This window comes from Sphingomonas colocasiae (assembly GCF_019880585.1).
GTDB lineage: Bacteria > Pseudomonadota > Alphaproteobacteria > Sphingomonadales > Sphingomonadaceae > Sphingobium_A > Sphingobium_A colocasiae.
The window spans coordinates 1-55494 of the sequence record NZ_JAINVV010000007.1 but is presented as its reverse complement, the minus strand read 5'-3'; the positions used below and the strand labels follow the sequence as shown (position 1 = coordinate 55494).

Genomic DNA, 55494 nt, shown 5'->3' with positions numbered 1-55494 from the left:
CGCGCGTGCCTTCCTCGCGCCCGGTACCGTCGTCGCGGCCGTCGAGATAGGCGCCCTGTTCGGTGAGGACCAGCAGCGTGCCGCCTTCGGCGGGGGTGAACTCGATCGTGGTAAGCGAAGCGGACATGGGTTCGTCGCCCATCGCCATGCGATAGCTGTAGATGATCCGCTGGTCGGGCACGATATCCTGATAGACGGTCTCGTTGATGATCTCGGGTCCCTCGCCGAAGCGGAAGCGCGAGATTTCGTGGCCGCCGACGCGGAAATCGGCCTGATGGTCGAACACTTCGAAGCCTTCGCCTTCCACCAGCCAGCGCCGCTTCGACGCGGTATCCGAAAAGGCGAAGAACACGCGCGAGGGCGGGGCTTCATAATGGCGTTCGATGCGGAAGCTGCTGTGGACGGCAGCGCGGGTTTCGGTGGTGGTGCTCATGATGGATCCTCTTGCGTGCTGGGGGTGTCCGCCGGCGATTCCGGCGCTTTCAGAAATGCCGCCAGGCGATCGAGCCGCCGTTCCGCGGGGTTGCGTCGCGCCTCGATCCAGAGCGCGAGCGCGTCGAGACCGCCGGGTTCGAGCCGGCAGGTGCGGACCCGGCCGATCTTTTCGCTGGCGATGATGCCCGCCGCCTCCAGCGCCTGAAGATGCTGGACCACGGCCGCGAGCGACATGTCGAAGGGGGCGGCGAGTTCGCCCACCGTGGCGGGCGAACGGCTCAGGCGCTCGACAAGGGCCCGACGCGTCGGATCGACAAGGGCGCGAAGGATCGAATCGATGACCTGATGCTCAAGCATGGACTTAACTATTGTCGCGTACCGTCAATTGTCAAGTCATGGCTTAACTATTCGCGCCGGACATGACGACGCCCGCCGCATGGGTATGCGGCGGGCGCCTGGAATCATCGCCGATATGGCGGGATCAGTTGGCCTTGATATAGGCGACCATCTGGTCGACCACCGTGCCCCAGCCGTCGTGGAAGCCCATTTGCTCATGGGTTTCCCGGCCGGCCTCGTCGGCATGGACCGCGATCGCGGTGTAGCGCGTGCCCGTCGCGGTGGGCTCCAGCAGCAGGCCGGCGGTGAAGAAGGGCTTGGGCGCCGGACGGAAACCGGGCAGCAGCGCGTCGGTGAAGATCAGCCGCTGATTGGGCACGATCTCCAGATAGCAGCCGAGATTGGGGAACTCGTCACCCTCGGGCGAGCGCATCACGGTGCGGAAGGTGCCGCCGACGCGCAGGTCGATCTCGCATTCGGTGACCGTCCAGGGCTTGGGCACGAACCAGTTCTTGAGATGGTCGGGCGTGGTCCATGCCTTCCACACCAGTTCGACGGGCACGTCGATCTCGCGTTCGAGCACCAGGTCGAGCTTGGGGTCGGGCATTCCAAGGGGGGATGTCATTCGGGCGTCTCCTCTTTCATCGTCAACAGATAGGCATCGAGCCGGTCGAGCCGTCGTTCCCAGAGCGTGCGCTGCTTCCCCAGCCAGTCCTCGGCAAGCTTCAACTGCTCGGGCGCAAGGCTGTAGGTGCGCACCCGCCCGGCCTTGCGCGAACGCACCAGTCCGCTCTTCTCCAGCACCTTCAGATGCTCGACAAAGCTTGGCAGCGCCATGCGATAGGGGGCGGCAAGCTCGCTCACCGAGGCTGGCCGCGCGCTCAGCCGTTCCAGCACATGGCGCCGCGTCGGATCGGACAGCGCCCTGAAGATGCCGTCGATCACCGGTGCGGTCTGGCTGGCTGGCATCATCATGCGATCCTCGCTGCGACTCGATGAGCGAGGCTTAGTCCATCTCCAATACTTAGGTCAAATCCTAAGTATTGGAGATGGACTCGATGAGTGCCCTGTCATCAGCACTGTCATCAGCCCTTGCGGACGGACGAGGGAGGCCTATTCCGGCCGCATCCAGAATCGCAGGAGTGATGCCCATGAGCCGTCGTCTGATTTCCAGCGGATCGCCCTTCGAGGCGACGATCGGCTATTCGCGCGCGGTGGTGCAGGGCGATTTCTGCTTCGTGGCGGGGTGCACCGGCTATGATCCGGATACGCGGATCATGCCCGACGACGCGGCGGAACAGGCGCGCAACGCCTTTCGCGTGATCGCCGCCACGCTGGACGAGGCGGGGTTCGCGATGGCCGATGTGGTGCGCGCCACCTATTACGTCACCGATATCGCCTGGTGGCACGCGATCGTGCCCGTGCTCGCCGAAACCTTCGGCGAGATCCGCCCGGCGGCGACCGGGCTGATCGTCTCCGGCTTCGTCGCGCCGGAGATGAAGGTGGAGATCGAGGTGACGGCGATGCGGGCGAGCGCCGGGTGATCGCGCCGCTCGGGCTCGACGCGATCCCCGCGCTTGTCGCGCTGTGGGAGGCGTGCGGGCTGACGCGCCCCTGGAACGATCCGGCCTCGGATGCGCGGATCGCGATCGAGGGGCCATCCTCGGTGATTCTCGGGCTGCGGGATGGCGATGCGCTGGCGGGATCGGTGATGGTGGGTTTCGACGGCCATCGCGGCTGGGTCTATTATCTCGCGGTCGCGCCCGATCGCCGGCGGGCGGGGCTCGGCCGCGGCCTGATGCGCGCGGCCGAGGCTTGGCTCGAAGCGCGCGATTGCCCCGCCATTCGCCTGATGGTGCGCGACGACAATGTTCAGGCGCTCGGTTTCTACGCCGCCATCGGCTATGACGCGCAGCAGGTGGTGACGATCGGCAAGAGATTGGACGGCAGGTGACGAAGATCCGGTATCGCGTGATCCATCAGCGCAAGTCGGTGATCGAGGCGATCTTCAGCGGCCGCACCTGGACCGATTGGTATATCGCCCAGCATCGCCGCTGGTATGGGTGGGAGAAGCTAGGCATCTTCCAGAGCGTGCAGGAAGCCGAGGAGGCGTGCGAACAGCATGCCGGCGGGCGGCTGCTGCGCGGCGGCGGGCGGATCGTTTCGGAATTCGGCGAACGGGAGTGACGCGTGACCATCACAATGTACGGCATCAAGAATTGCGACACGATCAAGAAGGCGCGGACCTGGCTTGAGGGCCATGGGGTCGCCTATGATTTCCACGACTACAAGGCGCTGGGCGCGGATGCAGCGAAGCTCGGCGGCTGGGTGGCCGAACATGGCTGGGAAACCATCCTCAACCGCGCCGGCACCACGTTCCGCGCGCTGCCGGATGCCGACAAGCAGGGGATCGACGCCGACAAGGCGGTGGCGCTGATGCTCGCCAATCCGTCGATGATCAAGCGGCCGGTGCTCGATCTGGGCGGCGAGACGATCGTCGGCTTCAAGCCGGAACGTTATGAAGCCGCCATCAAGGCGTAACCGGGCCGGGGCAGGGAAGGCGCTCCCGATGCGGAGGATTTCATGCGCTGGCCTATTTTCCTGTCACTTGCGTCGCTGGCGATGACCGCGCCGGCGCTCGCCAGTCCGATCGTGATCGCGCATCGCGGCGCCAGCGGCGAGCGGCCCGAACATACGATCGCGTCCTACACGCTCGCGATCGAGCAGGGGGCGGACTTTATCGAGCCCGATCTGGTGATGACGAAGGATGGCGTGCTCGTCGCGCGCCACGAGAACGAGATATCGGGCACCACCGATATTGCCGATCATCCCGAATTCGCGGCGCGCAAGGTGAAGAAGACGATCGACGGCCAGTCGGTGAGCGGCTGGTTCACCGAGGATTTCACGCTGGCCGAACTGAAGACGCTGCGCGCGAAGGAAAGGCTGCTGATGCTGCGGCCGGGCAATGCGGCCTATGACGGCCGGTTCGAGATCCCGACCTTTCAGGAGATCATCGATCTTGCCCGCGCGAAGGAGAAGGAGACCGGCCGCCGGATCGGACTGTATCCCGAGACCAAGCATCCCAGTTATTTCCGTTCGATCGGCCTCGCGCTCGAGGCGCCGCTGGCGGCGCTGCTGGCGAAGAACGGATATGGCGCGAAGGATGATCCGGTCTTCATCCAGTCGTTCGAGCTGGAGAATCTCAAGACGTTGCGTGGCCTGACCGGATTGCGCCTGATCTTCCTGATGGATGCCGGCGGTGGCCCGGCCGACGGATCGGGCAGGACCTATGCCGCGCTGGCGACGCCCGCCGGGCTTGCCGAGGTGGCGAGAACCGCCGACGGGATCGGCCCTTCCAAGGAGATGATCGTGCCGCGCACGGTGCTCGGGCGGTCGGGCGAGCCCACCGATCTGGTCAGGGACGCGCATGCCGCGGGGCTCAAGGTCCATGTCTGGACCTTCCGCGCGGAGAATTATTTCCTGCCGCTGGAAATGCGCAAGGGCGTGGACCCGCGCAAGCCGGGCGACCTGACCGCTGAAATCCGGCAATTCGCGGCGATCGGCGTCGATGGCGTGTTCAGCGATTTTCCGGGCATCGCGGTCGCCGCGCTGAAGCGGTAGGCTGACGAGCCGGATCCAAGCCCCCTGTCATCCCCGCGAAAGCGGGGATCCAGCTTCTTCTTCTTTCTGATGCTTCACGCAAAAGCTGGATCCCCGCTTTCGCGGGGATGACAAGGGAGAAGAGCGGGGATGGCAAGGGAGGGGGAATGTCGCGCCGCGTGGTTTCACGCCTCCCAGCCGAACACCTCGTCCAGCGGCTTGCCGAATATGTCGGCGATGCGGAACGCGGTTTCCAGCGAGGGGGAATATTTGCCCTGCTCGATCGCGGCGATCGTCTGCCGCGTCACGCCCACGCGCTCGCCGAGTTCGGCCTGAGTCATCTCCCCGGCCAGGAAGCGCAGGGTGCGGATGGTGTTTGTGATGCGTTTCCCCGTCATCACCAGCCCCGCCGATAGCCCCGGATCTCGAGCGCACACCGCACCAGTTCGGCGATCACGATCGCGGCGAGCACGGCATTGACCAGCACCGCCTGCCCCAGCCCGAGGATCAGCGTGCCCAGCGCGACGAACAGGGCGGGGATCAGCACGGCATAGGCGATCGACGATGCGCGCCGGGCGATCTCGCGATCGCGCTCGTCGCTCGGCCGTTCCGCGTCGCGGACGTTGCTCAGCGCCACCAGGATGCTGCCGATCGTCATGCCGATGGTGAGGATGATCACCACCGCTATGAACAGCCCCGCGCTCGCCGGGCCGATCAGCCAGGGATGATTCCCCAGCCGCGCGATCATGAAGAAATACGGGCCAAAGGCGAGCGCCAGCCCACCGAGCGTCAGCCAGGCGATCTTTTCGCGAAACGTCATCCGACAGTTCCTGTATGTTCGATACGATAGCCATGATGTTAGGCATTTATAACATGGAGTCAAGAATATTGGACTCATGCAAGGCTTCGCTGGCGATGCGCTTCACAGATGGCTAGAGGGGCGCGATGTCCACGACCTATCAGCTCGACACCTCCACCAGCCGCGCGCATCCCACGCCGGCGCCGATGAAGCGCATGACCGTGCCGCAGATCCAGGCGCGCAAGGGCAAGGATCCGGTGGTGATGCTGACCGCCTATACCGCGCGCATGGCGCAGATCCTCGATCATCACTGCGACATGCTGCTGGTCGGCGACAGCCTGGGCCAGGTGATCTATGGCCTGCCGTCCACGCTGGGCGTGACGCTGGACATGATGTGCGCGCATGGCGCCGCGGTCGTGCGCGGCAGCTATCATTCGGTGGTGGTGATCGACATGCCGTTCGGCAGCTATGAGGCAAGCCCCGAACAGGCGTTCGTTTCCGCCGCGCGGATCATGTCGGAAACCGGCGCCGCCGCGGTGAAGCTGGAGGGCGGGGAGGCGATGGCGCCGACCGTCGCCTTCCTCACCGCGCGCGGCATTCCCGTCGTCGGCCATATCGGCCTCACGCCGCAGGCCGTGAACGCGCTCGGCGGCTATGGCGCGCGCGGCCGCACCAATGCCGAACATGCCAAGATCATCGCCGATGCGCGCGCGATCGCGGATGCCGGCGCCTTTTCGATGGTGGTGGAGGGCGTGATCGAGCCGCTGGCCAAGGCGGTGACCGCGGAGGTTTCGTGCCCGGTGATCGGGATCGGCGCATCCGCCGACTGCGACGGCCAGGTGCTGGTGATCGACGACATGCTCGGCATGTTCGAGCGCACCGCCCGTTTCGTGAAGCGTTATGACGATCTTGCCGGGCGGATCGACGCGGCGGCCGGCCGCTATGCGGAGGAGGTGCGCGCGCGCAGCTTCCCGGGGCCGGAACAGACCTATCAGCCCAAGCCCTGAGGGCGCTTCCCCTTTGGCGGAAAGCGAACTAGGTTCCGCCGAGTTTTTGCCAGACCATCCAGATTGAAAGCGGAGTCCCACGTGGCGTCCACCCCCCCGAATATCGATGCCTTCAAGCGTGAAGTCGATGAAGAACTGCGCCGCGAGCAGATTGCGTCCGTGTGGCGGCGCTGGGGCTTGTGGATCGTTGGCGCGATCTTCCTCGGGCTGGCCATCTTTGGCGGGGTGTTGTGGTGGAATATCTCGCAGACCAAGAAGTCGCATGCCGAAGGTGAGGCGGTGGCGCATGTCTTTACCGACATGTCGGAAGGCCGCAGCCAAGATGCCGAGAAGAAGCTGAAGCCCTTCACCGAAAGCGATATCGACGGCTATCGCGCCGCCGCCAAGCTCGCGACCGCGGGCCTGCGCCAGGCCGCGAACGATTCCAAGAGCGCCATAGCCGGCTACAAGGCGGTGGCCGAGGATGAAAGCCTCGCCAAGCCCTATCGCGACCTGGCTCTGATCCGCTGGACCGCCGCCGAATATGACAGCATGAAGCCGCAGGATGTGGTGACTCGCCTCAAGCCGCTGGCCGTCAAGGGCAATCCCTGGTTCGGCAGCGCGGGCGAGATGGTCGCGATCGCCTATCTGAACCTCAACAAGCCCGAGCTTGCGGGGCCACTTTTCGCAGCGATCGCAAATGACGAAGCTGTGCCCGAGAGCATCCGCCGACGCACGCGTCAGATGGCTGGACTATTGGGTGTGGACGCGGTCGCTCAGCCGGACGGAGAGAAGAAATAATGAAGCTTTTGCGGAGTGTTGTGCTGGCGGGTTCGCTGGCGGCGCTTTTGGGCGGGTGCGGCGTGTTCAAGGGCGGCGACAACAAGCCGAAGACCCCCACGATCGGAAAACGCATCCCCGTGCTGACCTCGGAAAGCGGCGTGGAGGTCGATCCCTCGATCGCCGACGTCGCGGTGGTGCTGCCGCCCGCGGTCGCCAATGCCGAATGGACGCAGCCGGGCGGCAACGCGTCCAAGTCGATGGGGCATCTGGGACTTGGCGAAAGCCTGGCCCAAGCCTGGATGGCGGAGATTTCGGGTGCCAGCAAATTTGAGCGGCTGGGGTCTGCGCCGATCGTTGCCGAAGGCAAAGTGTTCGTGGTCGATACCAGGGCGAAGCTGACCGCGTTCGATGCGGCCACCGGCGCCAAGGCCTGGGAAGCGCAGATCGGCAATCCCCAGAACGGCTCCGGCGGGATTCCTTTGCTGGGCGGCAATGGGAGCGGCAACGCCAAATCGCTGTTCGGCGGTGGCGCCAGCTATGACGATGGCAAGGTCTTCGCCACCAACGGCCTCGGTGACATCGTCGCCTTCAATGCCCAGACCGGCGAGCAGATCTGGAAGAAGCGGCCGGGCGGCCCGCTGCGTGGCGCACCCGGCGTCGGCAACGGCAATGTCTATGCGATGAGCCAAGACAATCAGATCTACGCCTTGCGCGCCAGCGACGGCAATCAGGAATGGGCGCGTTCGGGCACGCTGGAAAGCGCCGGCATCTTCGGCATCGCCACGCCCGCCGTTGCGCAGGGCACGGTGATCGCGGGTTATTCGTCAGGTGAGCTTGCCGCTTATCGTTACGAGAATGGTCAGGAAGTCTGGCAAGACGTGCTGGCGCGGACCAGCATCTCGACCGCGGTCGCGTCGCTCAGCGACGTCGATGCCGATCCGGTGATCGATCAGGGCCGTGTGTTCGCCGTGGGCCTTGGCGGGCGCATGGTCTCGCTGGAACTTGTCACCGGCCAGCGGCTTTGGGAACTCAACGTCGCCGGCATCGCCACCCCCTGGGTGGTCGGCGAATGGCTGTTCGTCGTCACCGACGAGGCGAAACTGCTCTGCGTCTCGCGCATCAACGGCAAGGTCCGCTGGAGCAGCCAGCTTCCGCGCTATCGCGACGAGAAGGACAAGAAGGGGCCGATGTTCTGGCAGGGGCCGGTGCTGGCCGGCGATCGCCTTGTACTGACCAGCACCAATGGCGACCTGCTCTACGCCTCGCCCACCGACGGCAGCGTGCAGAGCCGCGTCGATCTGGGCCGGCCGGTCTATCTGCCGCCGGTCGTCGCGGGGGGCATGCTCTATGTCCTCGACAATAGCGGCCGGATCACCGCCTGGAAGTGAGATCATGCCCCTCCCCGTGCAAGGGAGGGGTTTAGTCTCGGCGCATTAGCGCCTATCGCGCTCGAATGCCCAAGCATCTTCCCACTGTCGCCATTGTCGGGCGGCCCAATGTCGGCAAGTCGACGCTCTTCAACCGGCTGGTCGGCAAGAAGCTCGCGCTGGTCGACGATCGCCCCGGCGTGACCCGCGACCGGCGCGAAGGCGACGCGCGGCTGTTCGACCTTGAATTCCGCATCGTCGATACCGCCGGGTTCGAGGATGAGGATCCCCAGTCGCTGCCCGGCCGGATGCGCGCGCAGACCGAGGCGGCGGTGGCCGACGCGGATGTCGCGCTGTTCATGGTCGATTCGCGCGCCGGCATCGTGCCGCTCGACGCGGAGATCGGCCGCTGGCTGCGCGCCGGCAACACGCCCGTCATCCTCGCCGCGAACAAGGCGGAGGGGCGCGCCGGCAATGACGGGGTGCTCGAAGCGCTGGAGCTTGGCTTTGGCGATCCGGTCGAGCTGAGCGCCGAGCATGGCGAGGGCATGGTCGAGCTGTTCGAGGCGTTGATGCCCTATATCGACGCCGCGGTCGCCGCGACCGACGAGGATGAGGACGAGTCGGAAGACGGTCCCTTGAAGCTCGCGGTGGTCGGCCGGCCCAATGCCGGCAAGTCGACGATGATCAACCGCATCCTGGGCGAGGACCGGCTGATCACCGGGCCGGAAGCGGGGATCACGCGTGATTCGATCGCGATCGACCTGATGTGGAACGATCGTCCGCTGCGGCTGATCGACACGGCGGGCATGCGCAAGCGCGCGAAGGTGCAGGACAAGCTTGAGAAACTGTCGGTCGCGGACGCGTTGCGCGCGGTCGATTTCGCCGAAGTGGTCGTGCTGCTGCTCGATGCCACTTTGGGGCTGGAGGCGCAGGATCTGAAGATCGCCGATCGCGTGCTGGAGGAAGGGCGCGCATTGGTGATCGCGCTCAACAAATGGGATGTGGCGGAAAATCCCAGCAGCCTGTTCCAGGGCGTACGCAAGGCGCTGGACGAGGGGCTGGCCCAAGCGCGCGGCGTGCCGCTGATCGCGGTCTCCGGGGCGACGGGCAAGGGGCTGGACCAATTGATCCAGGCGGCCTTCGAAACCCGCGACGCGTGGAGCAAGCGCGTTTCCACCGGCCAGCTCAACCGCTGGTTCGAACGCGCGGTGGAGGCCAATCCGCCGCCGGCGCCCGGCGGCAAGCGCATCAAGCTGCGCTACATCACCCAGGCGAAGACGCGGCCGCCCGGCTTCATCCTGTTCGGCACGCGCGTCGACCAGCTTCCCGAAAGCTATCGCCGCTATCTGGTGAACGGCATCCGCAAGGAACTGGGTTTCGGCGCGGTGCCGGTGCGATTGACCTTGCGCGCGCCCAAGAATCCGTTCGATAGATAGGCGTGGAATTTTCGGCGGGCGGGGCAGGTCGTCAATGACCTGTTTACCGCCTTGCCGCTAGGTTCGGCCGGCGGGGTTGGGAGCCGGTTTCGCAGGAGCATGCACGAGTGACCGAGGCTGAGGAATATCTGGTCGATTGGCCAGCCTTCTTCGCGACCCGCCAGGAGCTGGGCGCGGATTTTATCCGCATCCTCGGTTATTTCCGCGAGGACGGCACCAAGTCCGTCGCGGCGATTGAGGCGGCAATGCGCGCGCGCGACGCCGCCGGGCTGGTCCTGCCCGCCCACACGCTGAAGGGGGAGGCCCGCCAGTTCGGCGCCGAACCGCTGTCCGACATCGCGGAGGCGATCGAGACGATCGCGCGCCGCTGCGTCGAAACCCATGAAGATCCCGGCGAAGTGATCGAACATGTCGTGAAGCTGCGTCCGATGTTCGAAGCGACGCTCGCCGCCTTCGAACGCGAATGCAATCCGCTGGTCGAACGCAAGCCGGGCTTCGGCCGCAAGGTGGAAGCCAACAACCAGGGCTTCGGCCGGATCTGATCGCGCGATCCCGAAGGATCGTCGGGGCGTGACACTGGTTGGCGTCAGCGCCTACACCTTGATCCGATCGGGAGCGAGGCGGGCTATGCCATGTGGGTGAAGATCTTCAGTCTGCTGGCGGCCCCGGCACTGATCTATCTGACGATCCTCGCCTATGTCTTCTTCGCGCAGACGGGCATGGTGTTCCCGGCGGGCAATGTGCCGCCATCGCCCGCGATGCCGCCATCGGCCGAGCGGCTTGAACTTGCCAGTGGAGACGGCGATCGGCTGATCGGCACCCATTTGCCGCCGCGTGAGCCCGGTGCGAAGCGGCTGGTGTTGCTGGGTTTCGGCGGCAATGGCTGGAATGCCGACGCGGCCGCGCTCAAGCTGCGCGATCTCTATCCCGAGGCGGATATCGTCGTCTTCCATTATCGCGGCTATGCGCCGAGCACCGGTACGCCGGGCGCCGATGCGTTGATCGCGGATGCGCGCGTCATCCATGACCGGGTCCGCGCGCGCTTCCCCGGCGTTCCGATCGTGGGGGTGGGCTTCAGCATCGGCAGCGGCGTGGCGGTATCGCTGGCGGCGGCGCGTCCCCTCGACGGGCTGATCCTCGTCACGCCCTTCGATTCGCTCGCCAATGTGGCGGCGGGGCATTTTCCGTGGCTGCCGGTGAGGCCGCTGCTGCGCCATCGCCTGGAACCGGCGACCGATATCCGCGCCGTCCGCGCGCCCGTCGCGCTGGTCGTGGGCGGCAACGACACGCTGATCCCGCCCGCTCATGCCGAGGCCTTGCGCCGCTCCGTGCCCGATCTGGTGCTGGCGGAAACGCTGCCGGGGGCGGGGCATAACGATATCTACGACAATATCGGCTTCCGCGCGGTCATGCGCGATGCGCTGGCGCGGATATTGGCGCGCTGACGCCTGACAGGTCTTGACTGTTCATTTCCTGTCATTCCCGCGAACGCGGGAATCGCGTTCGCGGGAATGACAGTGAGCGATTGTCGCAGGCCTCAGTCCTCGGCAGGCTTGGACTGGAGCTGGATGTAATTCTCCAGGCCCATGCGCTTGATCATGTCGAACTGCTTCTCGAGCATGTCGACATGCTCTTCCTCGCTTTCGAGGATGTCGGCGAGCAGGTCGCGGCTGACATAGTCGCGCACCGTTTCGCAATGCGCGATGCCGTCCTTGAGCAGGGGGATCGCCTCATTCTCGAGCGCGAGATCCGACTGCAGGATCTCATCGACGGTTTCGCCGATCTTCAGGCGACCGAGGAGCTGGAAATTGGGCAGTCCGTCGAGGAACAGGATGCGCTCCGCCAGCTTGTCGGCATGCTTCATCTCGTCGATCGATTCGTGGCGCTCGAAATGCGCCAGGCGGCTGATGCCCCAATTGTCGAGCAGCCGGTAATGCAGCCAATACTGGTTGACGGCGGTCAGCTCGTTCTTGAGCGCCTCGTTCAGATATTCGATGACCTTGGTATCGCCCTTCACGGCAAAGCTCCTTCTAGCACGGGCGCGTTTATACCCGGCTCAGGGGCCAAAGTCAGGCAAAAAATGGCGGATTTCCGCGGTTTTTCAATGCGCGACTGTTAAACAGTCGCAAGCTCTGCCTTGATAATGCTTTGCGCAAACGGAACGCATTGGCCGCAGCGGGTGCGCCGGCCGAGCGCGGCATAGGCGCTGCACGCATTGTTCGCGCCGCCGTTTCGCACGGTCTCGCGCAGTTCCTTCTCACGGATCGCATTGCAGATGCAGACGACCAAGACGAATCCCTCCGGCTAATGCGAATCGAGATAGAGCTAATGATAATAGATCGCAATATAGAAAGTGATGCGCGCGGACGCCGGCGTGCGAATCACCCCCGGCGCATCGCCTGCCATTCGCGGCGCGCCAGGGAGCGCCACAGCCATTCGAACGGACCATAGGTGAAACGATCGAGCCATGGCTTCGACCAGAGCAGCATCGCCGCCCAGCCGCCGAGTACCGCCAGATAGATGCCGGCGCGCGAAACCTGCCCGTACAGGCCGAGGCCATAGCCGTAGAAGATCGTCGTCATGACGATGCTGGTTCCGAGATAGTTGGTGAAGGCCGCGCGGCCCGCCGCGGCGATGCGCGCCACCGCGCCGCTGTCGCGGAAGTGCTGGATCAGCCAGACGGCGAAGGCGGCGTGGCCCAGTGTCAATATGACGCGGAACGGCGTCGACCAGACGATGACCGCGTTGAAGGTGGTGACGGTGTCGAACCCGCTCGACCGGCACCACCATCCCAGCGCGATCATCGCGGGCAGGCCGACCAGATAGCAGCGCAGCGCCATCGCGGCATAGCGCGAGGGCGCCCATTCGCCGGTCAGGAAGCCGTTGCGATACAGCGACATGCCGAGCATCATCAGCCCGATCGTCTCGAAGCCGTAGAGCATCATCATCATCAGCGGCCCGAACAGGCCCGTCGGCCCGGTCCGATAGGCGAGGATGTCGGCATAGCCGCCGGCATAGGCCTGGATCTCCTGCGTGATCGCCCAGCTTCCCGGCTGGCCGAGCGCGACCAGCGTTTCCTGGAAGGACTGGATGGCCGCCGCGCTGGCGCCGGGCGCGCCGGCGGTCGCCTTCATATGGACGAAGGAGAACGCGAAGATCGCCCAGACCAGGAAATTGATGGCGATCGTCAGCACGGCGCCCCGGCGCAGCCAGCGGGCGTCATTATGGTGGAAGGCGTAGATGACCATTCCGCACACGGCGTAGAGGATCAGGATGTCGCCGCTCCAGATCAGATAATAATGGACGAGGCCGAAGACCAGCAGCCAGGCCATGCGGCTGTAATGCACCTTGATCGAACTGTGCTGCCGCGCCTCCGCCCGATCGATCACCAGCAATGTGCTGGCGCCGAACAACAGCGTGAACAGGCCGCGCATCTTGCCGTCGACCAGCACGAAATTGACCATCCAGATGCCAAGGTCGAGCGGGCCGTCCCCGCCCCAGGCCAGCGGATTGATATAGGCTTGGGACGGCATCGCGAACATCACGATGTTCATGAGCAATATGCCCATCACCGCGATGCCGCGCATGGCGTCGAGCGTCAGGTGGCGCACGGCGCCGTTGGTCTCGGTCATGCGCGCATCTTTGCCGTGCTCGCGCGCGGACGGCAACGCCTTGCCGATGCGCCCGCTTTGGGCGACGGTGGGGCATGAACGACGCGCGCGGTTTCACCCGGATCGGTGCCGATGGCACGCAGGAGCCGATCGAACGGCCGCTGGCGGACGAGCGGCCGCTGGCGATCGAGTTCAACGGCATCGGCTATGCGGTGATGATGGCGACGCCCGCCGATCTCGACGATTTCGCTTATGGCTTCGCATCGTCGGAACGGCTGATCGACGCGGCCGGCGACATTATCGACATCATGTCGCACGATGCCGAGCGCGGCACGATCCTGCGCATCCAGCTCGTTCGCGAACGCGCGGAGCGGGTGATCGAACGGGTGCGGCATCGCGTGTCCGAATCGTCGTGCGGCCTGTGCGGCATCGAGAATCTGGAACAGGCGCTGCGCCCGCTGCCACGGGTGCGCGGCGTGCCGCCCGCGCCCGACGCGGTGTTCGCGGCGCTCGCGGCGCTCGACGGGCATCAGGCGCTCAATCGCGCGACGGGCGCCGTCCATGGCGCGGCTCTGTGCGCCGCCGATGGCGCGATCCGGCTGGTGCGCGAGGATGTCGGCCGCCACAATGCCTTCGACAAGCTGATCGGCGCGATGCTGCGCGGCGGACTGGACTGGGATGGCGGCTTCGCCCTGCTCACCGCGCGCTGCTCCTATGAACTGGTCGAAAAGGCGGTGCTGGCGGGCTGCCCGGCGCTTGCCACCATCTCGGCGCCGACGGCGCTCGCCATCGAGCGCGCGCACGAAGCGGGGCTGGCGCTGATCGGCCTGGCGCGGCGCGATAGTTATCTGCTGGCGGGGTGAGAGGCGGAGACTTTTAACCGATCGTCATTGCGAGCGAAGCGAAGCAATCCAGGGATGCACTCACATTCTGGATTGCTTCGTCGCTACGCTCCTCGCAATGACGCCCTTGCTTTAAACCAGCCGCAATGCCCGCCCGGTTCCGCCCAGCGTCGCGCGGTCGCCATGGGGCAGGGCGAAGCGGCACGACAGCCAGATCGATCCCAGCATGATCAGGGAGACGGCGGCGATATCGGCGCCGTCGGGCAGCATGCGCGCGGCCAGAAAGGCGCAGGCGAGGCCCGGTAGCGACAACAGTATCGACCGGGTCGCGACGCGGAGGAACGGCCGCTCGAACGGGTGGATCGCGTCATAGCGGTGGAGCTGGATCAGCGGCACCACCGCCGCCACGATGAACCCCAGGCTCACGGCGATCGCCATGCCCGTCAGGCCGAAGCGCGTGAGCAGCGGCGCGGCGACGATCGCGGCGGCCGCCAGCCCGGTGGCGCTGGCGACAAGCTGCGCGCGATAGCCGCCGATCACCTGCTGCACCGGCACCGCCGCGCCGAACACCGCCTCCGCCATGCGCGCCAGCACCAGCACGATCAGCGCCGCGTGCGCGGCGTCGGCGCCGCGCCCGAACAGGCCCAGTATCGCATCGCCGCCGCCCGCCATCACCAGCCCCAGCGGCACGACCAGCGCGAAGGCGAGCCGCGTCGCGAAGGCATAGAGCGGCTGCACTTCCGCCTTGCCGCCACGCGACGCGGCGGACGCCAGCGGCGCCAGCACATAGGCGAAGGCGGTGCGGACGAGCTGGACGATGCTCGAAACCTTGCGCGCGATCGTGTAGAGCGCCGCGCTCGTCGCGCCGGCCGCGCCCGGCAGGATCGCGTTGAGCAGGATCGGCGGCGCATCGCCGAACAGCCGCGCCACCATATTGGCGGGCAGCGCCGCCAGCCCCGCGCGCAGCGTCGCGCCAGCCATTGGCCCGCCACGCGGCATGCGGAAGAACAGGCGCAGGTCGTAATAGCGCGACAGCAGGCGGACGCTGAGCAGGCAGGTTATCGCGAGCGAGATGAGATGCGCGGTGAACAGCGAAATGATCGTCGGATTGGCGAACCAGAAGCCGGCGGCGAGCACGAGGCGGATCACCTGTTCCCAGAACAGGCGCAGCCGGATCTCCGCCCCGAACACGCGGCGCGCGCGCAGGCCCGATGTCGCGATCTCGACAAAGGCCCAGAGCGGCAAGGCCCAGGCGAAGATGCGGATCGCCTCCGCCACCCGCCCGGCATCGCCCGCGGCGACGTTGAGCAATGGCGCCAGATGCGTCGCGCCCAGCGATGCGGCGGCGGCGATGAGCAGGCAGGGCAGCACCCCGATCGCGAGCGCCGCGCGCAGCGCCGCCACCGCCTCTCCCTCGTCCTTCGCCTGCGGCACGACCCGTTGCAGGGACGAGGTCATGCCGAGATCGGCGATATTCTCGATCAGGTTCACCGCGGCCCACAGCACCGCGTAAAGGCCGAAGCTCGCCAGCCCGAACAGCCAGACATAAAGCGGCTGCGCGACGACATCGATCACCCCGCCCAGACGCGCGAGCAGCGTCGTGCCAAGGCCCTTGGCGACGTCTCGGCTGGTGATCGTTTCGGATGCGTCGCCGCTCATCGCGCCGGTTGCTCACCATTTACCCGGACTTGTCAACGGACCTATTCTCTATTAAATAGATTGAAAAGGTCCGGACATGCCCCATCCCAAGCTGCTTTCGATCGCCGATGCCGACAAGGCCCGGCTGCGCATCCTCTTCCTCGCCAAGCATGCGCTGTCGGGCGGCGTGCCCGATCGCGAGGACGGAACCCATGCGGTCTATCATCATGAGATGTTGACGACGTTGCGCGAGATCGGCCTCGATGTGACGGCCGCCGACCGGTACGAGAATCTGTTCGAGCGCCCCGACGCCGATTTCGTCGTGACCTTGCTCAATCGCGGCGGCTTCGTGAACAGCGAGATGCTGGGGCCGCTGCTGCTGCGCCGGCTGGGGCTGCCCTTTCTGGGGGCCTCGCCGATCCTGCGCGGCCTGTCTGACGACAAACATCTGATGAAATCGGTCGCCGAGCGGCGCGGCGTGCCCGTCACCCCCTGGGCGATCGTCCGCCAGGGGCAGGGCGGGGTGAGCGAGCCCGATTTCGCCTGGGATCGGCTGGTGGTGAAGCCCAACGCCTCCTCGGCAAGCTGGGGCGTGAAGATCATCGATGATTGGGCAGAGGCGCGCGCCCATGCCGAAGGCATATTGGCGTCCGGCCACGACGTGATCATCGAGCCTTATGCGCCGCTGATCGATCTGGCCGTGCCCGTTGTCGGGGCCGACGGCCCGTGGCTGCTGCCCAGCTTCGGCTATTATCCGACGGCGCGCCCCGGTGAGGTCCGCTCCTATGAGGAGAAGCGCAATCTGGTCGTCACGGCGGACGATCCGCTCGAGCCGGTGGAGGACAAGGATCTGGTCGCCCGGCTGGAAGCGCATGTCCGCGCGCTGCTGCCCGAACTCTGGCCCTTCGACTATGGCCGCTTCGAATTCCGCTACGATCCCGCAACCGGCGGGTTGCGTTTCATGGAAGTGAATCTCTCCTGCAATCTCTGGTCGCGCAAGACGATCAGCCGTTCGGCGCGCTCGATCGGCGTCAGCCATGCGGAGCTGGTCGAAACCATCGTCGCGCACAGCCTGGAACGGCAGGGGCTGATCCGCGCCGCGCGTTCGGCGGGGCTTCAGACGCGCGTGGCGTGATCGCGGATTCGCATTGAACCATTGGTTCGCGCGATGATTTCGCCTATGGCCGCTTTTGAGGGGCGGGCGATGTCCGCATCTCGAAAGATCGCGCCGGTGCCCGAAAGGGCTTAATTCGGGAACACGGTGAGGATGAGCGATCATCCGAATCCGGGGCTGTCCCTGCAACTGTAAGCGGCGAGCGCGATGCAGAGGCGTCCATGCCGATCGGGATGGACGCAGCCACTGGGCCGGCGCGGACGCGCCATGCCTGGGAAGGCGTGCATCAAGCCTTGACCCGCGAGCCAGGAGACCTGCCGGCGCACCGGTCGCTCTTGCCTTGATCCAGGGGATGGTCTCGGCACGGTCTCTCTCCGTCTGAGCGACGAACCATGCGGCGGGGCCGCATCGGTGCGCGGTAACGGGTGCCTCCGGCGCCCGCCCGTCGTCGCGCGCCGACCGATGCCTGGGCATCGGCACGCCCCGCCATGTCGTTGCACGGCGCCGGGGGAGTGACCCATGATATCGATCGTTTCGCCGCGCCAGTTGCCGTCCGCCCGCATCGCCGGTGGAGCGCGCGCATGAGCAGGATCCCGACCACCGTCATCACCGGCTTCCTGGGCGCGGGCAAGACCACGCTGATCCGCCACCTCCTCCAGAACGCGAAAGGACGGCGGCTGGCGCTGATCGTCAACGAGTTCGGCGATGTCGGCGTCGACGGCGAACTGCTCAAGGGCTGCAACGACGCGGCCTGCCCCGACGAGGATGTCGTGGAGCTCGCCAATGGCTGCATCTGCTGCACCGTCGCCGACGATTTCCTGCCGACCATGCTCAAGCTGCTCGATCGGCCCAACCCGCCCGAACATATCATCATCGAAACCTCCGGCCTGGCGCTGCCCAAGCCGCTGGTGAAGGCGTTCCAATGGCCGGAGATCCGCACGCGCGCGACGGTGGACGGCGTGGTCGCGCTGATCGACGCGGACGCCGTCGCTGCCGGGCGCTTCGCCACCGACGAGGCGGCGCTGGCGCTGGCGCGCGCCGCCGATCCCTCGCTCGATCATGACAGTCCGCTGGAGGAATTGTTCGAGGATCAGCTCGCCTGCGCCGATCTGGTCGTCCTCAACAAGACCGATCTTGTCGATGGCGACGCGCTCGCGCGGATCGAGGGCTCTCTCTCCGCCGACACGCGCGCTGGCGTGAAGATCGTGCGCGCCGATCATGGCGCGGTCGATGCCGCCGTGCTGCTGGGGCTGCTCGCCGGCGCGGAGGATGATCTCGACGCGCGGCCCTCGCATCACGACAGCGATCCCGATCATGACCATGACGATTTCGACAGCTTCGTGGTGACGGGCGGCGAGATCGGCGACATGGCGCCCCTCGAAGCGGCGATGGCCCGGCTGATCGCGGAGCATGACATTCTTCGCATCAAGGGGATCGTCGCGGTCGGCGGGCGCTCGGCGCGGCTGGTGATCCAGGCGGTCGGCCCGCGCATCCAGCAGCATTTCGATCGCGCGTGGAAAGCGGACGAGCCCCGCGTCTCCCAGCTCGTCGTCATCGGGCAGACGGGGCTCGACCAGCGGGCGATCGCGCTGGCGCTGGCTGCGGAACTTGGCACGGAACTGGCCGCCGGCATCGCCTGATGCATCTGCTGTCCGCCACGCCCGGCACCGTCTCCAGCGGGGAAGAGGCGATCGACCTTGGCCAGTCGCCGGGGGAGATCGTGATCCTGTCGGTGGCGGACAGCGAACTCGCCTGTTTCGCGCGCGCGGCGGAGGCGATGCCCGAAGCGGGGCCGAAGGTACGGCTCGCCAATCTGCTGCTGCTCAAACATCCCTATTCGGTCGATCTCTATGTCGAGAGCGTGATCGCGAAGGCCCGGTTCGTCTGCGTGATCCTGCTCGGCGGCAAGGCCTATTGGCCCTATGGCATCGACGAGATCGCCCGCGTCGCGCGCGAACGGGGCATCGCCTTCGCGGCGATCGCCGACGGGCGCGAGGCCGATCCGGCGCTGGACCGGGCCTCGACCTTGCCGATCGAAAGCCGCGATCGCCTGCGCGACTATCTGCGCCAGGGCGGGGTCGCCAACGCCACGGCCTTTCTGCGGTTTGCCACGCGCCTGATCGGGCGTGACGCCGGCCCGCCCGACGATCCCGTGCCCGTCGCCGATGCGGGGCTTTATGTGCCGGGGCGCGACCGCCCGACGCTTGCCGACGTTCGGGCGGACTGGATCGCGGATCGGCCGGTGGCGCTGTTCGTCTTCTATCGCGCGCTGATGGTGGCGGGCACGCTCGACGCGGTCGACGCGATGGTCTCGGCGCTCCGTGATCATGGGCTGAATGTCGTCGCGGTCCATGTCCGCGCGCTGCGCGAACCCTTCGCGATCGACTGGCTGCGCGGCCTGATCGCCGAAACCGCGCCCGACGTGATCGTGAACGCGACGTCCTTCGCCGCCTCGTCGCCGGGGGAGGCGCGCATTCCCGGCGTGCTGGAAGCGGCGGATTGCCCGATCCTGCAGGCGGTGTTCGCCGGGGTGGACGAGGGCAATTGGGCGGAAAGCGCGCGCGGGCTCGGCCCGCGGGACCTGGCGATGAACGTCGCCCTGCCCGAGGTCGACGGGCGGCTGTTCACGCGCGCGATCGCGTTCAAGGCGGCGGAGCGCTTCGATCCGCGCACCGAATGCGGCATCATCGTGCCGCGCGTCTCGCCCGGCCGCGTCGGCTTCGTCGCCGAACTCGCGGCGCGCTGGGCGGCGCTGCGCCGGACCCCGGCGGCCGCGCGCCGGGTCGCGCTGGTGCTCGCCAACTACCCCAATCGCGATGGCCGCGTCGGCAATGGCGTCGGCCTCGATACGCCCGCCAGCGCCGCCGCGATCCTCGCCGCGCTGGCGGAGGCGGGCTATGCGGTGGCGGATCCGCCCGCCGATGGCGCGGCGCTGATGGCGGCGATGCTTTCGGGCGTCACCAACGCGCCGGGCTCGGCCGATCGTGACGGGGATGTCGCGCTGCCGCTGGCCGACTATCACCCGGCTTTCCAGGCCATGCCCGCCGATGTCCGCGCTGCCGTTGTCGATCGCTGGGGCGCGGCCGAAGCCGATCCCTTCGTGCGCGATGGCGCTTTCCGGCTCGCGGTCCGCCGGTTCGGCGCGGTCGCCGTCGCGGTCCAGCCCGCACGGGGCTATAATGTCGATCCCAAGGCGAGCTATCACGATCCGGCGCTGGCGCCGCCCCATGCCTATCTCGCCTTCCATATCTGGCTGAACCGGCATTTCGGCGCGCATGCGGTCGTCCATGTCGGCAAGCACGGCAATCTCGAATGGCTGCCGGGCAAGGCGCTGGCGCTGTCGGAAAGCTGCTTTCCAGAGGTCTGCGCCGGGCCGGTGCCGCAGCTTTACCCCTTCATCGTCAACGATCCGGGGGAGGGGACGCAGGCCAAGCGCCGGATTGGCGCCGCGATCGTCGATCATCTGACGCCGCCGCTGACGCGCGCCGAAAGCTATGGTCCGTTGAAGGCGCTGGAGGCGCTGGTCGACGAATATTATCTGGCGGCGGGCATGGATCCGCGCCGCATCGCGCATCTGAAGGGCGAGATCCTGGACCTTGCCCGTGCCCAGGGGCTCGATGCGGATGCCGGCGCCGTCGGCGATGGCGAGGACGCGCTGGCCGCGCTCGACAATTATCTGTGCGAGTTGAAGGAAATGCAGATCCGCGACGGGCTGCACATCTTCACGCGTTCGCCCGTGGGGCGGCTGCGCACCGATCTGCTGGTCGCCCTGTCGCGAACGCCGCGCGGGCATGACGGCGCCGGGCAGGCATCGCTGCTGCGCGCGATGGCGGAGGATTTCGGGCTCGGTTTCGATCCGCTCGATTGCCGGATGGGCGACGCCTGGGCCGGGCCGCGACCGGCGCGTCTGGCGGCGCTGTCGGATGCGCCATGGCGGACGGCGGGCGACACGATCGAGCGGCTGGAACTGCTGGCGGCGCTGCTGGTCGATGGGGCCGAGCCGCCCGGCCCGCGCTCGGCGGCGGTGAGCGACAGCGTGACGGGGGATCTCGCCGCGCGGGTCGATGCCTGTGGCGCGGCGGAGCGGGCGGCGCTGCTGGCCGGGCTCGACGGGCGCTTCATCCTGCCCGGCCCGTCGGGCGCGCCGACGCGCGGGCGGCCCGACGTGCTGCCCACCGGCCGCAATTTCTACTCGGTCGATACCCGTTCGGTGCCCACCGCGACGGCATGGGATCTGGGCTGGCGATCGGCGCGATTGCTGGTCGAGGATTATCTCCAGCGCGAGGGCGACTATCCCCGCGCGATGGCGTTGTCCGCCTGGGGCACCGCCAATATGCGGACGGGCGGCGACGATATCGCGCAGGCGCTGGCGCTGATGGGCGTGCGTCCGCGCTGGGACTGGACGTCGGGCCGCGTGATCGGGTTCGAGATGATGACGCTCGCCGAACTCGGCCGGCCGCGCGTCGACGTCACCTTCCGCGTCTCGGGCTTCTTCCGCGACGCCTTTCCCGAACAGATCGACCTGCTCGATTCCGCGGCGCGCGCGGTGATGGCGCTGGACGAGCCGGGCGAAGACAATCCGGCGGCCGCGCGCCATCGGGAAGAGACGGCGCGGCTGATTGATCGCGGAGCGCCTCCCGCCCATGCCGCCCGCCGCGCCGGCCATCGCGTCTTCGGTTCGAAGCCGGGGGCCTATGGCGCCGGCTTGCAGGCGATGATCGACGAGAGGATCTGGCACGATCGCGCCGATCTGGCCGATGTCTATCTCGACTGGGGCAGCTACGCCTATGGCGGGGGCGTCGAGGGCGATGCCGCGCGCGACCTGTTCGCGGAGCGCCTGGCCCAGGCCGACGCGGTCGTGCAGAACCAGGACAATCGCGAGCACGACCTGCTCGACAGCGACGATTATTACCAGTTCGAAGGCGGCATCGCTTCGGCTGTCGAGCATCTGTCGGGCAAGCGGCCGCGCGCCTATCACAATGATCACAGCCGGCCCGAACGCCCCGTCGTCCGCACGCTGGAAGACGAGATCGGCCGCGTCGTCCGCGCGCGCGTGACCAATCCCAAATGGATCGCGGGCGTGATGCGCCACGGCTATAAGGGCGCGTTCGAGATCGCCGCCTCGGTCGATTATCTCTTCGCGTTCGCCGCGACCACGCACGCGGTGCGCGACCATCATTTCGACGCCGTCCACGCCGCCTTCATCGAGGATGAGGCCGTGCGCGCCTTCATGGCCCGGGCCAATCCGGCCGCGCTGCGCGAGACCGCCGCGCGCCTGGCCGAGGCGCTGGAGCGCGGCCTGTGGAAACCGAGATCCAACAGCGCGGGCATGGTGCTCGCCGAACTGGCAGGAGCATGACGATGGCCGAGCGCACCGAGGAACGGCACGCCGAGAAGATGAGGAAGAAGCAGGCCGCGCACGATCGCATCGTCGCGTCGAAGACGATCGAGAAGGGGCTGCTGATCGTCCATACCGGCAAGGGCAAGGGCAAGACCACCGCCGCGCTCGGCATGGTCGTGCGCGCGATCGGCCATGGCGGGAAGGTGGGCGTCGTCCAGTTCGTGAAGGGCGCGATGGCGACCGGCGAGAAGCGGGTGTTCGACGCCTTCCCCGAGCATGTCGAGTTCAAGCCGATGGGCGAGGGCTTCACCTGGGACACGCAGGATCGCGCGCGCGACATCGCGGTGGCGCGCGCGGCGTGGGAGGAGGTGAAGCGGATGATCGCCGATCCGTCCTACGACATGGTGGTGGCGGACGAGCTCAACATCGTGCTGCGCTACGATTATCTGCCGCTCGACGAGGTGATCGCCGCGCTCGGCGCGAAGCCTGAGATGACGCACGTGATTGTGACCGGCCGCAACGCGCCCGACGCGCTGATCGAGGCCGCCGATCTCGTCACCGAGATGACGTTGATCAAGCACCCCTTTCGCGAGCAGGGCGTGAAGGCCCAGGCCGGGATCGAGTTCTAGCCGGTGTTGCGATATTTCACTGTCATCCCCGCGAAAGCGGGGATCCAGCTTCTTCTTCTTTCTGATGCTTCACGGGAAAGCGGGATCCCCGCTTTCGCGGGGATGACAGTGAGAGGGGGTGGGATGCGGCCGGATCGCTTCCCGGATTCGACTGGCTTATCGCCGATGCGCCGCGATCTGCTCGGCGAGGCCGCGCGCCGCCTGAACATAGGCGGGGCTGCCGCACACCGTCCACGCCTGCGGGATGCTCAGCCTGGGAATGTCCTTCAGCGCGGGGTGATGCAGCATCTCGGTGCCCTGATCGGTCACCCGGTCGGTCGCGCTCTCGACGATCAGGTAATCGGGCCGTGCCGCGACCATCTCCTCCAGCGACAATTGCGAGAGCGCGGGCTTGTCGAGCCGGGCGGCCAGGTTGGTGAGGCCGGTGCGCGTCATCACATCGTCGATCAGCGTGCCGGTGCCCGTCATATAGCCGCGCCGCTGGTAATAAGCCGCGACGCCCGCCGACTTCGCCCTGGGCAGCGCGGCCAGATCGCGGTCCATGCGCGCGATCAGCGCCTCGCCGCGCCCGACATGGCCGACCGCCGCGGCCACCTCGCGGATCTGCGCGACGATGTCCGCGTAGCTGGCGGCCGATTTGAGATCGAGCACGGTGTAGTCGCGCTGCGCCACCGCCGCCATCATGCTGCCGCGCTTCGCCGGAATGCCGATGATCAGATCGGGATCGAGGACGAGCAGTTGCTCCGCCGATGTGCCCATGATGTTCAGCCCCGCCGCCTTGGCCGCCGCCGCCGACATCTCGGGATCGTCGGCATTGCGGGTGAGGCCGGCGATCTGGTCGCGATCGGCGAGTTCGAGCAGATATTGATCGGCGCAGAGATTGAGCGACACGATCCGCTGCGGGCGTTTCACGGGCGCGCGATCCGGCATCGCCCATGCCATCGCGGCGGCCGACGCCGCGACGATGATCGCGGAAAGGCCGAAAAGGGCGGTGCGGGAAGCGAGACGCGGCATGGCTCCGCACGCCTTATCAGCATGATCGCTGGGCACAAGCGCGCGGGTGAACGGCCATGGTGACGATCGCATCGCGCCTCGTTCCGCCGCGATCGATGCTGGTCGCCGGGCTGATCGCGCTGATCCTGCTCGCCGCGACGGCGTCTCTGATGCTGGGCGCGGTATCGCTCGCGCCCGCGCGGATCTTCGCGGCGCTTGCCGGGCGGGGCGATCCGATCGCGACTGCGATCCTGTTCGATCTGCGCATGCCGCGCACGATATTGGGGCTGGTCGTGGGCGCGATGCTCGGGCTCGCCGGCGCCGCCTTGCAGGGCTATCTGCGCAATCCGCTCGCCGAACCGTCGGTGCTCGGCGCGTCCAACGCGGCGGCGCTGGGCGCGGTCTGCGCGATCTATTTCGGGCTGGCCGAACTTCACCCCGTCATGCTGCCGCTGCTGGCGATCCTCACCGGCCTGGGGGCGCTGGCGCTGCTGTTCGCGCTGGCGGGCCGATCGGAAAGCCCGTTGACCCTGATCCTTGCCGGCATCGCGGTCGCGACGCTCGCGTCGGCGGCGATCAGCCTGTCGCTCAACCTTTCGCCCAATCCCTTTGCGGCGATGGAGATCATGGCGTGGCTGATGGGGTCGATCGAGAACCGGTCCTTCCATCATGTCTGGGTGGCGCTGCCCTGCATCGCGGTGGGCGCCGCGCTGCTGCTGGCGGATGGCCGCGCGCTCGACGCGCTGACCCTGGGGGAGGACGGCGCCCGCGCCCTGGGCGCGGACCTGCGGGTGACGCGCCTGCGCCTGTTGCTGGGCGTCGCGATCGGGGTTGGCGGCGCGGTCGCCGTGTCCGGATCGATCGGCTTTGTCGGGCTGATCGTGCCGCACCTGATCCGTCCGCTGACCGATCGCAGCCCGTCCGCGATCCTGCTGCCCTCCGCGCTCGGCGGCGCGGCGCTGCTGACGCTGGCCGATATCGGCGTGCGGCTGATCCCGTCCAACGTCGAACTGAAGCTGGGCGTGGTGACCGCCTTTCTCGGCGTGCCCGTCTTCCTTGTCTATCTCATGCGGGAGCGCCGCTTATGGTGACCCTTTCCCTCGACGCGGCGAGCGTCCGGCTTGGCCGGCGGCTGGTGGTGGACGCGGTCTCCGCCACGCTCGGCGCGGGCACGCTGGTCGGCATCATCGGGCCGAACGGCGCCGGAAAATCGAGCCTGTTGCGCGCGATGCTCGGGCTTGTCCCGCTGGCATCGGGTTCGGTGACGCTGGATGGCGAGTCCGTGTCGGCGATGGCGCGCGGCGCGATCGCGCGCAAACTTGCCTATCTGCCGCAGGGCCAGTTGCTGCACTGGCCGCTGACGGTGGAGCGGCTCGTCGCCCTCGGGCGCCTGCCGCATCTGGCGCCGATGTCCGCCATGTCGCCGGCCGATATCGATGCCGTCGAGCGCGCGATCGAACGCGCGGACGTGGCCGGGCTGCGCGGCCGGGTGGCGACCGAATTGTCGGGCGGCGAACGCGCGCGCGCGCTGCTGGCGCGGACGCTGGCGGTGGAGGCGCCCGCGCTGCTGGCCGACGAGCCGCTCGCCTCGCTCGATCCGGGGCATCAGATCGACGTCATGGCGCTGCTCCGGCGCGAGGCGCGCGCCGGGGCGCTGGTGGTGACGGTGCTCCACGATCTCACCATGGCGGCGCGCTATTGCGATCGCCTGCTGCTGATGGATCGCGGCGTGCTGGTCGCCGATGGCGCGCCGCTCGACGTGCTGACCGCCGAACGCCTGCGCCGCGTCTACGGCATCAGCGCGATGATCGACCCGCCGATGATCGTGCCCGTCGCCCGTTCGCTGGAGCCGCTATGACCGATGATCTCTTCGCCGCACAGGGTTTTTGCGCCGTTCCGCTGTTCGATCCCGAAACCGTGCGCGCGGCGCGCGACGATATCGCCGAACAGGTCGATCGCGTCGCGCGTGCGCTCTACATGCCGTTCGAACACAGCCTGCCCGATGTACCGGTGGGCGACAGGCTCGATCGCATCGCGGCGGCGGAACGGTCCCATGCCAGTCTGCTGCGCGTCGCGATCTGCACCGACGCGCATCGCGGGCCCAGGCTCACCGCGCTCGCCGAAAGCCCCGCGCTCCTTGAAACCGCATCCCGGCTCGCGGGTGGGCCGATCGCGGGATCGATCAGGCGCGTGCGCGCCAGCATCGCCGCCTTTCCCGAGCACCGGCACGACTGGCATTCGGACGTGGCGATCGACGATGGCACGAACTGCGGCCGCGTCCGCGTCACCGCCTGGATGCCGCTGGGCGATGCCGGCCCCGAGGATGGCGGGCTGGAACTGGTGCCGGGCAGGCGGTCCGCACCCTTCGAGCACCGGCGCGGCGACGGCTTCGCTATTCCGGAAGAGACGCTGGCCGGCCTGCCGCGCGTCCGCCCCGTTTGCCCCGCCGGCACCGTGCTGTTCCTCGACCGGTTCACGCCGCACCGCACATTGCCGGTGGCAGGCGCCGCGCGTTTCGCGCTCGTCATCTGGTTCAAGGCGGGATGAACGTTGACGCACCGCAGCATCGGATTTAATGCCGTCCCCGCGACAGGTTCCCCGGGGACGGGGATGAAAAGGGAACGGGGTTCGAGACCCCGGCTGCCCCTGCAACTGTGAGCGGTGAGCCATCGGGCCATATGCCATTGGGATCCCAGGATCCTGAGAAGGCGGCCCGAACCGGCATTGACCCGCAAGCCAGGAGACCTGCCCGTCGCGGTCGTCTTTCGCGCGGACAGGGTGTGCCGGGCGGACGGGGGTAAACCCGAGCGACGACATGCACGGACCGCGTTTTTGCGGGGGTCGATGCATGCCCGTTCGGCAGCACGATTCCGCTTGAGCGCGGCCCATTTGTCCGGGGTACGCCGCTTGATGTTGAAGTCCATTTCCTTCCTCCCGCTCCTGTTCTCGACCGCCGCCTATGCGCAGGGCGAGGCTCCATCCCCCGCCGACGAGGGCGGCGAGGCGATCATCGTCACCGCGACGCGGCTGCCGGTCACCGCCGATCAGGTGCCGGCATCGCTGACCGTGATCGACAAGGCCGCGATCGACGCGTCGCAGGCGGTGATCGTCTCCGACCTGCTGGTGCGCACGCCGGGCATCACGATCACGCGCAACGGCGGCTATGGCACGTCGACGGGCCTCCGCATCCGCGGCGCGGACAGCGACCAGACCGTGGTCGTCATCGATGGCGTCAAGCTGAACGATCCCTCGTCCACGGGCGGCGGCTATAATTTCGGCAATCTGATGGTCGGCGATACCGCGCGCATCGAGATATTGCGCGGGCCGCAATCGATCCTGTGGGGCAGCCAGGCGATCGGCGGTGTCGTCAATGTCGTGACCGCCCTGCCCGAACGCCCGCTGGAAGCGAGCTTCGATGTGGAGGCGGGATCGCGCGAGACGGTGAGCGCCCGCGCGGGCATCGGCGGGGTTTCCGGTCCCTTGCGCTGGCGCATCTCCGGTTTCAGCTTCGTCACCGACGGCATCAGCGCGCTTTCGCCCCGGCTGGGCGCGACCGAGCGTGACGGCTATCGCAATCGCGGCGGCAACGCCCGCTTCAACCTCGATCTGGGCGGCGGCGCGATGGTCGATCTGCGCGGCTCCTATGCGTCGGGCCGCGTCGATATCGATGCGACCACCGGCGATACGCCCGCCTATAATCTGAATGAGGAGATGTTCGGCTATGCCGGCGTCGTTGTGCCGCTGTTCGACGGGCGCCTCGTCAATCGCTTCGCCATCTCCGCCACCCGCACCGATCGCGACGGTTTCGATCCGCGCCGCGCGCGGCCGCGCAACCTGGACAGCACCGGCTGGCTGGAACGCTATGAATATCAGGGCACCGCGACGATCGCGGACGGCTGGCAGGCGACCTTCGGGCTGGAGCGCGAGGAAAGCCGCTTCCGCAACTATGCGACGATTCCCGCCAGCCCGACCGCGGCCATTCCCGCGCCCATCCGCGCCAATGCCCGGCTCGACAGCGCCTATGCCCAGCTTTCCGCGCGGATCCTCGCGCCGCTGACGGTGAATGCGGGCATCCGCCACGACGATCATGACCGGTTCGGCGGCAACACCGTGTTCGGCGGCGGCGCGGTGCTGTCGCTGTTCGACGACCGGACCTTGATCCGCGCAAGCTATGGCGAGGGTTTCAAGGCGCCGACCTTGTATCAGCTCGGCAGCCAGTACGGGAACGCCGCGCTGCGCCCCGAAACGTCGAAGGGCTGGGAGGCCGGGATCGAGCAGCGCCTGTTCGATCGCGCGCTCACGCTCTCCGCCACATATTTCGATCGCAACGCGCGCGACCTGATCGTCTTCTACAGTTGCTCGGGCGTACCGACCGGGCTTTGCCTGGTGCCGGGTTCCGTCACCGTCGGGCGGCTCGGCTATTACGACAATGTCAGCCGCACCTATACGCGCGGTGTCGAGCTTGGCGGCGCGCTCGAGCTGGGCGGTTTCTCGCTCGCCGCCAATTATAGCTGGATCGACGCGGAGAACCGCTCGCCCGGCGCGCTGTTCGGCAAGGCGCTCCGCCGCCTGCCCGCGCACACCGCCAATGCGGAGGCGAGCTATCGCTGGGATTTCGGCCTGTCGCTGGGGGCGGCGCTCCGCTGGTCGGGCGACGCGTTCGAGAATGAAGCCAACAGCGTGGTGCTGCGCGACTATACGCTGGTCGATCTGCGCGCGTCGATGCGGCTGACCGACGGTTTCGAGCTTTATGGCCGCGTCGAGAATCTGTTCGACAGATATTACGAGACCGCGCTCAACTATAATTCGCTCGGCCGATCGATCCATGCCGGCATCCGGGGGCGCTTCTGATGGACGCGCTCGCACCCCACGCCCCGATCGAGAAGCGCGTCGCCATGGTCGACGGCCGGACCGAGGAGGTCTGGCCGCTCTCGCGCGACGAGCAATTCCTGTTCGCGCTCTACACCGAGCTGTTCGACGATCATTGGGACAAGCTGACCTGGGGGCCGTTGATCCCCGGCGCCGCCTATGAACTCAAATGCCCGGGCAAGCCCGAACGCATCTCGCTGTCGGCGGGCGGCTATCTGACCATCCATTGGGGCGCCAGGGGGCATTTCCATCTCTGCCTCGCCGCCAAAAGCACGAGCGATCCCGCGCTCGCGGCGCGCCGCAGCCCCGGCCGCGTCGAGCTGTACCGGCGTCTGGATGGAGACGGATATCCCATCTCCTGGGGTATCCGCATGTTCAACGGGCATGACGAGCCGCAGATCACGATCTTCCTGCCCAATCCCTTCCTGAAGCCAGAGGACCGCATCGCCGAAACGCCCGACTGGGATCGGCTGGCTTTGTGGGACGACCTGTTTCCGCGCCTGACCGGAACCCCCGCCGACGGGCGGGACCGGCTGGGCAAGGGCTATGCGAAAAACTGAGCGGAGAATGACGATGACGACCAATACCGAAAGTCGCATATCGCAGCGCGGCGCCTCCACGATCTGGATCATGCTGCTGACCGTGGCGAGCACGGTGACGACGCTCCTCCTGTCGTGCGCGACGCCGTTTCCCGCGCTCGCCGCGCTCGCCGCCGTCCATATGCATCGCCGCGACGGGATGACGCTGATGGGGCTCGCCTGGCTCGCCAGCCAGCTCACCGGCTTCCTGATCTTGGGTTACGAGATGAAGGAAACCACGACGGGCTGGGCGATCGGCCTGGCGGTCGCTGCGCTGGGCTCCGCCGCCGGCGCCTATGCCGCGCTCGATCGCCTGAACGGCAAATCCACCGTGCTGCGGCTGGCCATCGCCTATGGCGCGGGCTTTGTCGCCTTCAAGCTGGTGATCCTGGCCTTTTCCGTCTGGCTGGGCGGCGTGGCGACCACGCTCGATCCGGACATCCTCGCGCGCCAGTTCCTGCGCAACGGCGCGATCCTGATCGGGCTGTTCGCGCTGTATCACGGCCTTGTCGCGCTGGGCGTGCCCGCCGCGCGCGGCCGGGCCGCCGCCGCATGACCGGCCATCAGCCCGATGCGGCATTGCTGCGCCGGGTCGCCGTGCTGGAGGCGGAGAACGACCGCCTCCGGCGCGTGGTCGAAACGCTGCGCGCCGATCGGCAGACGGCGCATGATCTGGTGCGTCAGGAGGTGAAAAGATGCTCCGGCGTGTAGAGGATGGGGCGGCGGTGGTCGCCTGCAACACCTGCCGGCACGCGCGCGATGCGCGTGAGGATGGGGAAGGGCGGCGCGGCGGCGCGCGCATGGCCGAAGCGCTGCGGACGGTGAAGGCGTCCGATCCGCGCTATGACGGGATCGCGGTGCAGGACATGCCGTGCCTGTTCGCATGCGGCGATTTCTGCACCGTGCATCTGCGCGCGCCCGACAAGGTCGGTTATGTGCTGGGCCGTTTCACGCCCGATGAGGAGGCCGCCCGCGCCATCCTCGATTATGCCGTACGCTATGCCGAAAGCGCGCATGGCCGCGTGCCGTTCGCGCTCTGGCCGCAGGGGGTGAAGGGTCATTTCATCACGCGCACGCCGCCCGCCGGCTTCTTGGTGGCGGAATGACCGGCTTCGCGACGGTCGCCGCGTTCGAGGCGGCGCTGGGCGCGCTGCCCGCCATCGATCCCGACGCGGCCGCGGCAGCGCGCGCGCGTCAGGCGCGACTGACCAAGCCCGCCGGGTCGCTCGGCCGGCTGGAGGATATCGCGGTCTTCCTCGCCGGCTGGCAGGGGCGGGCATTGCCCGCGATCGATCGTGCGCGCGTCGCGATCTTCGCGGGCAATCATGGCGTCACCGCGCATGGCGTCAGCGCCTTTCCGCCGGAGGTGACCGTCCAGATGGTCGCCAATTTCGAGCGGGGCGGCGCGGCGATCAACGCGCTGGCGGGCGCGGCCGGGCTCGAACTGGCGGTCGTGCCGCTCGACCTCGATCGTCCCACCGCCGATTTCACGATCGCGCCCGCGATGGACGCGTACGAATGCCTTGCCGCCTTGTCGGCGGGCGCGGCGGTGGTCGAACCGGGCCTGGACCTGCTTGTGCTTGGTGAGATGGGAATCGGCAATTCGACGGCCGCCGCCGCCTTGTGCGCGCGCGGTTTCGGCGGATCGGCCGCCGATTGGGTCGGGCCGGGCACGGGCGTCGACGATGCCGGCATCGCCCGCAAGCGCGTGGTGGTCGATCGCGCGATCGCCTTCCACGCCGCCGCGCCACTGACGCCGTTCGAAACGCTGCGCCGCGTCGGCGGGCGCGAGATCGCGGCGATCGCGGGCGCGGTGCTCGCGGCGCGCATGGCGCGCGTACCCGTCATCCTCGACGGTTTCATCTGCTGTTCGGCGGTGGCGCCGCTGGCGGCGATGACGGGCGCGATCACCGATCATTGTCTGGCGGGGCATTGCTCGGCCGAGCCCGGCCATCGCCGATTGCTCGACCGGCTCGGCCTCGATCCGCTCCTGGCGCTCGGCATGCGGCTGGGCGAGGGCAGCGGCGCCGCCGTCGCCACCGCTATCGTCCGCGCCGCGCTCGCCGCGCACGGCGGCATGGCGACATTCGCCGAGGCCGGCGTGTCGGACGCGGGATGAGCGGCTTCCTGCTCCATCTCCTCCGCCATGGCGCACCCGAACGGACGGGGCGGATGATGGGGCGCACCGATTGCCCGCCCACGCCCGACGGCATCGCCGCCTGTGTCGATCAGGCGGGCACGCTCCCGGTCGAGACGCTTGTCGCGTCCGATCTTGCGCGCGCGCGGCTTGCGGGCGAGGCGCTGGGGGCGGTGCTGGCCTTGCCGCTCAAGATCGATCCGCGCTGGCGCGAGCTCGACTTCGGCGATTGGGACGGCCGGGCGGCGAGCGAACTCGATCCGGCCGCCCTGGGCCGTTTCTGGGATGATCCGGACGGCAATCCGCCACCGGGCGGTGAGCGCTGGTCGGCGCTGACGTCGCGTGTGGCGGCCGCCATCGACGCGCTGCCCGCGCGCGATACGCTGGTGATCGCCCATGGCGGCGCGATGCGCGCGGCGCTGGCCGTGCTCTGCGGGTTCGACCAGCGCCAGATCTGGGCATTCGACCTGCCCTATGCGTCGCTGCTGTCGTTGCAGGTCTGGCCGGGCGAGCGGCGCTCCGCCCGGATCGTCGGGCTCTGGCCGTGAAGGGCTTCATCATCGCCCTGCAATTCCTGACCCGGTTGCCGACGCCGCGCGTCACCGCCGACGAGGCCGCGTTCGCCGCGTCGATGCGCTGGTTCCCGGCGGCCGGTCTGGTGATCGGCGGGCTGGTGGCGGGCGCGGCCTGGGTCGGCGGGCTGGTCGATCCCTGGATCGGCGCCCTGCTCGCGCTCGCGCTATGGGTGTCGGTCACCGGCGCGCTCCATCTCGACGGCCTGTCCGATCTCGCGGATGCGGGCGGCGCCGCGCACAAGGATCGCGAACGCCTGCTCGCGGTGCTGGCCGATCCGCATGTCGGCAGCTTAGGCGTGGTCGCGATCGTGCTCCAGCTTGTCGCCAAGCTGGTGCTGCTGCGCGCGGCGATCGAGGCGCATCTGATCTTTGCGCTGATCCTGCTGCCCTTCGCGGCGCGGATCGGGCCGCTGGCTTGGACGCTCTGGCTGCCGCCGCTCCATCAGGGGCTGGCCGCGCGCTTCCGCGCGGCGGTGCGGCCGATCGACATCATGGTCTGGGCGGTGGCGCTGCTGGCCGCATCCTGGCTGGTTCCGGCGCTGCTCGTGGCGCCCTTGCTGATGCTGTGGTGGGGCTGGCGCATCCGCCGGACGCTCGGCGGCATTTCGGGCGACGGGCATGGCGCGGGCATCGAGCTCGTCGAAACCGGACTGCTGCTCGCGCTGGTGATCGTGGCGCGCATCGCATGAACGGGCGCTGGACCTTCCATGGCGGCAGGCTGGGCGAGGCGCGCGCCGTCTATGGCGATGCCGCTGGGCCCTGGCTCGATCTCTCCACCGGCATCAATCCCCATGGCTGGGCGTCTCGGGATGGTTTGGGCACGGACGCCATTGCGATCGACTGGCGGGCGCTCCCGGACGAAGACGGGCTGCGCGCGCTGGAGCGGGCCGCCGCCGCGTCTTTCGGCGTGGATCCTGGATTCGTCTGCGCGCTGCCCGGCACCGAGATCGGCCTGCGCCTGATCGGGGGCCTGTTGCCCGGCCCGGCGCGGCATGTCGCGCCCGCCTATCGCACGCATGGCGAGATCTTCGCCGGGAGCGTGGCGATCGCGTTCGACGCGATCGATACGCTGTCGGCGGGCACTCTCGTCATCGCCAATCCCAACAATCCCGATGGGCGGATCGTCGCGCCTCAGGCGCTGGCCGCGCATCTGTCGCGCCTGTCGGCGGCGTCGGGCTGGCTGGTCGTCGACGAAGCCTTCGCCGATGCGGTGCCCGAAGCCAGCGTGGCGGGCCTGGTGGCGGATGATCGGCCGCTGGTCATCTTCCGGTCCTTCGGCAAGTTCTTCGGTCTGGCCGGGCTGCGGCTGGGGTTCGTGATCGGCCCCCGCGCATTGATCGCCCGTTTTCGCGCCGCGCTCGGGAGCTGGCCGGTCTCCGCCGCCGCGCTGGCGATCGGCGCGGCCGCCTATCGCGATCTCGATTGGGCCGGGGATATGCGCGCCCGGCTGCTCGCCGATGCGGCGGCGCTCGATGCGGTGCTCGGCGGCCACGGCCTGAGGCCCATCGGCGCGTGTCCGCTGTTCCGCCTGGTCGAAACCGATAGGGCGGCGGCGCTGTTCGATCGGCTGGCGCGCCGGGGCATCCTCACGCGCCCCTTCGACCATGATCCGCGCTGGCTGCGCTTCGGCCTGGCGGGCAGTGACGCGGCGCTCGGGCGGCTGGATCGGGCGCTCGGCGATGGCTGAACCGGTCGCCTCGCTCGCGCTGGCGATCGATGCGGCGATCGGCTGGCCGCCGGGCCTTTATCGCAGGATCGGCCACCCGGTCGGCCTGTTCGCGCATATCATCCAGGGGGCGGAGGCGCGCTGGAACCAGCCATGGCGCGGATCGGCGTTCCGCCGCGCCGCCGGCATCGTGTTGGTCGCTCTGTTGCTGCTGGTCGCGGGCGGGGGCGGCTGGGCGCTGCACCATGCGGTTCTGCGACTGGCCGGCGGCTGGGGCTGGCTGGCGGTGGCGTTCATGGCCGCGCCGGGCCTTGCCCAACGCAGCCTTTACGATCATGTCCGCCCCGTCGCGGCGGCGCTCGATGCGGGCGATGCGCCGGCCGCGCGCGCCGCGCTGGGCATGATCGTCGGGCGCGACACCGCCGAACTCGACGAAGCCGGCATCGCGCGCGGGGCGATCGAAAGCCTCGCCGAAAGCTTTTGCGACGGCGTGGCGGCGCCGCTTTTCTGGCTGGTGGCACTTGGCCTGCCGGGCCTGTGGATCTACAAGGCGATCAACACTGCGGACAGCCTGATCGGTCATCGTGAGGAACGATGGCGCGCCTTTGGCTGGGCGGCGGCGCGGCTCGACGATCTGCTGAACCTGATCCCCGCGCGGCTGGCCGGCATCGTCATCTGCCTGGCCGGTGGGCGCGGCTGGCGCATCATGATCCGCGATGCCGGCCGGCACGCATCGCCCAATGCCGGCTGGACCGAAGCCGCGATGGCGGGGGTGCTGGGGCTCAGGCTGGCGGGGCCGATCGCCTATGACGGTGTCGTCCACGACAAGCCGTGGATCGGCGATGGTGATCGCGCGGCGGACGCGGGCGAGATCCGGCGCGCGCTTCGCGTCTATCTCCGCGCTTGCCTGTGCCTGTGGGTCGTCGCAGGGGGGATCGCATGGGCGCTGTGATGTTTCAGGGAACCGGCTCGGATGTCGGCAAGTCGGTGATCGTCGCGGGCTTCTGCCGCGCGCTCGCCAATCGCGGGCTGAAGATATTGCCCTTCAAGCCGCAGAACATGTCGAACAACGCGGCGGTGACGGTCGACGGTGGCGAGATCGGGCGCGCGCAGGCGTTGCAGGCGATCGCCGCGCGCGTGGAACCGCATAGCGACATGAATCCCGTGCTGCTCAAGCCGCAGGCGGACCGCACCGCGCAGCTCATCGTGCATGGCCGGGTGCGGGGAACGCTGGGATCGGGCAATTTCCGCGAGGCGCGGGGCGCCCTGCTGGGTGAGGTGATGGCGAGCTATCGCCGGTTGCGCGCCGCATGCGATATCGTGGTGGTCGAAGGGGCGGGGTCGCCCGCGGAGATCAACCTGCGCGCGGGCGACATCGCCAATATGGGTTTCGCCCGCGCGGGCAATGTGCCGGTGGTGCTGATCGGTGATATCGATCGCGGCGGCGTGATCGCGGCGATCGTCGGCACGCGAGCGGTGATCGATCCCGCCGACGCCGCGATGATCCGCGGTTTCCTGATCAACAAGTTCCGTGGCGATCCGGCCCTGTTCGAGGATGGCTATCACCAGATCGCGGCGCTCTCGGGCTGGCGGGGGTTCGGCGTATTGCCCTGGCTGCCAGCCACCGCGCGCCTGCCCAGCGAGGATGCGGTGGTGCTGGAGCGCGCCGGGCCGGGCCGGGGCCTTCGCACACGCGTCGCCTGCCCGATCCTGCCGCGCATCTCGAATTTCGACGATCTCGATCCATTGAAGCTCGAACCCGATGTCGAACTGGTCATGGTGCCGCCCGGCCGGCCCATTCCGGCCGATGCCGCGTTGATCGTGCTGCCGGGATCGAAGGCGACGATCGCCGATCTGGCGGCGCTTCGCGAACAGGGCTGGGATATCGACATCCGCGCGCATCACCGTCGCGGCGGCGCGATCCTGGGCTTGTGCGGCGGCTATCAGATGCTGGGCACGCGCATCGCCGATCCCGATGGGATCGAGGGGCCGGCGGGCGCGGTCGACGGGCTCGGGCTGCTCGACGTGCGGACCGTGCTGGGGCCGGCCAAGGCGCTGCGCGCGGTGGCGGGAACCGCGCTCGGCGCCCGGTTCGACGGGTATGAGATGCATATGGGCGAAACCACCGGCCCGGATGCCGCGCGCCCCTTCGCGCTGTTCGACGATGGCCGCCGCGATGGCGCGATCGATGAGGACGGGCTGGTGATGGGCAGCTATGTCCACGGCCTGCTTGCAGATACGGCGCAGCGGCGCGCGCTGCTGGCGCGGATCGGTGTGGCGGGGGCGGGCGGCGACTATCGCGCCTCGGTCGACGCCGCGCTCGACGAGATCGCCGGGGCGCTGGAAACGCATCTCGATATCGACGCGATGATCGCGCTTGCGGGCGAGGCGGCGGCATGAGCGCGCCAACGCTGTTCGTGCTCGGCGGCGCGCGATCGGGCAAGAGCCGCTACGCGCAGGCGCGCGCCGAGGCGATGGCGGGTGCGCTGGTCTTCGTCGCGACGGCGCAGGCCTTCGACGCGGAGATGACCGACCGGATCGAACGCCACCGGGCGGATCGCGGCGATCGCTGGACCACGGTGGAGGCGCCGCTCGATCTGGCCGGCGCCATCCGGGCGGAAAGCGCGCCGGACAGGATCCTGCTCGTCGATTGCCTGACGCTATGGGCGTCGAACCTGATGATCGCCGATCGCGACATCGCCGCGGAGGCTGCCGGCCTGACGCGCGCGATCACCGCGGCAGCAGGGCCGGTAATCCTCGTCGCCAATGAAGTCGGGCTGGGGATCGTGCCGGACAATGCGCTGGCGCGCCGCTTCCGCGACGTCGCCGGCGCCATCAATCAGGCGGTCGCCGCGTGCGTGGGGGAGGCGGTGTTGGTTGTGGCGGGGCTGGCGATGCCGCTGAAATCTACGCCTTGTTCTTGATATCGCGTCATTTCATCGAAAATCTGGTCCCGTTCTCGACGGTCTTGGGTTAGGGTGCCCCGCCGATTCATGTCGCGGAATCGGGTGCGGGAGTGGTCGCCATGCGGAATATCGTCCGGTCGGGTCCGCATGCGCGCGCAACGTCGTTGCTGCGCGGATAAGGATGTCGGTTAACCCCCCGAACCGATCGCCGATGCCATGGCTTGCCAATGACCCCTGAAGCGCGCGCGTCCGATCGCGATCATCATCGTGTTCTGGGCCTGAAGAGCGACGCTTCGCCCGAGATGATCCGCGCGGCCTATGTCCGGCTGATCAAGAAATGGCATCCGGACGTCAATCCCGCGCCGCGCGCGCATGCCCGGTTTCAGCGCGTCACCGAAGCCTATCGCGCGCTCACCGTGGCCGATGCCGACGATGCGGACTGGCATGCGCCGGAACAGCGCGAGCTGGACACCGGCCAGGTCGCGCTGGCGCCGTTGCGCTGCGATCGCTGCGGCGATCTGGCGCTGCAGCCCCGGCATATCCGCTTTCCCATCATCGTGTCGGCGCTGGTCTATAGCTGGCGGCGCTATGACGCCGGCAATTTCTGCCCCGATTGCGCGCGCAAGGAAGCGTTGCGCGCAAGCCTGATCACCGGGCTGCTGGGCTGGTGGAGCGTGCAGGGGCCGTTCCGCGTGCCCAAGGCGATCCTGCGCAACGCGCGCGGCGGCGAGGTCGATTTCGAGCGGAGCCTCCGCCTGATCTATCATAACCTTCTCGCCTATCGCCATGACGGCGAAGGCAAGGTGACGGCGGAGCTGGGGCACCTCATCAAGACGTCGCGCCAGAGCCTGTCGCTGGAGGCGAGCCTGATCATCGCGAGCTTGCCGAGGCACGAACCACCCGCCACGGACGGGCCGGATCCATGGTCGCCCCGGCTGATCCAGACGCTCCAGCACCTGCTCTGCGGGGCGTTCGCCCCGCTCACGGCGCTGTTCGTCGCGCAAATGCTCTGAATCGTCGCTGCGTCGCACAAAACGTCATCGCCTTTTTTGATCGACCGGTTCACAGATTGAAAACGGTTTGCGGTCAATGAGTATGATCAACGGTTCATTGAGTAAAAAAGGATCTGCGGTGTCGGATCTCTGGTCGAGTTTGTTGCGGCGGGGAAATGCGCGGCGCGTACGCTCGGGCAAGGCGGGCTGTCGGCTTTATGCGATCGGCGACGTCCATGGGCGACTCGATCTGCTGGACGAGCTGCTCGACCAGATCATGCGGGACATGGTTAACAGGACGCCAAAAAAGACCTTCCTGGTCTTCCTTGGCGACCTGATCGATCGCGGCCCGGATTCGGCTGGCGTGGTCGAGCGCCTGCGCACCTATGCGCCGCTGGGCCTGTTCCCGATCTTCCTGCGCGGCAATCACGAGGAAGCGTTGCTGCGCATCCTGGAAGGCGAGGGCGAGATCCTGGCCGACTGGCTGAAATTCGGCGGCGACACCTGTGTCGCGAGCTATGGGCTTGATCCCGACACGCTGGCGCAGATCGATCCGATGGCGGCGATCGATCGCATGCGCGCGAAGATCCCGCGTGGACACCGTGCGTTCCTCAGAAGCTTCGGCGATACCTTCCGTTTCGGCGACTATCTGTGCGTTCATGCCGGCATCCGGCCGGGCGTATCGCTGGGTGAGCAGACGCCGGCGGATCTCCACTGGATTCGCGAGCCCTTCCTCAGCGACCGGACCGATCACGGTTTTGTCGTCATTCACGGTCATACCGTGGTCGAACATGTCGACGAGCAGCCCAACCGGATCGGTATCGACACGGGGGCCTATCGCACCGGCAATCTGACCGCCCTGGCAGTGGAGGATGATCAACGATGGTATCTGAAAACCAATAAAACAGGCCTTTTTGCGGGTCTGGAGCAGGTTTCGTTAACGGCCGGAGCGTAAAGTCGGAAAAAATGATCCGGTAGCTGACGTTACGGATCCGTTCCCCCCTCCGGGTCGTTTGGATCCGGCAAGCCCGATGTGCCGAAGGATGATCGCGTAATGGAACTGCTCAAAGCTGATCGATCGGTCGTTCGTTTTGCGACCGGTTTCGCCCTGCTTGCAGGGCTGCTGATGCTGCTGGCCGGTTGCGCGGGAACGCGCGGCGGGCCGATTCCCTATGATGTCCAGGATTTCGGCAAGCCCGACGAACCGGTCACCTTCGCGCTGGAGGACGGCTACAAGATCGCGCCGATGGATACGCTGAAGATCACGGTCTTCAAGATGGCCGATCTGTCGGGCGAATATCAGGTCGATCTGACCGGGCGGATTTCCCTGCCGCTGCTGGGCGAGGTCAAGGCCGTCGACATGACGACCGCCGAGCTCGATGCCGTCCTGACCGAGAAATACGGCGAGAAATATCTGCAGTCGCCCGATGTGAGCGTCGGCATCAAATCCTCCACCCGCCGCAACGTGACCGTCGACGGATCGGTGCGCCAGCCGGGAATCTTCCAGGTCGACGGGCCGATGACGCTGATGCAGGCGGTGGCGATGGCGCGCGGCGCCGACGAGAACGCCAATCCCAAGCGCGTCGCGATCTTCCGCCAGATCAAGGGCAAGCGCTCGGCCGCCGCGTTCGACCTGACGAGCATCCGCAAGGGCGAGATGGAGGACCCGGCGGTCTATGCCGGCGACATCATCGTCGTCGACGGATCGGCGATCAAGGCCGCGCAGAAGCAGTTGATGCAGTCCGTCCCGTTCTTCGCTTTCCTGCCGATCTGATCCGGTCGGACCAAAGGGGTTTTCGCCTGATATGACCAACCAGGATATCGATCGATCGGATTATCGCGTCCGCCAGATCGTCCGTCGTTCGGGCGGTGCGGTTGCGCTGCCGATCGATCCGGGCCAGCGCAGCTACGGCAATTCGGATGGCGGCGACATCAACCTCGCCGCGATCCTGCGCATCATCATGGAATGGCGCTGGCTGATCGTCGGCGCGGTCGCGGTCGGCCTGGTTGGCGCGGTGTTGCTGACCTTGTTCACCACGCCGTTGTATCGCGGCACGGCGACAATCGAGATCAATCCGCCGACCGTGGAGATCCTGGAGGATTCCAAGGGACAGGCACAGGGGATGAAAAGCGGCGACTATCTGGCCACGCAGGTCGGCCTGCTGCAGAGCCGCAGCCTTGCCCAGCGCGTTGCGCAGGATCTGAACCTGGCATCCAATGCGGAGTTCGTGCCGGCCACCGGTGATCGCGAGCAGCGCGCGAAGATCGCGGTGAACAAGCTGAGCGATGGTTTTTCGGTGCAGCCCGCCCCGTCCGGCCAGCTGATCAAGATCAGCTATTCCGCGACATCGCCCGCGCTTGCCGCGAAGATCGCGAACAGTTTCGCGGACAGCTTCATCGCGACCAATCTGGAGCGGCGCTATGATGCATCCTCCTATGCGCGCAATTTCCTCCAGCAGCAGATCGGCAAGGTAAAGGGCGAACTGGAGAAATCCGAGCGGCAGCTTGTCGAATACGCGCAGGCGCAGGGCATCATCAACACGGTCAACCAGCAGAAGGATCAGGTCAGCGGCGACGTCAATTCGCTGCAGGGCGCATCGCTGGTCGCGCTGAACCAGGCGCTGGCGGAGGCGCAGACCAAGCGGATCGCGGCCGAGCAGGCCTATCGCCAGACCGCTGCCGTCGGCATGACCGCCGAAGTCAATCAGAGCACCCAGGCGATCCGCCAGCAGCGCGTGGCGCTGGAGGCCGAATATCGCGAAAAGCTGACGACGATGAAGCCGGACTATCCGGACATGATCAGCCTGCGGTCGCGGATCAACGAGCTCGACCGCCAGATCCGGTCAGAGGCCGCGCAGACGGCGAGCGGCCGATCCAACACGCTGCGCGCCGAATATCAGGCCGCCGCCGCGGCCGAACGCACGCTGCAGGGGCGGGTCGCCGAACTCAAGGGATCGGTGATCAACCTGCGCGGGCGCAGCATCGAATATAATATCCTGCAGCGCGAGGTGGATACGAACCGTTCACTCTATGACGCGCTGCTGCAGCGCTACAAGGAGATCGGTGTTGCCGGCGGCGTCGGCACCAATCTGGTCTCGATCGTCGATCGCGCCGAAATCCCGGCATCGCCTTTCTCGCCCAATCTGCCGTTCAACCTGGCGATCGGTCTCGGCCTGGGGTTGCTGGTCGGGATCGGCGGCGCCTTCGTCATCGAATTCATCAACGACACGATCACGACGCCGGACGATGTGCGCGACAAGCTCAAGCTCGCCTCGCTCGGCGTGATTCCGAAGATGACCGGGCAGAAATCGCTTGCCGAGGAGCTTGAGGACCAGACCTCGCATATCTCCGAAGCCTATTTCTCGCTCCGGACGTCGCTGCAGTTCACCACCGACAATGGTGCGCCGAAATCGCTGTTGATCACGAGCTGCCGCGCGGCGGAAGGCAAATCGAGCACCGCGCTCGCCATGGCGCAGAATTTCGCGCGGCTCGGCCGGCGGGTGCTGTTGATCGACGCCGATCTCCGTAAACCGACCTTCAAGGTGAAGGCGGAGGATCGCGGCCTTTCGAAGCTGCTGACCAATCACGAGCCGCTCAACAGCCAGACCTTCAAGACCTATTTCGAGAATCTGTGGCTGATCCCGTGCGGGCCGTTGCCGCCCAATCCGGCGGAGTTGCTGGCGACCGGCCGCTTCACCGCGCTGTTGACCGAGGCGCTTGGCCGCTTCGACATGGTCATCGTGGATGGCCCCCCGGTGCTGGGCCTCGCCGATGCGCCGCTGCTGGGGGCGGTATGCCAGGGCACATTGATGGTGGTCGAGAGCAGCCGTACCCGGACCAAGGTGGCTGTGGATTCGATCAATCGCCTGCAATCCTCCGGCAGCCAGATCCTGGGTGCCGTTCTCACCAAGTTCAAGCGCCAGTCGCATGGCTATGGCTATGGCTATGGTTACAGCTATGAGCCGTACAAATATGGCGGTAGCATCGACAAGCGCGAGCTGGAGATCAAGCTGATCGAGCAGCAAGGCGACGATTAAGGTATTTCGTCTGACGGTGGGAAGAGTGATGACATCGGTGGGGCGGCTGATCCTGATGGGGGTGCTTGCCCTGGGATGTGCCTGGCTTGTCGTGCGGACGGCGATGGTCAACAGCGTCGATCAGGGCGTCGCCGTGCTGGTCGAGCGGTTCGCGCCGGGCAGCCCGCAGGTCGATCTCGCGATCGCCTCGTCCGAATTCGTCGCCGATGGCGGCGGTCAGCCGGTCGCGACGCCCGAAATCGTCAGGCGCGGCCATGATGCCTTGCGCAAGAGCCCGCTTGCGGCCGAGCCCTTCCTGTTCGATGGCGCGGCGGCGATGGCGGCAGGGCGTGCGCCGGTGGCCGATCGTTTGTTCGCCGAGGCGTTGCGGCGCGATCCCCGGTCGCAGCTGACCCGGCTGCTTCTCTATCAGAACCTGATCGGGATGGGCCGTTACGAACGGGGCTTTCGCGAACTGATGGATCTTGCGCGCCTTGCGCCGGCACTTGTCGGTCCGCTGGCGCCGCAACTTGCGAAGCTGGCGGTGATGCCCGAGATGCAGGCCTCGCTGCATCGCACATTGCGTCTGAATCCGGCGATGCACGACGCCTTGCTTCTCGAGCTTGTGAAGGCGCGCACCGACCCCTCGGTGATATTGGCGCTTGCCGATCCCATTCGCCGCACCGGACCGAAGGGCCGTCCGCCGTCATGGCAAGGCGCATTTCTCAACAGTCTTATCGTCAGGGGGCAGGTTGCCGAAGCGCATCGGCTGTGGCGGCGTTTCACGGGAATTCCGGCGGTCGATGGCATCTTCGATCCCGATTTCGAACGTCGCGTGGCGCCGCCGCCATTCAACTGGATCCTGGCGGATGGCGGCGCGGGCGTGGCCGAGCTGACAAAGGGCGAAGGCCTTGCGATCGAATATTTCGGCCGTCAGCCGGCGGAGCTTGCGCGCCAGTTGATCGTTCTGGAGCCTGGGCGGTATCGCTTCTCCGCGCGCTTTTCGACTGAGGAGGCCGATGCGGACACGGGGCTGGAGTGGCGCATAAGCTGCGCGCGGAGCCGTATTGTCCTTGGCGCGTTGCCCGTGCCGGGTACGGGCGGACGCGAAGTGACCGCTCCGATAGTCTTCGACGTGCCTGACGATTGCGCCGCGCAGATACTGGCGTTGCGCGGCACGCCGCGCGACAGCGGCGGCGCGAGCCATGCGAAGATCCGCGGGCTTGGGCTCAAGCGGGAGGGCGCGCAATGATGCGGATCCTTCGCCTTTCGATCGTGCCGCTTTACCTTGCGCTTTGCCTGCTGCTGGGCGGAAGCGTGCGCGGTATTTGGGGCAATGCCTTGCTCCAGTTGCTGGCGCTGCCGCTGATCTGCGTCGCCCTGGCGGTTCGCAGCGAGACCGCAGCACCGCTGGCGGCTCGCAGACTGCTGGCGATCTGTTGCGCGGCGATCGGGCTGGTCGCGGTGCAACTCGTCCCGTTGCCGCCGGCGATCTGGACGAATATTCCCGGGCGGGGCGACATCGCCGAGGGGTTCGCAATGCTTGGGCAGCCCCTGCCGTGGCTGCCGATCTCGCTCGCTCCGCATGGCACCTTGGGCTCGATCCTCTGGATGCTCCCGGCCTTCGCGATAATGCTGGCGGCGCTTCGTCTGCGGTCGGTGCGCGCGAGCTGGATGGCGGCCGCGATGCTGGCGGTGACCGTCGCTGCGATCGCGGTGGGGGCGCTGCAGAAATCCAGCGGCTATCCGCGCACATCGCCCTGGTATTTCTACGAAATCACCAATTTCGGATCGGCCACCGGCTTTTTCGCCAACGTCAATCACATGGCGAGCCTGTTGTTGATGGCCATGCCGTTCCTGGCGGCGCTGCTGGCGGCCGTACGGAGCAGGCATGGATCCAACACCAAGCGGGCGCAGGGATTGACCGCGCTGCTGGCGGGTGCCGGCGTGCTTGTCGCCATCGGCATATTCACCAATGGGTCGCTTGCCGGTTTCGGCCTGGGGATACCGGTGCTCGCGGCGAGCGTGTTCATCGCGCTGCGGTTGCGGCCGCGCGTCTGGCATGCGGGCGTGCTTGCCATTCTCGGCATCGCGGCGACCGCGCTGGTGTTCAGCAGCCCGTTCAACAATCTGACGGGGGACGAGGCCGGACAGGTCGATTCCCGCTATGGGTCGTTCAGGACCGGCCTGATCGCCACCGCCGAACATCTGCCGTTCGGTTCCGGCCTGGGCAGCTTCGTCGAAATCTATCGGACGCACGAGAATCCGTCACAGGTCACGCAGACCTATATGAACCATGTTCACAATGATTATATCGAACTGGCCCTCGAACTCGGCGTGCCCGGCCTGGCCCTGATCCTGCTGTTCCTGCTGTGGTGGACCGGCCAGACCATCGCGATCTGGCGATCGCCCGATCCGCTCCACTTCGCGCGCGCGGCGACGGTCGCTTCGGGGGAGATCCTTGCGCACAGTATTGTCGATTATCCGTTGCGCACCGCCGCGATTTCGGCGCTGTTCGGATTGTGCGTCGCGTTGATGGCGCTGGGAAGCGTTCCCGAACGCAAAAGCAGCCGCGCCGCACGCCACTTATCCGCGGGCTGATATCGGATCCCGATGAATCGAACGTGTCGGGATCCGGTACCGGCAGCGCATCACGGACGCGCCGGATGCGTTCAGCGCCTGTTGCGGACCGCGTCGTCGATCGCGTCGAGATAACGCCGGACCACGATCTGCTCGTCGAAGTCGCGTTCGGCCTTGTTGCGCGCGGCGATGCCCATCTCCGCCAGCGCTGCCGGGCTCAGATTGCGCAGATCGGACATGGCGGCATGAAGCGCCGCCACGTCGCGCGGTGCACACAGCCGGCCGGTCACGCGGTCTTCGACGATATCGCGGCAGCCCGGCACATCGGTGGTCAGCAGCGGCTTTCCCATCGCCGCGCCTTCCAGCAACGTGCGTGGCGTTCCTTCCGGATAATAGGTCGGCAGCACAAGGCAGTCCGCATCGGCGATGTGCGGGCGTACGTCGTCGGCGGGGCCGAGATAGTCGATCACGCCTTCCGCCTGCCATTGATCGAGGGCGCTTCGCGGCACGCCGTCCGCGCCGAATTCATCGATCATGCCGACGATCCTGAAGCGCGTATCGGGATGCGACTGGAGGATCTGCCGCGCGGCCTCGATATATTGGGCGATGCCCTTGGCCCAGAGCAGCCGGGCGATGAGCAGGAAGGTGAAGGGGCGGGCGGCGCCGGCTTCGTCGCGCGGCGCGGGCTTGAAACGCTGCAGGTCGACACCCGATCCGGGCAGGAGGCGGATCACCTCGTCGGCGACCAGCTTGTGCGCGGCGAAGAGCGCCAGATCGTCGCGATTCTGGAAGAACACCGTTCGCGATCGGCTGAGCGCCACGCGGTAGAGGCCGATGACGACACGGTTGAGCCAGCCCTTGCCGACGAACATCTTGCCCAGCCCGGTGATGTTGTTGACGACGGGAATGCCCAGGCTGTGCGCCGCCATCGAGCCATAGAGATTGGGTTTGATCGTGAAGCCGAGATACACGTCCGGGCGCTCGCGCCGGAACGCGGCCCGATATCGAAGCGCCAGACCGATATCGTGGAGGGGAGATCGGCTGCGGCCGTCCATTTCGAGCGGTATGAAGCGGGCGCCAAGATCCGCGATGCGCGCCGAATGGGCATCGGTCGGGGTGAGCGCGATGACCTCGTGCCCTTGCGCGACCAGCGCCCGCACCAGCCCGGCGCGAAAATTCACCACGTTCCAACTCGTGTTGATCGAGATTGCGATCTTCAACTGGCTACTCCCGAAACTCTGCCTCACGCACCTGAATCCAGCGGAATCCCGGCATCGTCCCGATCATCCATAATGGCGCCGCCATTGGGGACCAGCCGGTTCCGCCCCGTTCACGGGACGCTTCGGCGCAATAGGATCCGCCGGTTAAGGATATGCGTAACGATCGGCGCTATGGGCCCTTGCCAAGTGAAGGAAGGGCTGCGACGCGTCGAGGCCTGACGTGCGGGGAACGACGCCATATGATCGTCTATTGGTTGCTGTTTTCCCTGTGCGCGATCTTCGCGCTCGAAGGCGGGCGCAGGCGGCGCGGAAGCGCGGTGCCCAACCAGGCGCTTGTGCTGGGTGGTGTATTCATCGCCTTGATGATCGGCCTGCGTTTTCAGATTGGCGCGGACTGGCCGAATTACATGGCGCATTACAAGCGCGTCACTTTCTTGTCGTTGACGCAGGTATTGGGCCAAGGGGATCCCGGCTACTATGTGATAAACTGGATCTCCAGCAGGCTGGGATTCAGCATAAGAGAGGTCAATCTGGTCTGCGGCGCGATCTTCGCCGTTGGGTTGATCGCCTTTGTCCGCACTTTGCCCAGACCATGGCTCGGCATGGTGGTCGCGGTGCCTTATCTCGTTATCGTCGTCGCCATGGGCTATTCGCGCCAGGGCGTCGCCATCGGCCTGGTGATGCTCGCGCTAGCGATGTTTACGCGGGGCCATCTGGTGAAATTCGCGATCTGCACGATCGCCGCCGTTTCCTTTCACAAGACCGCTGTCTTCGTTTTGCCGCTGGTGGCGCTGGCGAGCACGCGAAGCCGCATTCCCACGGTGCTGGCATTGGGCGTCATGGCGGCGATGCTCTATTATCTCTTCATCGACAGCGCCGTGGATCGACTGGTCTATGGCTATATCGAGACAGAGTATGATTCCGATGGAGCGGCCATCCGGGTCGCCATGAATGCGATTCCCGCAGTCATATTCCTGCTCAATCAGCGCCGCTTCGAGCTGGCGGAGGCAGAACGCAAATTGTGGCGCAACATGTCGATCACCGCGCTTGCCTGCATACCTGCTCTGATGCTTCTTGGCGGATCGACCCTGGTCGATCGCCTGGCGCTTTACCTGATCCCGCTGCAACTTTTCGTTCTCGCCTCGCTGCCCAGGGCTCTGGGTTCCAATGGCCGCGAGAACGGGCAGATTGTGCTGGCGGTTATCGCCTATTCGGCCGCGATCCTGTTCACCTGGCTCAATTTCGCGGGCCACACCGAGGCGTGGGTTCCCTACAAGCTTTATATCGGTCGCTGATACATATTTCGGAAACTCCGCACGTCGTATCGTCGGCACATATGATCTCATTCGTTTGCCGGGTTCGCTGGGCCTTCATTTTTGATCGGCTATCGGGGCGCCATGCATCCTGGATGCTCGATCGGGTTTTGAAATGGAGCTCTCAGGATGGCGTCTGCCGGGCAGGATCGAACTGTGAGCGATAGCCGAGAGCGGAAGACCGTCGGCATTCCCACGGCAAGCATCGATTTCCTGCGCGGAATTGCCGCGATCTATGTGGTGATCAATCATGCGCGCGGAAACCTGTTCGTCGGTGGGGAAGCGATCCTGGCCGGCGGTGACGCGACGCTTCTCGACAAGATAGCGATAGCGTTGCTCCAGGCGACGGCGCTGGGCACCGAATTCGTCGTGCTGTTCTTCGTGCTGAGCGGCTTCGCGATGGCGCACAGCGTCAGCCACACCAGAAGTCGGGCAGGCTTCTATCTGAAGCGCATGATCAGGGTATGGCCGGCCTATCTCGCGGCGCTCGCCTTTGCCGTTGTCGTTTGCGTGGTCGTGACGAAGCTTGGAACACAGTACAAGTTTGGGCAGGGGTGCGCTGAAAAATTGTGCGAAGTCGGCAACGTTTTGCGGATAGCATTTTATCTGGACGTCAAGACTTCTCTAACACCACAATTTTGGTCGTTGCCGTACGAGATTGCATTTTATGCAATGGATCCATTTATATTGTCGTCTCAAAGATTAGTTATATTCGTATTTATAGCATCGTGCTTTGGAATGATGCTGTCGATGATATTTTTTGGATTGAAGTTCAATCCGGCAGGATTTTGGGAAAATTTCTTTCTTCAGGAGATTTTTCTTTTCGCCGTTGGGGCCATGGCTTATAGATTCTTTGAAAAAATACCGATCGTAGGCGGAGTTAAGTTGATATCAATAATGACTTTGTCATTTTTGTCTGCGCTGTTGATAAAGAAGATTTATGGCGAGACGAATTTGATTGGCAATATCATATTCTCCATTGCGACGGTTATATTGATCAGAAACTTGCCGAATGGGTTTGGTGAATCGAAGTTGAATTTTGGATATTTCAGCTATTCGATATACATCTATCATGTTGCGATACTTGGTCTTTTTCTCGCTTTGTTGCAGGTTGCCGGATGGGATGGCGCCATGCTGACCAGCTATTGGGGGTGGCTGCTGGCCCTGCCGCCGACAATAGGCTTTTGCTGGATTCTGTGGTGGTGCAGCGAGCGGCCATGTATCGCCGTGCTTGATCGAATTCGCCAGCGGCAGCGGGTGAATGTCGAGGCGACGAGCTAGGTCGCCCCATATGCGCTGGATGACATGGATGGGGATGGCCGATGGCGGCGATAGGCCGTCGGGCGTTGTCGATGGGCGTCGAAGAGGTGGGAAGGGCAGGGCTGTCGCATCATCGCCGTCGGCCGAAGGGGATGGGCGATGCGATCCGAAGCCGTTCCGCCCGTGGCTGGAGGTGAGATGAGTTCGGCGTCCCCGCGCATCGCGCACATCGTTCCCGCCGACAATCTGGGCGGAGTCGAGACGGCCGCGCGTTCGATGGCGGAAAGCGATCGGCTCGCATGCGAGTTTCGCCTGCATTTCATCGCGGGAGAAACCCTTGCGACGCGAACCGATCGGATCGCGCCGTCAAATGGCCATGGCATCGCGGCATTCTGGCGGGCGTGGAAGCGGCTCCGTGGTGAGCGGCCCGATGTCGTCATCTTCTCGCTCTGGCGCAGCGTTCCGCTTGCGCTGGCGTTGAAGCTGGCGCGTCCGAAAACGCGGATCGCCTATTTCATTCACAGCGCGAAGGTGCGGCATGTGCCCGATGCCATCTGTTCGTGGCTCGCAAGCCGATTTGCCGATCAGGTCTGGTGCGATTCTCAAGCCACGCTTGATGAGCGGCGTGATATTCCCGCCCGTGCGTCAACGCATATCATCTCCTTCGTGACCAGCCGGCGCGAACCCCCTGACCAGCGAGCATTGGCCGCCAGATTTGTCAGTTGGGGGCGTTTGAACCCGATCAAGGGGATCGATGATTCAATCCGTTTGATCGCGCGGCTGAACTCTTCCGGTGTCGATGCCCGCTTTGAAGCTTGGGGACCCGATGATGGAGACAAGGCGAGATTGGTTGATCTTGCCGCCGAACTGGGCGTCGCTGATCGGGTCGCATTCCCAGGGCCGGTGGCGCGCGGCCGCATCGCTGATGTTGCGGCGCGTCATTCATTCTTTCTGCAACTCAGCAGGCATGAGGGAATGGGCATGTCGGTGGTGGAGGCGATGCAACTCGGTCTTGTTCCGATCACGACCGAAGTCGGACAGATGGCGCATTATGTGCAACCGAGGCGAACCGGGGTGCGGGTCGATCGAGCCAGGCTTGACCTGGCCGTCGATGAAATCGTCGCACTGCTTGCCGATCAGGCCGCTTTCCTTGATCTGTCTCGTGGCGCTTATGCCTATTGGCAGTCCGCGCCGCTCTATGCCGATGATGTCTGCGCGGGCGCATCCGCGCTGTATAGGGATCAAGCAAAGTGACTGGTGAGCCATTGGTCCACGGTCCGGATCGGCCATCTGGCGGGGCGTGGATAGCATCATGATCCGCAATGTGTTCATGCTGGCCGGTTCGAACGTTGTCGCCCAGGCGGTGACCCTGCTGGCCTACCCGGTGCTGACCCATCTCTATTTGCCCCGGGAATTCGGTGTTTTCGGGTTGATCACATCGATCGCCGTTGTGATGGGCATGGTCGTCTGCGCGCGGCTCGACACCATCATCCAGATCGAGGGGCGCCCCGCCGAACGTCATCTTCTGTGGTTGTCGCTGGCCATCGGCTTCGGTGCATCCGGCATATGTGGGGTGATCGGCTATTTTGCGATATCGGGAGGTCTGATCGGCATTGACGCTAGTGGCGGTCGAGCTGCTCTGCTTGCGGTGGCGCTGGCGTTGACGGCGCTTCTTAACGGGCTTTCCGCGGTGGGGCGGCAATATCAGGTAAAACATGGTCGCTACAAGCGGGTCGCATGGTCCCAACTGTTGCGGGTATCGGCAGCGGTCGCCATCCAGGTCCTTCTGGGTTTTCTTGTCGGGAATTATTGGGGGCTGCTGACAGGCTTTATCCTCGGGTCACTGCTGGCGACCGCGATGCTGATGCCACTATCGACGCTGCCTGCTAAGAATCATGTTAGATCGCTTCTTCTGGGGGTGCGAACGGCTCGGAAAAACGCTTCGCTTATCGCGATCGATTGTCTGAATGCGCTCATCTCGACGTCGACCACGTCGCTACAGCTCATTATCATCACGGCGTTGTTCGGCCCCGCTGGAGCAGGCGTCTTCGTCGTGGCGACCAGATTGATCTTCGCTCCCGTCGAGGCGATGGGTGGGGCCTTATCATCGGTCTTTTTTCAGCAGCTATCCCAAGGTGTTCGGGACAAAGCTCCCCTGCAGCCGATATTCCTCCGGTCCCTGTTGATGGCGGCCGGTTTGGTCACTTTGATGGCTATCGGTGTCGCCGTCTTGCTGAAGCCATTTGTGGAAATTTTCTTGTCGGCCAACTGGGTGGGCGTGGTTCCCATAGGCGTGGCTTTGATTCCTAACTTGATAGCGAAAATGCTTGTCTCCGGAGTCGGGTACACCGCGCTGTCTTTGCGCCGGCCGCGCCTGATCACTGCATGGAATGTTTACCAGATTGTCTCGCTGGGCATGGCATTCTCCCCATCACTTTGGCGGAATCTGGAATTAAATGTTTTTGTGCAGATCTATGGCATTCTATTGCTGTCAGGTGCCATTTTTTATGTGGTCATATTGATGATTGCGATCAGGAAATACGACAATGATCAATCATCATTGATAATTTCGCATCAAGATTTAAATATAGATTAGTTTTTAATCAATCATTATATTGGAAATATCGGAACTATGCAGGCTATCGAGAAAAATTTCAAGGTGGCTATTTCTAATGGCCCATCATTGTTTCATAAATTTGCTCATAATTATTGCGTATCAAATGATATTGATTGTGTAATTGTTGATTTTAACTCGGATGAGCTGGGGAAGCTTATTGACGATTGTGATGCGGTATTTTGGCATTACGATTCTGTTGATAGGTTTGCGCCTCATATTCTCTATGCCCTTGAATGTGCTGGCTACGCCGTTTTTCCAAATTTCAAGACATCTTGGTCATTCAACAACAAGCTTTCTCAGGCGTTGTATTTTCAGGCGACTGGGGCGCCGGCGCCGCGAACGCATGTGTTCTTCGATGAAGGGGCTGCATTGGAGTGGGGGCGAAGTGCGGATTTGCCAGTCGTATGGAAGCTAAGCACTGGTGCCGGATCTCAGAATGTAAAGTTGTTGAATTCAAGGTATGAGGTGAATAGTTTTATTAAAAAGTCATTTGGATCAGGATTTTGGACTTATCGGCGCTTTTATATATTGAAATGGAGAATTGATCAGTTCTTCAAAGGGCAGGTTGGAATAAAGAGGATTGTTGCGGCAGTTTATAGATTGATTGTTCTTCCAAAGCATATTCGTGATGCTGGAAAAGAGAGGGGGTATTTTCTTGCTCAGGAATTTATCGATGGAAATGACGGTGATGTAAGAATTATCGTTATTGGTGAGAGAGCGTTTGGAATTACAAGAAAGAATAGGGATAATGATTTCAGGGCTTCTGCCAGCGGTTTGATTTTTCATGATCCTGATCTGATCGATCATAAATATATTACGTTGGCCTTTGATCTCGCGGAACGACTGGGCGCGCAGTGCGTGGCGTTTGATTTCGTTGAAAGAAAGGGTGGCGATCCGGTGGTTCTAGAAATCTGCCATGGCTTTACTCCTCAAGGCTATTTCAAATGTCCGGGATACTGGCGCAGGGATCTGACGTGGACCGAAGGTGAAATTGAACCCTATGGATGGATGATAGAGCAGCTTCGCGATGAGGTTGCTGGGCGAGCCCAGCATCGGTCCGCCCAGGAACAGCGCCAGGAGCTTTGACTGCGATGAAAACGGACTCGTCGATATTGCGTGTCGACCTGCTGATCCTCAGCAATCTCGGGCGATCCGAGGGCGGTCGTGAAACCTGGTGCTATACCGTCCTGCCGCGCTGGCTGAAGCGCAATCCCAACATCCATCTGCGCCTGCATATGCTCGCCTCGGACGGGAAGGACGACAGCCGGCCGATCATCGCCAAGGCTTTCGCGGAAAGCAGCGACCGGTTCGAGCTTGTCCGCCATGTGGCCGGGCCGACGCGCCGGCCGCTCTTCTATTCGATGCTGCCGCGCGTCAGGGCCTTTTATGCGCGGCCGGACGTGAAGGCGCCCGATGTCAGCATCGCGATGGGGGTGATGGAGATGCTGATGCAGCTCGCCGCGCCGAAGCTGAAGAATGCGCCGAGGATCGTCTGGCTGCGCTCGATCTTCTGGGACGAAAAGAGCAAGAAACTGCCCGGTTTCCTGCATCCGCCCGTACGCCGTTTCACCGCGCGGCTGCTTGGCGGCAGTGATCTGCTGCTCGCCAATGGCGACGATATCGCCGAACATTATGCGCGATACGATCTGCCCGTGCAGGTCATCAAGAACGGCGTGGAACTGGAGCGCTGGGAAATGCCGCCACCCAGTTTCGAGGGGCCGATCCGCGTTGCCTATATCGGGCGGCTGTCGGATGCGAAGGGGAGCCTGGAATTCCTGTCGATGGCCGAGCGCATCGCCGAAGGCCCCTATGGATCGCATTTCGAATTCCATGTCTGGGGGTTCGGCAATCACGAGCCCCAGGTCGTCGAAATGGCCGATCGCGGCATCGTGAAATTCTACGGGCGTATCGAGAATACAGACATTCCCGAGAAGCTCAGGACCATGGACGTCTGCGTGGCCTTCACGCGATCCTCTGCGGATTCGGGCGGCGGCGGCACGTCCAATGCGCTGATGGAACAGCTTGCCGCCGGCCGGTTGATGCTCGCCTGGGGCAATCGCTATTACCTCCAATATCTCCATGAAGGGAATGCGCTGCTGGTTCCGCAGGACGATGCCGAAGCGGCGGCGGAGGCATTGATCGCGATCCACCAGGATCGCGCGCACGCCCGCGCGCTGGCGGCCGAAGGCAACCGGACGATCCAGCCCTATTCCGTGGAAAACCAGCTCCCCCTGTTCGAGGCGGCCGTCCGTTCGGTTGTGTGAGGTTTATGCGCTCCGGCCGGTCGCGGCCGGAGCGTATGAATCGAGAGCGGGCGACGACGGCGCCCGTCCGTCCACCATGGCGCCTCAGCGCGCGCCGAAGCCGCTCCAGACCGTGCGCAACGTGCCGGCGACGATCAGGCAATCCAGCCAGAACGAGAAGTTCTTGATGTAGTAGAAGTCGTACTGGAGCTTCCACAGCACCTCGTCGACTTCGGCGACATGGCCCTGGCGGACCTGTGCCCAGCCGCTGATCCCCGGGCGGACGATATGGCGGTAGCGGTAGAAGGGCAGTTCGGTCTCATACCATTTCGACAAGGGCATGGCTTCGGGGCGTGGGCCGATCCAGCTCATCTCCCCGCGCAGGATGTTCACCACCTGCGGCAATTCATCGACCCGATACTGGCGCAGGAAACGGCCGATCCTCGTCACGCGCGCGTCGCCGTCCCGGGTGATGGCGTCCTGGCGGCCATCGCCGGGCGCGACGGTGCGATCGGTCATCGTGCGGAATTTCCACATGGTGAAGGGGCGGCCGCGATATCCCATGCGCGTCTGGCGGAAGATCACGGGGCCGGGCGAATCCATGCGGATCAGCATCGCGACCACGCCCAGCGCCGGGATCAGCACCGGCAGCAGCGCGATCGAGACGACGACGTCCACGATCCGCTTCACCTTGCCGTACAGCAGGCCGGGAATGAGCGAGCCCAGATTATTCTCCGACAGGTGGCTGATATCGACGCGTCCGGTCAGCGATTCCTCGATCTGCTTGACGTGCATGACCAGCATGCCGTCGATCGCCCGGTCGGAAATGTAGCGCTCCCATTCGTCGGGAAGCTCGGCGCGAAGATCGACGACGATCCCGTCCAATGTATCGACCGGTGATTCGCGTTCGTTCAGGATTGTCCAGTCGACCTCCGGAATCGTCAGGATGCGTTCGAAATTGCCATAGGGCACCACGCCAAGCGCAAGGCGCGCCTCGCGCTGGGTCTTGAAATAAACGATATAGAACCAGGCGATGGTCAGCAGGAAGCTGATAAGAAAATGCAGCCGGCTATAATCGAAGCGCACGAAGAAAAAGGCCGATAGCGCCACAGCGTAAGTCGTCGCGAAGGACGGCAGGATGTAATAGGAGGATCTCACCCCGGGGTAGCGGGCCAGCTTCTTCAGGATATAGGTGCCTGTCAGGAAGGCCAGGGCCGTGGCGATCATGGACGCCTGCAGGCCATATTGTTCGAGTTCATGTTCGGCGAACTCGATGCGCAGAAGCCAGGGGACCAGAATGGCCACGATAAGGCCCGCGCCGATCTGAAATCGGTTACGGAGCCATAACGAATTTCTGAACCCGGTCGGCTTCTGGGTGCGCATCAGCATGGGGCTCGTCTAAGCGGAAAATGTTACGGAGTGTTATCCGCCGATTAGGAAAATTCGGCGAACAGAGCCTTGTGAGCGTTCAGCCTATGCTGCTACGCGAGCGGCGCCCCAACATGGTCCGGGAGTGTAGCGTAAATGGTCATTCTTATTACCGGCGTTGCCGGTTTCATCGGTTCGCATCTGGCGCGCAGGCTGATGTCGCGGGGCGATACCGTCGTCGGGATCGACAATCTGAACGACTATTACAGCGTCACCCTGAAGCGTGATCGCCTCGCGACGCTGACCAGCGATTTCGGCTATCGTTTCACCTTCGTCGAAGCCGATTTCGCCGATTATCCGGCACTGCTCGAAAAGCTCGGTGGGATCGATTTTCAGCGGATCGTTCATCTGGGCGCGCAAGCCGGGGTCCGCTATTCGATCGAAAATCCGCACGCCTATGTGCAGGCCAATCTGGTCGGCCATCTCAACATGCTGGAACTCGCCCGCCATCGCGGCGTCGAGCACATGGCTTACGCTTCCTCGTCTTCGGTTTATGGCGGCAACGATACGCTGCCGTTCCGCGTGGAAGACCGGGTGGATCACCCGCTTTCGCTCTACGCCGCGACCAAGAAGGCGGACGAGCTGATGAGCGAGACCTATGCGCATCTCTATCGGCTGCCGCTGACCGGCCTGCGCTTCTTCACCGTCTATGGCCCCTGGGGACGGCCGGACATGGCGATGTGGCTCTTCACCAAGGCGATCCTGGCGGGCGAACCCATCAACGTCTTCGGCGAAGGCAATATGCGCCGCGATTTCACCTATGTCGACGATATCGTGAGTGGCGTGGTCGCGGTGACCGACAATCCGCCGCAGGATGATGGCCTGGAAAAGGCCGGCGGCAGCCGTAGCCCGCATCGCGTCTACAATATCGGCAATCACCGCAGCGAGGAGCTGAACCGGATGATCTCGCTGATCGAGGACGCGTGCGGCCGTAAGGCGGAGAAAAGGCTGATGCCGATGCAGCCCGGCGATGTCCGGGACACTTATGCCGACATCACCGCGATTCAGCGCGATCTGGGTTTCGCCCCCACCACGCCGATCGATGTCGGCGTTCCGGCCTTTGTCGGCTGGTATCGCGACTATCACGGCGTCTGACCGGCTTCGGTTCCGGGTCTCGACGAGCGCAGCTCGGCGGGCCCCCGGCTAACGCACCGCCCCCCCCGGGCCAGAGGGGGGCCCGC

Annotated in this window: 57 protein-coding genes and 2 riboswitches (1 of these 59 only partly in view); of the genes, 44 read left to right on the top strand and 13 right to left on the bottom strand. The window is 65.6% G+C overall.

The features are described 5' to 3' along the window. From K7G82_RS15240 to K7G82_RS15225, 4 genes are all read right to left on the bottom strand, one after another. Positions 1–433 carry the 5' portion of an SRPBCC family protein gene (locus K7G82_RS15240; protein WP_222990773.1) on the bottom strand. Its footprint begins 38 nt before the window's first position, so 433 of the gene's 471 nt are visible here — the first part of the coding sequence; the start codon lies at positions 431–433; its stop codon lies off the left edge, out of view. Beyond that, the gene (locus K7G82_RS15235; protein ID WP_222990772.1) at positions 430–792 is read right to left on the bottom strand and encodes an ArsR/SmtB family transcription factor; all 363 of its coding nucleotides are present in this window, start codon (positions 790–792) and stop codon (positions 430–432) included. The genes K7G82_RS15240 and K7G82_RS15235 overlap by 4 nt, the downstream gene beginning before the upstream one ends. A 124-nt stretch (positions 793–916) precedes the next feature. Next, positions 917–1396 carry an SRPBCC family protein gene (locus K7G82_RS15230; RefSeq protein WP_222990771.1) on the bottom strand — a complete coding sequence of 160 codons (480 nt, stop codon included), beginning with the start codon at positions 1394–1396 and terminating at the stop codon, positions 917–919. Then, the gene (locus K7G82_RS15225; protein WP_222990770.1) at positions 1393–1746 is read right to left on the bottom strand and encodes an ArsR/SmtB family transcription factor; all 354 of its coding nucleotides are present in this window, start codon (positions 1744–1746) and stop codon (positions 1393–1395) included. The genes K7G82_RS15230 and K7G82_RS15225 overlap by 4 nt, the downstream gene beginning before the upstream one ends. Positions 1747–1922: 176 nt before the next feature. Between K7G82_RS15225 and K7G82_RS15220 the strand changes: the two genes are divergently transcribed. From K7G82_RS15220 to K7G82_RS15200, 5 genes are read left to right on the top strand one after another with little or no spacing between them, the layout of a single operon-like run. After that, on the top strand, positions 1923–2315 hold the full coding sequence (locus tag K7G82_RS15220) for a RidA family protein (RefSeq protein ID WP_222990769.1): 393 nt from the start codon (positions 1923–1925) through the stop codon (positions 2313–2315). After that, positions 2312–2725, top strand: coding sequence for a GNAT family acetyltransferase (locus K7G82_RS15215; protein ID WP_222990768.1), 414 nt, complete (start codon positions 2312–2314; stop codon positions 2723–2725). The genes K7G82_RS15220 and K7G82_RS15215 overlap by 4 nt, the downstream gene beginning before the upstream one ends. Then, a complete protein-coding gene (locus K7G82_RS15210) occupies positions 2722–2958 on the top strand; it encodes a hypothetical protein (RefSeq protein WP_222990767.1) in 237 nt (78 codons plus the stop codon). Before K7G82_RS15215 ends, K7G82_RS15210 begins: the two co-directional genes overlap by 4 nt. 15 nt (positions 2959–2973) lie before the next feature. After that, positions 2974–3312, top strand: a complete 339-nt coding sequence (locus tag K7G82_RS15205; RefSeq protein WP_222990896.1) for an ArsC family reductase — start codon at positions 2974–2976, stop codon at positions 3310–3312. A gap of 42 nt (positions 3313–3354) precedes the next feature. Beyond that, the gene (locus K7G82_RS15200; protein ID WP_222990766.1) at positions 3355–4392 is read left to right on the top strand and encodes a glycerophosphodiester phosphodiesterase; all 1038 of its coding nucleotides are present in this window, start codon (positions 3355–3357) and stop codon (positions 4390–4392) included. Between the two features lie 164 nt (positions 4393–4556). Here the strand turns inward: K7G82_RS15200 and K7G82_RS15195 are convergent, their stop codons facing one another. Next, entirely contained in the window at positions 4557–4769 is a 213-nt protein-coding gene (locus tag K7G82_RS15195; protein ID WP_222990765.1) for a helix-turn-helix transcriptional regulator, read from the bottom strand. Continuing rightward, positions 4769–5191, bottom strand: a complete 423-nt coding sequence (locus K7G82_RS15190; protein WP_222990764.1) for a DUF2178 domain-containing protein — start codon at positions 5189–5191, stop codon at positions 4769–4771. Before K7G82_RS15190 ends, K7G82_RS15195 begins: the two co-directional genes overlap by 1 nt. A gap of 125 nt (positions 5192–5316) precedes the next feature. Here K7G82_RS15190 and panB point away from each other — a divergent pair, with 125 nt between their 5' ends. The 6 genes from panB to K7G82_RS15160 all read left to right on the top strand — a co-directional run bounded on the left by panB (position 5317) and on the right by K7G82_RS15160 (position 11190). Next, positions 5317–6177, top strand: a complete 861-nt coding sequence (gene panB / locus K7G82_RS15185; protein ID WP_222990763.1) for a 3-methyl-2-oxobutanoate hydroxymethyltransferase — start codon at positions 5317–5319, stop codon at positions 6175–6177. A 63-nt stretch (positions 6178–6240) separates the two neighbouring features. Further along, on the top strand, positions 6241–6957 hold the full coding sequence (locus K7G82_RS15180) for a tetratricopeptide repeat protein (RefSeq protein WP_246623590.1): 717 nt from the start codon (positions 6241–6243) through the stop codon (positions 6955–6957). Then, positions 6957–8327: an outer membrane protein assembly factor BamB family protein gene (locus K7G82_RS15175; protein WP_222990762.1), complete on the top strand. Its 1371-nt coding sequence runs from the start codon at positions 6957–6959 to the stop codon at positions 8325–8327. The genes K7G82_RS15180 and K7G82_RS15175 overlap by 1 nt, the downstream gene beginning before the upstream one ends. Positions 8328–8392: 65 nt before the next feature. Beyond that, entirely contained in the window at positions 8393–9745 is a 1353-nt protein-coding gene (der, locus tag K7G82_RS15170; RefSeq protein WP_222990761.1) for a ribosome biogenesis GTPase Der, read from the top strand. 107 nt (positions 9746–9852) lie between these two features. Next, complete coding sequence (locus K7G82_RS15165; protein WP_222990760.1) at positions 9853–10287, top strand: Hpt domain-containing protein; 435 nt, start codon at positions 9853–9855, stop codon at positions 10285–10287. A gap of 90 nt (positions 10288–10377) precedes the next feature. Then, entirely contained in the window at positions 10378–11190 is an 813-nt protein-coding gene (locus tag K7G82_RS15160; protein ID WP_222990759.1) for an alpha/beta hydrolase, read from the top strand. A gap of 92 nt (positions 11191–11282) precedes the next feature. Here K7G82_RS15160 and bfr read toward each other — a convergent pair whose 3' ends face one another. From bfr to K7G82_RS15145, 3 genes are all read right to left on the bottom strand, one after another. Next, positions 11283–11762, bottom strand: a complete 480-nt coding sequence (gene bfr / locus K7G82_RS15155) for a bacterioferritin (protein WP_222990758.1) — start codon at positions 11760–11762, stop codon at positions 11283–11285. 98 nt (positions 11763–11860) lie between these two features. Beyond that, the gene (locus K7G82_RS15150; RefSeq protein ID WP_222990757.1) at positions 11861–12034 is read right to left on the bottom strand and encodes a (2Fe-2S)-binding protein; all 174 of its coding nucleotides are present in this window, start codon (positions 12032–12034) and stop codon (positions 11861–11863) included. 92 nt (positions 12035–12126) lie between these two features. After that, on the bottom strand, positions 12127–13377 hold the full coding sequence (locus K7G82_RS15145) for a DUF418 domain-containing protein (protein ID WP_222990756.1): 1251 nt from the start codon (positions 13375–13377) through the stop codon (positions 12127–12129). Between the two features lie 74 nt (positions 13378–13451). On the opposite strand from K7G82_RS15145, the gene fdhD reads away from it, so the two are divergent. After that, positions 13452–14219, top strand: coding sequence for a formate dehydrogenase accessory sulfurtransferase FdhD (gene fdhD, locus K7G82_RS15140; protein ID WP_222990755.1), 768 nt, complete (start codon positions 13452–13454; stop codon positions 14217–14219). Between the two features lie 111 nt (positions 14220–14330). Here fdhD and K7G82_RS15135 read toward each other — a convergent pair whose 3' ends face one another. Beyond that, on the bottom strand, positions 14331–15857 hold the full coding sequence (locus K7G82_RS15135) for a lipopolysaccharide biosynthesis protein (protein ID WP_222990754.1): 1527 nt from the start codon (positions 15855–15857) through the stop codon (positions 14331–14333). Between the two features lie 76 nt (positions 15858–15933). Here K7G82_RS15135 and K7G82_RS15130 point away from each other — a divergent pair, with 76 nt between their 5' ends. From K7G82_RS15130 to cobO, 4 genes are all read left to right on the top strand, one after another. Then, positions 15934–16971 (top strand): D-alanine--D-alanine ligase family protein, encoded by a 1038-nt coding sequence (locus tag K7G82_RS15130; protein ID WP_222990753.1) that lies wholly within the window; start codon positions 15934–15936, stop codon positions 16969–16971. A gap of 77 nt (positions 16972–17048) precedes the next feature. Next, positions 17049–17286, top strand: a riboswitch (cobalamin riboswitch). Between the two features lie 245 nt (positions 17287–17531). Further along, complete coding sequence (cobW, locus tag K7G82_RS15125) at positions 17532–18590, top strand: cobalamin biosynthesis protein CobW (protein ID WP_222990752.1); 1059 nt, start codon at positions 17532–17534, stop codon at positions 18588–18590. After that, positions 18590–22309, top strand: coding sequence for a cobaltochelatase subunit CobN (gene cobN / locus K7G82_RS15120; protein WP_222990751.1), 3720 nt, complete (start codon positions 18590–18592; stop codon positions 22307–22309). Before cobW ends, cobN begins: the two co-directional genes overlap by 1 nt. A 2-nt stretch (positions 22310–22311) precedes the next feature. Further along, complete coding sequence (cobO, locus tag K7G82_RS15115; protein ID WP_222990750.1) at positions 22312–22920, top strand: cob(I)yrinic acid a,c-diamide adenosyltransferase; 609 nt, start codon at positions 22312–22314, stop codon at positions 22918–22920. Positions 22921–23076: 156 nt separating this feature from the next. On the opposite strand, the gene K7G82_RS15110 is transcribed toward cobO, so the two are convergent. Further along, on the bottom strand, positions 23077–23934 hold the full coding sequence (locus tag K7G82_RS15110) for an ABC transporter substrate-binding protein (RefSeq protein WP_222990749.1): 858 nt from the start codon (positions 23932–23934) through the stop codon (positions 23077–23079). Between the two features lie 95 nt (positions 23935–24029). Between K7G82_RS15110 and K7G82_RS15105 the strand changes: the two genes are divergently transcribed. The 21 genes from K7G82_RS15105 to K7G82_RS15005 all read left to right on the top strand — a co-directional run bounded on the left by K7G82_RS15105 (position 24030) and on the right by K7G82_RS15005 (position 44253). Next, on the top strand, positions 24030–25004 hold the full coding sequence (locus K7G82_RS15105) for a FecCD family ABC transporter permease (RefSeq protein ID WP_222990894.1): 975 nt from the start codon (positions 24030–24032) through the stop codon (positions 25002–25004). Continuing rightward, positions 24998–25771 (top strand): ABC transporter ATP-binding protein, encoded by a 774-nt coding sequence (locus K7G82_RS15100; protein WP_222990748.1) that lies wholly within the window; start codon positions 24998–25000, stop codon positions 25769–25771. Before K7G82_RS15105 ends, K7G82_RS15100 begins: the two co-directional genes overlap by 7 nt. Beyond that, the gene (locus K7G82_RS15095) at positions 25768–26460 is read left to right on the top strand and encodes a phytanoyl-CoA dioxygenase family protein (RefSeq protein WP_222990747.1); all 693 of its coding nucleotides are present in this window, start codon (positions 25768–25770) and stop codon (positions 26458–26460) included. The genes K7G82_RS15100 and K7G82_RS15095 overlap by 4 nt, the downstream gene beginning before the upstream one ends. 27 nt (positions 26461–26487) lie before the next feature. Further along, a riboswitch (cobalamin riboswitch) is annotated at positions 26488–26680 on the top strand. Between the two features lie 143 nt (positions 26681–26823). Then, positions 26824–28764 carry a TonB-dependent receptor plug domain-containing protein gene (locus tag K7G82_RS15090; protein ID WP_222990746.1) on the top strand — a complete coding sequence of 647 codons (1941 nt, stop codon included), beginning with the start codon at positions 26824–26826 and terminating at the stop codon, positions 28762–28764. Further along, positions 28764–29342 (top strand): DUF7676 family protein, encoded by a 579-nt coding sequence (locus K7G82_RS15085; protein ID WP_222990745.1) that lies wholly within the window; start codon positions 28764–28766, stop codon positions 29340–29342. The genes K7G82_RS15090 and K7G82_RS15085 overlap by 1 nt, the downstream gene beginning before the upstream one ends. A 13-nt stretch (positions 29343–29355) precedes the next feature. Beyond that, the gene (locus K7G82_RS15080; RefSeq protein WP_222990744.1) at positions 29356–29916 is read left to right on the top strand and encodes a hypothetical protein; all 561 of its coding nucleotides are present in this window, start codon (positions 29356–29358) and stop codon (positions 29914–29916) included. Then, positions 29913–30071, top strand: a complete 159-nt coding sequence (locus K7G82_RS15075; RefSeq protein ID WP_222990743.1) for a hypothetical protein — start codon at positions 29913–29915, stop codon at positions 30069–30071. The genes K7G82_RS15080 and K7G82_RS15075 overlap by 4 nt, the downstream gene beginning before the upstream one ends. Then, positions 30056–30466: a DUF1636 domain-containing protein gene (locus K7G82_RS15070; RefSeq protein WP_222990742.1), complete on the top strand. Its 411-nt coding sequence runs from the start codon at positions 30056–30058 to the stop codon at positions 30464–30466. Before K7G82_RS15075 ends, K7G82_RS15070 begins: the two co-directional genes overlap by 16 nt. Next, on the top strand, positions 30463–31479 hold the full coding sequence (cobT, locus tag K7G82_RS15065; RefSeq protein WP_222990741.1) for a nicotinate-nucleotide--dimethylbenzimidazole phosphoribosyltransferase: 1017 nt from the start codon (positions 30463–30465) through the stop codon (positions 31477–31479). The genes K7G82_RS15070 and cobT overlap by 4 nt, the downstream gene beginning before the upstream one ends. Beyond that, complete coding sequence (locus K7G82_RS15060; RefSeq protein WP_222990740.1) at positions 31476–32045, top strand: histidine phosphatase family protein; 570 nt, start codon at positions 31476–31478, stop codon at positions 32043–32045. Before cobT ends, K7G82_RS15060 begins: the two co-directional genes overlap by 4 nt. Further along, a complete protein-coding gene (locus tag K7G82_RS15055; RefSeq protein ID WP_222990739.1) occupies positions 32042–32761 on the top strand; it encodes an adenosylcobinamide-GDP ribazoletransferase in 720 nt (239 codons plus the stop codon). Before K7G82_RS15060 ends, K7G82_RS15055 begins: the two co-directional genes overlap by 4 nt. Further along, positions 32758–33759, top strand: a complete 1002-nt coding sequence (locus K7G82_RS15050; protein WP_222990738.1) for an aminotransferase class I/II-fold pyridoxal phosphate-dependent enzyme — start codon at positions 32758–32760, stop codon at positions 33757–33759. The genes K7G82_RS15055 and K7G82_RS15050 overlap by 4 nt, the downstream gene beginning before the upstream one ends. Then, the gene (cbiB, locus tag K7G82_RS15045) at positions 33752–34690 is read left to right on the top strand and encodes an adenosylcobinamide-phosphate synthase CbiB (protein ID WP_222990737.1); all 939 of its coding nucleotides are present in this window, start codon (positions 33752–33754) and stop codon (positions 34688–34690) included. The genes K7G82_RS15050 and cbiB overlap by 8 nt, the downstream gene beginning before the upstream one ends. Next, the gene (locus K7G82_RS15040; RefSeq protein ID WP_222990736.1) at positions 34678–36138 is read left to right on the top strand and encodes a cobyric acid synthase; all 1461 of its coding nucleotides are present in this window, start codon (positions 34678–34680) and stop codon (positions 36136–36138) included. Before cbiB ends, K7G82_RS15040 begins: the two co-directional genes overlap by 13 nt. Next, positions 36135–36662, top strand: coding sequence for a bifunctional adenosylcobinamide kinase/adenosylcobinamide-phosphate guanylyltransferase (gene cobU / locus K7G82_RS15035; RefSeq protein ID WP_222990735.1), 528 nt, complete (start codon positions 36135–36137; stop codon positions 36660–36662). Before K7G82_RS15040 ends, cobU begins: the two co-directional genes overlap by 4 nt. Positions 36663–36871: 209 nt before the next feature. Next, positions 36872–37657: a J domain-containing protein gene (locus K7G82_RS15030; RefSeq protein ID WP_222990734.1), complete on the top strand. Its 786-nt coding sequence runs from the start codon at positions 36872–36874 to the stop codon at positions 37655–37657. 118 nt (positions 37658–37775) lie between these two features. Then, complete coding sequence (locus K7G82_RS15025; protein WP_343228584.1) at positions 37776–38591, top strand: metallophosphoesterase family protein; 816 nt, start codon at positions 37776–37778, stop codon at positions 38589–38591. Positions 38592–38690: 99 nt separating this feature from the next. After that, positions 38691–39410, top strand: coding sequence for a polysaccharide biosynthesis/export family protein (locus K7G82_RS15020; protein WP_222990733.1), 720 nt, complete (start codon positions 38691–38693; stop codon positions 39408–39410). A 31-nt stretch (positions 39411–39441) separates the two neighbouring features. Next, positions 39442–41673, top strand: a complete 2232-nt coding sequence (locus tag K7G82_RS15015; RefSeq protein WP_222990732.1) for a GumC family protein — start codon at positions 39442–39444, stop codon at positions 41671–41673. A gap of 28 nt (positions 41674–41701) precedes the next feature. Continuing rightward, positions 41702–42904, top strand: a complete 1203-nt coding sequence (locus tag K7G82_RS15010) for a hypothetical protein (protein ID WP_222990731.1) — start codon at positions 41702–41704, stop codon at positions 42902–42904. Further along, positions 42901–44253, top strand: coding sequence for an O-antigen ligase family protein (locus K7G82_RS15005; protein WP_222990730.1), 1353 nt, complete (start codon positions 42901–42903; stop codon positions 44251–44253). Before K7G82_RS15010 ends, K7G82_RS15005 begins: the two co-directional genes overlap by 4 nt. A gap of 71 nt (positions 44254–44324) precedes the next feature. Here the strand turns inward: K7G82_RS15005 and K7G82_RS15000 are convergent, their stop codons facing one another. Further along, complete coding sequence (locus tag K7G82_RS15000) at positions 44325–45452, bottom strand: glycosyltransferase family 4 protein (protein ID WP_246623588.1); 1128 nt, start codon at positions 45450–45452, stop codon at positions 44325–44327. 152 nt (positions 45453–45604) lie between these two features. Here K7G82_RS15000 and K7G82_RS14995 point away from each other — a divergent pair, with 152 nt between their 5' ends. The 6 genes from K7G82_RS14995 (at position 45605) to K7G82_RS14970 (ending at position 52906) form a co-directional block, all read left to right on the top strand. Beyond that, positions 45605–46747, top strand: coding sequence for an EpsG family protein (locus tag K7G82_RS14995; RefSeq protein WP_222990728.1), 1143 nt, complete (start codon positions 45605–45607; stop codon positions 46745–46747). 147 nt (positions 46748–46894) lie between these two features. Then, positions 46895–48046 (top strand): acyltransferase family protein, encoded by a 1152-nt coding sequence (locus K7G82_RS14990; protein ID WP_222990727.1) that lies wholly within the window; start codon positions 46895–46897, stop codon positions 48044–48046. A 177-nt stretch (positions 48047–48223) separates the two neighbouring features. Beyond that, on the top strand, positions 48224–49279 hold the full coding sequence (locus tag K7G82_RS14985) for a glycosyltransferase family 4 protein (protein WP_222990726.1): 1056 nt from the start codon (positions 48224–48226) through the stop codon (positions 49277–49279). A 58-nt stretch (positions 49280–49337) separates the two neighbouring features. Then, on the top strand, positions 49338–50621 hold the full coding sequence (locus tag K7G82_RS14980) for an oligosaccharide flippase family protein (protein WP_222990725.1): 1284 nt from the start codon (positions 49338–49340) through the stop codon (positions 50619–50621). 36 nt (positions 50622–50657) lie between these two features. Then, positions 50658–51728, top strand: coding sequence for an ATP-grasp domain-containing protein (locus K7G82_RS14975; RefSeq protein WP_222990724.1), 1071 nt, complete (start codon positions 50658–50660; stop codon positions 51726–51728). Positions 51729–51733: 5 nt separating this feature from the next. Continuing rightward, positions 51734–52906 carry a glycosyltransferase gene (locus K7G82_RS14970; RefSeq protein ID WP_222990723.1) on the top strand — a complete coding sequence of 391 codons (1173 nt, stop codon included), beginning with the start codon at positions 51734–51736 and terminating at the stop codon, positions 52904–52906. Between the two features lie 84 nt (positions 52907–52990). On the opposite strand, the gene K7G82_RS14965 is transcribed toward K7G82_RS14970, so the two are convergent. After that, the gene (locus K7G82_RS14965; protein WP_222990722.1) at positions 52991–54190 is read right to left on the bottom strand and encodes a sugar transferase; all 1200 of its coding nucleotides are present in this window, start codon (positions 54188–54190) and stop codon (positions 52991–52993) included. Between the two features lie 219 nt (positions 54191–54409). On the opposite strand from K7G82_RS14965, the gene K7G82_RS14960 reads away from it, so the two are divergent. Next, positions 54410–55408: a GDP-mannose 4,6-dehydratase gene (locus tag K7G82_RS14960; RefSeq protein WP_222990721.1), complete on the top strand. Its 999-nt coding sequence runs from the start codon at positions 54410–54412 to the stop codon at positions 55406–55408. Positions 55409–55494: the final 86 nt, after the last annotated feature.

Bases quoted from the DNA above. Each gene is read 5' to 3' on its own strand.
- K7G82_RS15235 (WP_222990772.1), bottom strand. From the start codon at position 792: ATGCTTGAGCATCAGGTCATCGATTCGATCCTTCGCGCCCTTGTCGAT.
- K7G82_RS15230 (WP_222990771.1), bottom strand. From the start codon at position 1,396: ATGACATCCCCCCTTGGAATGCCCGACCCCAAGCTCGACCTGGTGCTC.
- K7G82_RS15225 (WP_222990770.1), bottom strand. From the start codon at position 1,746: ATGATGATGCCAGCCAGCCAGACCGCACCGGTGATCGACGGCATCTTC.
- K7G82_RS15220 (WP_222990769.1), top strand. From the start codon at position 1,923: ATGAGCCGTCGTCTGATTTCCAGCGGATCGCCCTTCGAGGCGACGATC.
- K7G82_RS15205 (WP_222990896.1), top strand. From the start codon at position 2,974: ATGTACGGCATCAAGAATTGCGACACGATCAAGAAGGCGCGGACCTGG.
- K7G82_RS15200 (WP_222990766.1), top strand. From the start codon at position 3,355: ATGCGCTGGCCTATTTTCCTGTCACTTGCGTCGCTGGCGATGACCGCG.
- K7G82_RS15195 (WP_222990765.1), bottom strand. From the start codon at position 4,769: ATGACGGGGAAACGCATCACAAACACCATCCGCACCCTGCGCTTCCTG.
- K7G82_RS15190 (WP_222990764.1), bottom strand. From the start codon at position 5,191: ATGACGTTTCGCGAAAAGATCGCCTGGCTGACGCTCGGTGGGCTGGCG.
- panB (WP_222990763.1), top strand. From the start codon at position 5,317: ATGTCCACGACCTATCAGCTCGACACCTCCACCAGCCGCGCGCATCCC.
- K7G82_RS15175 (WP_222990762.1), top strand. From the start codon at position 6,957: ATGAAGCTTTTGCGGAGTGTTGTGCTGGCGGGTTCGCTGGCGGCGCTT.
- der (WP_222990761.1), top strand. From the start codon at position 8,393: ATGCCCAAGCATCTTCCCACTGTCGCCATTGTCGGGCGGCCCAATGTC.
- K7G82_RS15160 (WP_222990759.1), top strand. From the start codon at position 10,378: ATGTGGGTGAAGATCTTCAGTCTGCTGGCGGCCCCGGCACTGATCTAT.
- K7G82_RS15145 (WP_222990756.1), bottom strand. From the start codon at position 13,377: ATGACCGAGACCAACGGCGCCGTGCGCCACCTGACGCTCGACGCCATG.
- fdhD (WP_222990755.1), top strand. From the start codon at position 13,452: ATGAACGACGCGCGCGGTTTCACCCGGATCGGTGCCGATGGCACGCAG.
- K7G82_RS15135 (WP_222990754.1), bottom strand. From the start codon at position 15,857: ATGAGCGGCGACGCATCCGAAACGATCACCAGCCGAGACGTCGCCAAG.
- K7G82_RS15130 (WP_222990753.1), top strand. From the start codon at position 15,934: ATGCCCCATCCCAAGCTGCTTTCGATCGCCGATGCCGACAAGGCCCGG.
- cobW (WP_222990752.1), top strand. From the start codon at position 17,532: ATGAGCAGGATCCCGACCACCGTCATCACCGGCTTCCTGGGCGCGGGC.
- cobN (WP_222990751.1), top strand. From the start codon at position 18,590: ATGCATCTGCTGTCCGCCACGCCCGGCACCGTCTCCAGCGGGGAAGAG.
- cobO (WP_222990750.1), top strand. From the start codon at position 22,312: ATGGCCGAGCGCACCGAGGAACGGCACGCCGAGAAGATGAGGAAGAAG.
- K7G82_RS15110 (WP_222990749.1), bottom strand. From the start codon at position 23,934: ATGCCGCGTCTCGCTTCCCGCACCGCCCTTTTCGGCCTTTCCGCGATC.
- K7G82_RS15105 (WP_222990894.1), top strand. From the start codon at position 24,030: ATGCTGGTCGCCGGGCTGATCGCGCTGATCCTGCTCGCCGCGACGGCG.
- K7G82_RS15100 (WP_222990748.1), top strand. From the start codon at position 24,998: ATGGTGACCCTTTCCCTCGACGCGGCGAGCGTCCGGCTTGGCCGGCGG.
- K7G82_RS15095 (WP_222990747.1), top strand. From the start codon at position 25,768: ATGACCGATGATCTCTTCGCCGCACAGGGTTTTTGCGCCGTTCCGCTG.
- K7G82_RS15090 (WP_222990746.1), top strand. From the start codon at position 26,824: ATGTTGAAGTCCATTTCCTTCCTCCCGCTCCTGTTCTCGACCGCCGCC.
- K7G82_RS15085 (WP_222990745.1), top strand. From the start codon at position 28,764: ATGGACGCGCTCGCACCCCACGCCCCGATCGAGAAGCGCGTCGCCATG.
- K7G82_RS15080 (WP_222990744.1), top strand. From the start codon at position 29,356: ATGACGACCAATACCGAAAGTCGCATATCGCAGCGCGGCGCCTCCACG.
- K7G82_RS15075 (WP_222990743.1), top strand. From the start codon at position 29,913: ATGACCGGCCATCAGCCCGATGCGGCATTGCTGCGCCGGGTCGCCGTG.
- K7G82_RS15070 (WP_222990742.1), top strand. From the start codon at position 30,056: ATGCTCCGGCGTGTAGAGGATGGGGCGGCGGTGGTCGCCTGCAACACC.
- cobT (WP_222990741.1), top strand. From the start codon at position 30,463: ATGACCGGCTTCGCGACGGTCGCCGCGTTCGAGGCGGCGCTGGGCGCG.
- K7G82_RS15060 (WP_222990740.1), top strand. From the start codon at position 31,476: ATGAGCGGCTTCCTGCTCCATCTCCTCCGCCATGGCGCACCCGAACGG.
- K7G82_RS15050 (WP_222990738.1), top strand. From the start codon at position 32,758: ATGAACGGGCGCTGGACCTTCCATGGCGGCAGGCTGGGCGAGGCGCGC.
- cbiB (WP_222990737.1), top strand. From the start codon at position 33,752: ATGGCTGAACCGGTCGCCTCGCTCGCGCTGGCGATCGATGCGGCGATC.
- K7G82_RS15040 (WP_222990736.1), top strand. From the start codon at position 34,678: ATGGGCGCTGTGATGTTTCAGGGAACCGGCTCGGATGTCGGCAAGTCG.
- cobU (WP_222990735.1), top strand. From the start codon at position 36,135: ATGAGCGCGCCAACGCTGTTCGTGCTCGGCGGCGCGCGATCGGGCAAG.
- K7G82_RS15030 (WP_222990734.1), top strand. From the start codon at position 36,872: ATGACCCCTGAAGCGCGCGCGTCCGATCGCGATCATCATCGTGTTCTG.
- K7G82_RS15020 (WP_222990733.1), top strand. From the start codon at position 38,691: ATGGAACTGCTCAAAGCTGATCGATCGGTCGTTCGTTTTGCGACCGGT.
- K7G82_RS15015 (WP_222990732.1), top strand. From the start codon at position 39,442: ATGACCAACCAGGATATCGATCGATCGGATTATCGCGTCCGCCAGATC.
- K7G82_RS15010 (WP_222990731.1), top strand. From the start codon at position 41,702: ATGACATCGGTGGGGCGGCTGATCCTGATGGGGGTGCTTGCCCTGGGA.
- K7G82_RS15005 (WP_222990730.1), top strand. From the start codon at position 42,901: ATGATGCGGATCCTTCGCCTTTCGATCGTGCCGCTTTACCTTGCGCTT.
- K7G82_RS14995 (WP_222990728.1), top strand. From the start codon at position 45,605: ATGCGTAACGATCGGCGCTATGGGCCCTTGCCAAGTGAAGGAAGGGCT.
- K7G82_RS14990 (WP_222990727.1), top strand. From the start codon at position 46,895: ATGGCGTCTGCCGGGCAGGATCGAACTGTGAGCGATAGCCGAGAGCGG.
- K7G82_RS14985 (WP_222990726.1), top strand. From the start codon at position 48,224: ATGAGTTCGGCGTCCCCGCGCATCGCGCACATCGTTCCCGCCGACAAT.
- K7G82_RS14980 (WP_222990725.1), top strand. From the start codon at position 49,338: ATGATCCGCAATGTGTTCATGCTGGCCGGTTCGAACGTTGTCGCCCAG.
- K7G82_RS14975 (WP_222990724.1), top strand. From the start codon at position 50,658: ATGCAGGCTATCGAGAAAAATTTCAAGGTGGCTATTTCTAATGGCCCA.
- K7G82_RS14970 (WP_222990723.1), top strand. From the start codon at position 51,734: ATGAAAACGGACTCGTCGATATTGCGTGTCGACCTGCTGATCCTCAGC.
- K7G82_RS14960 (WP_222990721.1), top strand. From the start codon at position 54,410: ATGGTCATTCTTATTACCGGCGTTGCCGGTTTCATCGGTTCGCATCTG.